We start from the raw sequence: 56,500 nt of genomic DNA, 5'->3' as shown, positions 1-56,500 counted from the left end.
GCGTAGTCGCCCCAGCCGTCGCGGCGGACCCGGGTGTACTGGCCGGTGCGGATCACCACGATGTCGCCCCGGCCCACCGTCGAGCTGGGCCCCTGCAGGTCGATGGTCCGCTGGAGGTGTTCGGGGGTGATGGCGAAACCGTCCGGCAGCTCGCCGTCGTTCCTTCCCAGTTCGGGTCCGAGCGCGCGGCCGACGTCCAGCAGGACGCCGCGGGTGACGATCTTGGCCGCAGCGGTTTCGATGCCGGTCACCAGATCACCTTCAGAGGTGACCACGTCCCCTGCCGCCCGGCCGTTCCAGGCCTTGCCCTGGTCGAAGATGTGGCCGAGGCCGTCCCACTGGGTGGAGCACTGCAGCGGCATGGCAATGACGTCGTCCGCACCGCCGAAGCCGTGCGGGAAGCCCTGGTTGCCCCGTTCTGCGTCCACGCCGGTGTCGGTCATGGTGTGGACAGGGTTGGTGCGGCGCCGCCAGCCCTTCTGCGGTCCGTTGGTATCGAACGGCTGGGACAGCGAGAAGGCCTCGCCCGTCTTCACAAGGGCTGCTGCTTCGATGCGCTTGGCCGCATCGATGAAGTTCAAGGTTCCCAGAACGTCATCGTCACCCCAACGGCCCCAGTTGTTGTGGGCCTCGGCCATAGCGCGGATGCTGCCGAGCGGATCGTCACGCCGGATGACCGGGGAATCGGTGGCTGATTCCCCGGTGCCGGTGGTGATTGGTGCTGTGTCCTGGCTGGTCACTGCTGGCTGCCTTCAGTTACAACTTCGTCCTTGCAGTGGATGAGCTGGGTGCCCAGGCCCGTAATAGTGCCCTCCATGACGTCGCCGTCCTGGAGCAGCCGTCCCCAGTGCTGTCCGTTGCCGGCGGGGCTTCCGGTGAGCACCAGGTCTCCCGGGCGCAGCGGCATGATCTGGGAGGCCTCGCTGATCAGCTTGGCGACACCGAAAATCATGTCCTGCGTGGACTCGTCCTGCATTGCCTTGCCGTTGAGCTTCAGCGTGACCTGGACGTCCTGCGGGTCGCCGAAGAACTTGGCGGGTACTAGCAGCGGTCCGGTGGGCAGGAAGCCGGGGGCGTTCTTGGCGCGGTACCAGTCCGAGCCGATCGCCGGCATGTCCTTGCGGAACACGTACTCACGGGTTGTGATGTCGTTGACCATGGTGTAGCCGAAGACGTAGTCCAGGGCTTCCTCGGGGGTGACCCGGAACGCCGTCCTGCCGATCACAGCCGCCAGTTCCAGCTCCCAATCATGGGACTTGGAGTAGGCAGGCAGGGTGAGGTCGTCCGTTGCTGAGGCGATCGCCGTCGGGAGCCCGATGAAGAAGTACGGCGTGCCCTGGCCTGCGCGCTTGTCCATCATCGCGGCGGTCCGGTCCCGGACTTCGTCCTCGTCCTGGCCGGGTTCGCGGTGGGCTGCAGCGAGGTCGATGACGTGCTTGCGGTAGTTGGCGCCGGTCTGAAGGACCTGGACAGGCTCTACCGGGGCGAGGACCTCGATGTCGGCCATCGCCAGGCCGGTGTCCTCGCCGGCCGATGCGGCGATGGCGTCCAGCTGGCTCTCGGTGGTGTCCCAGTGCTCGATCAGGGCGTTGATCTCCCCATCCAGCGGCAGGACGCGGTCGCCGACCAGCAGGCCCGTGCGGGCCTTGCTGTCACCGATCTCCTGGAACCGGATGAGTGCATATTGTGTTTCGGCCATGGTGTCCTAGCCCCGTCCCTGCTTGGCGTAGGGGTTCAGGAGGGCTTCCTTCATTTCGGGGGAGGCGCCTTCTTCGGTGGCGGTAAAGCCTTCCGCGGGAGGGAAGGATTCGGTCATGGAGTGCGGCATGGCGCCGTTCTTGTAGAAGTTGTTGGAGCCTTCGGAGGGCTTCCAGGTGTTGGCTTCCCAGTCCGGGACATAGTTGCGGTATCCGCCGGAGTTGAGCTCGACGCGCAGGCCTGACGGGTCGCGGAAGTAGAGGAAGTTTTGCTCGCCCACGCCGTGGATGGAGGGGCCGTATTCCATCGGAGTGCCGTTTTCCATCATGACGTCCGCGGTGCGGAGCAGATCCTCGGTGGCGTCCACCCAGAAGGCGATGTGGTTGACGCGTCCCGCGCGGCTGGAGGTGTCCAGGACCACGCCCAGGTCGTGGGACTTTTCGTTGGTGGTCAGCACGGAGAAGACGGTGATAGGGGCTTCGTCCAAGTCCACGAATGCCATGACCCGGAATCCCAACGCTTCGTTGTACCACTTGGCGAAACCTCGGACATCGGAGGAGGCCACGGTGACGTGGTCCAGGAAGCGGGGCGCTGCGGCGTGGCTGCTGCGGCGCTCCGGCCGGTCCGGGTAGGTGGATTCAAAACCGGGCTCAGCCACGAACTTCTCAACGTCGAAGAAGAGGCGCATGGGGTGGCCATAGGGGCCGGTGAATTCGTAGGCCTTGCCGAATCCGTGGCCGCCGGCGGTCCAGCTGCCCTGGACACCGGTTGCTTCGACGCGCTGGGCTGCGGCTTCCAGGGCGGCCTGGGAGTTGGCGCGCCAGGCCATCCGGCCCAGGGAAGCTTCCGGACCTTCGGTGAGGACCAGGCTGTAGCGGTAGTAGTCACCCCAGCAGCGCAGGTAGACGTTGCCGTCCACCCGGTCGATGATGCGCATGCCGAACTTTTCCTCGTAGAACCGTGCCGAGGCTTCGACGTCGGGGGTGGTGATCTCGAGGTGGGCAAGATGGGAGAGGGGAGTTTCCACGTTGAATTCCTTCTAAGTACTGATTGCCTTGAGTGGGGTCGCTGCAGGTCTAGTAACCAGACTGAGGCAAAAGAGGTATTCGGTGAAGAGGCGTTTCCTGATGCCACCTATTTGTATGGCAGATACCTGGCCTGAGTGGTCGATCCGCGCGCAATGCCGTACCCGCTGCTCCGGCTTCTGAACCAGTGTCGGGTTCCTAGCGCGCCGCGGGCACGGTGCGGGTGGTTGTGCCGAGGCCCGCGGGCGCCGGGAGGGTGCCGGCGTTTCTGCAAACTCGTGAGTAGATTCCTCCGGCCACCTGGAAGCTCAAGCCCCCTTGTCGGTTCGATGTTCGGGTAAAGGGTACATTCTGAAGACATGACAGAGATCCGCTGGCTGGAAGCGTTCGTTGCGGTGGCCGAAGAACTGCACTTCGGCCGTGCTGCGCAGCGCCTGCACACTTCACAGTCCCCACTGAGCCAGACGATCCGGAAGCTTGAGGCGGATCTGGGGAAGCGGCTCTTTGAGCGCAACACGCGAAGCGTGGCCCTCACGCCGGCGGGGTATGCCCTCCTGCCGCGCGCGTACCGTGTGCTTCGCGAGATGCGGCTGGCCCGCGAGGCGGCCCAGGCGGAGATTGAGGGCGTCCGGGGCAACATCAGGATCGGATTCTCCGGAGCTGTGAACCACCTGACCCTCCCACCGCTCACGCGCGCTGTGCGCCGGCGTCACCCGGACATCAAAATGGACCTCACCAGCGGTGTGCGCACGGCCGACGGATTGGCCAGCGTCGCGAAGGGCACCCTGGACTTGGCCTTCGTGGGCCGTCCCGAAACCCCGGTCCCCTCGGTGATGACGCGCTTGGTCGCAAGCGAGGAAGTCGGTGCGGTACTGCCGCTAGATCATCCGCTGGCACAGGAAAAATCCATACCGTTGCAGGCTCTGGCGGCTGATGACTTCATCTCGCCGCCACTGGACGGCTCGTCCTCCATGACCGAAGTGATGCTCGCATCCTGCATGGCAGCCGGTTTCCGCCCTCACATTGTCCAGGAGTTATCGGACCCCTACATGGTGCTGACCTTCGTGGCCGCCGGTGTGGGAGTCACCCTCATGAGCAGCGGGATAGCCGGGATCATACCCTCCGGGGCAACGTACGTGGCCCTGGATCACCCGCAGCACTTCATGAATCACGCCATCGCGTGGTCCGAGGAAAATGACTCCGCCGTGCTGACGGCTGTGCTCGCCGTCGTCGAAGAGATCTTTCCCGAGATCCCCAACTGACCCCACCTCATCAAGTCGAATTGCAACATAGTGATAGATCATTTTAGTCGTGGACTAACTAAGTGATCGCAGCCACACTGGATGGAGAAGCCGCATAGCGCGGCACACCGTTTTTGCAGCGGGCCTATACCAAGAGCCCCCGGGACGGTCCCGTTACCTGAAGGGAACACCATGTCAGTGTCGACATTGGCGCCAGCACGCCCCAAGAACAATGCGAAGATCGCAGCGGTTTCGGGATTCGTGGGCAGCGCCCTTGAGTACTACGACTTCTTTATCTTCGGCTCGGCGGCCGCCCTGATTTTCGGCAAACTGTTCTTCGCCCCTGGCCCTTCCGCGATGCTGTTGTCCTTCGCAACCGTTGGCGTTGCTTACGTCGCCCGTCCGCTGGGGGCAGTGATCTGCGGACACCTCGGCGACAAATTCGGCCGCAAGAAGGTCCTGCTGCTCACCCTGCTGCTGATGGGCGCATCAACATTCCTCATCGGCTGCCTGCCCACGTACAACGACATTGGAATGGCAGCGCCGGTCCTCATCGTGGCTCTCCGGCTTCTGCAGGGCCTCTCCGCCGGCGGCGAATCGCCGGGGTCAAGCTCCCTGACGCTCGAGCACGCACCTGACAAGAAGCGAGCCTTCTACACCAGCTGGACGATGAGCGGCATCATGTTCGGCATCGTGCTCTCCACGCTAGTGTTCATTCCCGTGGCATCCATGCCCGAGGAACAGCTGCTTGCCTGGGGCTGGCGCATCCCGTTCCTCGCCAGCGCCGTAGTGACCGTCATCGCCTTTGTGCTTCGGCGCCTCCTGGAAGAGCCCCCGGTATTCGCGGAAGTCAAAGCGCACGACGACGTGGTCAAGGTTCCACTCGTCACCCTGTTCCGGCACCACTGGGCCACCGTTCTCCGTGTCACCGCCATGTCGCTGTTTACCATCATCAACACCATCATCAACGTCTTTGCGTTGTCCTACGCCACGTCCGTCGTCGGCGTTGAAAAGGGCCTGATGCTGACAGTCATCGCAGTCGCCAACCTCGCCGCCGTCGCCATGGGCCCATTGGCCGGCATCCTCTCGGACCGGATCGGCCGCAAACCCGTCTTCGTCACCGGTCTGGTGCTGCAGATGGCGATGATCTTCGTGTTCTTCTCGGCCCTGTCGGCGGCGAATGTTCCGCTGATCTTTGTCACCGGCATCCTCCTGATCGGTTTCGCCTACACCGCCACAAACTCCATCTACCCCGCGTACTTCCCGGAGCAGTTCCCAGTCAAGGTCCGCTACTCCGGTATGGCCATCAGCCTCATGTTCGGACTCCTCCTGGCAGGATTCGCGCCGGTCATTTCCGAGCTGCTGATCGGTGGCAACAAAGCCAACTGGGTTCCTGTCGCAACGTTCGCCGCCGTGGCCTGCGCCATCTCCGCCATCGCAGCGCTGCTGGCACCCGAGACGTTCAAGACTCCGACGGCCCTGCTCGGACTGAAGAAATCCGACCCGAGGCTCTACACAGCGTCCTCCGTCACCCCGGAGCCGGCAGCGCGGCAGTCCCGTGCGGCCGACGAAGCTTCCGGCGCGGTTGCCGATACGGCGCGGGCATGAGCCAGCAGACCCTGGCGGGCACCTGGGCCGGCCGGCCGCGTGAAGCCGATATGTGCCATCGGTTCGTGGTGGGCTTGCTCGGCTCCGGTATCGGCGGATCGCTCACCCCGAGCCTCCACGAGGCCGAAGCCGACAGGCTGGGCCTTGCCTACACCTACCGCGTCATCGATCTGGACTCCATCGGACAACCTGCAGAACGGTCCGCGGCCCTGGTGCGGCATGCAGCTGATCTCGGATTCGACGGACTGAACGTCACCCACCCGAGCAAGCAACTCGTGCAGGACGGCCTGGATGAGCTTTCGCCCGATGCCCGGATCCTGGGTGCCGTCAACACCATCACCTTTCACGACGGCAAGGCCGTGGGCCACAACACGGACCACACCGGATTCATCGGCGGCCTCCGGGCCGGCCTCCCGTCGGCCGTGACCGACTCGGTGGTGCAGCTCGGAGCGGGAGGAGCCGGCGCGGCAGTGGCCTTCGGGCTCCTCAGCGCCGGAACCCGGCGCCTGGTCATCGCCGACATCGAACCTGCCCGGGCCGAGGCCCTCGCCGCCCGGCTTGCCCCGCACTTTCCGAAAAGCCACCTGTCAGTGACCCGGACGGATGCTGTCGCCGGAAGCCTCCGGGAGGCAGATGGGCTTGTGAACTCAACACCCATCGGCATGACGGGCCACCCCGGTGGGCCCGTGGATCCCGACCTGATCCACTCCGGGCTTTGGGTAGCGGACGTGATCTACCGGCCGCTCGAAACCGAACTGATCAAGGCAGCGCGCGGCAAGGGCTGCGCCGTACTCGACGGCGGACGCATGGTCGTGGGTCAGGCCGCCGCCGCCTTCGAGCTCTTCACCGGCATCAGCGCCGACGCCGACAGCATGCTGGCCACGTTTCGACAGGCGGTCAGCTAGCCATGGATCCTCAAACACCCAGCACTATCGCCGAGTCCCGTTGCCTCGTGGTCGGGGCGGCCAGCGGCATCGGGCGGGCGACGGCGGCACGCCTTAGGGCGTCCGGCGCCACGGTGGTCGGAGCGGACCTGCCCTCGGCCGCGTGGCCCGATGAACCAGGCACCTCAGCACTCGCCATGGACGTCACCGACCCGGCATCCGTTGTTGCGGCCGTCTCGGCGGCGGCCTTGGAGATGGGAGGGCTCCACGCGGTCGTGAACTGCGCGGGCATCCTGGGGCCCGTGGCCCCGGCAGCCGCCACATCGGTCGAAGACTTCGAACGCATCATGAAGATCAACCTGACAGGGGCATTCATTCTCTCGCAGGCCGTCCTGCCGCGAATGGCTGAGGCAGGCTATGGGCGGCTGCTCCATATCTCCTCGACGGCGGGCAAGGAAGGCGTGGTCAATATGCCCGCCTATTCTGCCAGCAAGGCCGGGATTCTAGGCCTGGTCAAGTCACTCGCCAAGGAGTTCGCGCTTTCCGGCGTCACCGTCAATGCCCTCGCCCCGGGCAATGTAGTGACCCCGCTTTTCGCGGAAGTGCCGGCGGAACAGCAGGCGGCCCAGGCCGCCAAAATCCCCATGGGCAGGTTCGGGACCCCCGCCGAAGCGGCCTCCCTCATCGAATTCATCGTTTCGCCGGCGGCCTCCTACACCACCGGCTCCGTTTTCGATCTGTCCGGCGGCCGGGCCACGTACTAGCCCGGCCCCAGCCTCCTGCCGGACCGCACCACATTTTCCTACCAGCACCAGAAAGATGGCACCTGTTGATGATCACCCCATCACCTGTCACCGCCCGCCCCCTTCGCATCGGAATTGCAGGGTGCGGGGCGATCTCCCGCAACCATCTGGAGGCGTTCCGTGCCCTTGACGACGTGGCCATCGTGGGTGTCTGCGACATCGACCTCCAGCGCGCCCAAGACACCGCCGAAGCATGGGGGATCCCTGCAGCGGTCAACACAGTCGAGGAACTCTTGGGCCTGGACCTGGACATCGTCTCGGTCTGCACCCCACACCCCACCCACCAGGATGTGGTGCTGCAGGCCGCTGCGGCAGGAGTCCACGTGCTCTGTGAAAAGCCCATCGCCACTGACTTGGCGTCCGCAGAACGCATGGTGAAGGCCTGCGACGATGCCGGTGTGAAGCTGGGTGTGCTCTTCCAGCGCCGGTTCTGGCCGGCAGCCCAGCGCATCCGCGCAGCGATCGACGACGGCACACTCGGCCGGCCCATCATGGGCCAATGCTCGGTGATGCTTCACCGCGATCCGGAGTACTATTCCCGCGACGCTTGGCGCGGGACGTGGGCCAACGACGGCGGCGGGGTGCTGATGACCCAGGCCATCCACTACATCGACCTGCTGCAGTGGTTTATGGGAGACGTGGCCGAGGTCTACGGCAAAATCAACACCTACTTCCACGGCGAACACATCGAAGTGGAAGACTCAGCGACCGCCGTCATCACCTTCACTTCCGGCGCCATGGCCACGCTCGAAGCGTCGACGGCGGTGTCCCCGAGCCTGGGCGTGCAGATCCGGGTCACTGGCGAGACCGGCGCCTCCGCCTCCCTGACCGAATTCCCGGAAGGCAGCGACGGACGCGTGGACCTGTGGGCCGTATCCGGAACGATCAGCACCGATCCTGTTTACCCGAACGGTGTTGACCCGAACGTCAGCCTCACGACGATTAATGGCCAGCTCATCCCGCACCACACCGCGCAGGTCCGCAATTTTGTCCGGAGCCTTCGCGGAGGCGGTGAACCGGCGATCACCGGCCACGACGCGACGAAGGCCTTGCGGATACTGCTGTCAATTTACGAATCGTCCCGGACAGGCAATCCAATCCGCTTCGCCGCGCTGCCTGAAGGAACACGACCCCTCGCACCGATTGCGGGTTAAGGAACAGCAATGGAAAAGAACACGCGCTACGCCGCCCGTCCCCTGACACTGGGCCGCAACGGCCGCACCCCGAAAACCCTTCGCAACCGGCTCGCCTCCGCACCGATGGAGCGCAACTACGGCACCGCGGACGGTTGCATCACGGAGCAGTACATCGACTACCTGGTCACCCGTGCGAAGGCAGGACTGGGCATGGTGACCACCGAGGCCACCTATGTCCGCGCCGACGGCAAGGGCCGCACCCACCAGCTGGGCCTGCACACAGATGAGATGATTCCCGGCCTGCGCAGGCTCACCGACGCCCTGCACGCCGAAGGCGCGCTGGCCGCCGTCGAAATTAACCACGGCGGCCGCACCGCCCAATCCGCCCTCTCCGGGTACAAAAACGTGGCGCCATCGCCGGTGGCGTGCGAGGTGGCAGGCGGCGAAGTTCCCCGTGAACTCACCGTCGAGGAGTGCCACGAGCTGGTGGAAGCCTACGCCCAAGCTGCCCGCCGCGCGGTGAAGGCCGGCTTCGATGTCATCAACATTCACGGCGCCCACGGCTACCTGATCCACCAGTTCATGTCACCGATCTCCAACCACCGCACGGACGAGTTCGCCGCACCCGAACACTTCCTGAACCTGGTCATCGACGCCGTGCGGGCAGCGGTCCCGGACACCCTCGTGGGTATGCGTGTGTCCGTGGTTGAAGGTCCTGCAGACGGCATCTCCGCCGAACAGCAGGTGGCCATCATTGCGAACGCGCACCTGGAGCACCTGGATTTCCTGGACATCTCCGCCGGCAGCTACGAGGCCGGCGAATGGATCGTGCAGTCAGGCGAATGGAAGCCGGGCATCCTCGCCGACTACGCCAAGGCGTACCGGCAGTTCGGCCTGCCGCTTGGCCTGGCCGGCCGGCTGAACTCGCCGGAAATCATCGAGCAGGTCCTCTCCGAGGGGACCTGCGACTTCGTCAGCCTGGCCCGGGCCATCCATGCCGACCCGACGTTTGTGGGCGGCGTCCTGCGTGATGAGCGCTACCGCCCCTGCATCGCCTGCAACGTCTGCATCGACAACCTGGGCCTGGGCCAGGTGACCTGCACAGTCAACCCCGAGGTGGGACGCTCCCGCGTCCCGGTCCCCACACCAGCCGTCCGCGAAGGGTCCCGCGTTGTGGTGGTAGGCGCGGGTCCCGCGGGTCTCACCGCCGCCCGCGAGCTTGCCGAAGCCGGGGCGAAAGTGACCGTACTCGACGATGGCCCCCGCGCCGGCGGCCAGTTCGCCCTCGCGGAACGGATGAAGTCCACCCCGGACTTCCACCGGTTCGCCGAATGGTCTGCCGGGGAGAACGCGCGGCTTGGCATCGAGGTCCGGCTGGGTTCGCGCGTGGACACTGACCACCTCGACGGCCTTGTCCGCGACACCGCGGCAGACGCCATCGTGCTGGCAACCGGCGGGCTCGCGCCCGCCGCCGGGTTCATTGGCGAAGAGAGCGCCAGCGTCCTGGATGTGCGCGAATGGCTCACCGCCCACCCCGAGGTCATCGACCCTGACGCGCCGCATCCCGTCATTCCGGATGCCGTGACGATCTGGGGTGCGGACTCCGTTGCCATGAGCGTGGCGGACACGCTGGCTGGCCGGGGGACTGCCGTGCTGCTCATCGGACCGCAGGCAGCCCTTGCCCCCGAGTCCGGCCGCCGCGCCAAAATCCTGGCCGTGCCCCGGCTCGAAGCCAACCCGCGGGTGCGGATCCGGCTCGGTGCGACCATCGAGGAATACGACGGTGGCCGGGTCCGGATCAGCGGTCCGGGCCTTGCCTCTGGAGGCGAGTGGCTGGAGGCGCCGGGACCGCTCCTGGTTTCGCGCTCCGTGGTTCCCCTGGACGGCTCTGTCCCAGCGGACATTCGCGACGCCGAACTGAGCTGCGAGGCCGGAGTGCCGGTGACACTGGCCGGGACAGTGGTGGACCAGACGCCCGCCATCGCCTCCAACGCAGTGAAGAGCGGCTACGACGCAGCACAGCGGATCGCCTCTCTTCTGAGAGCCGGGGCTGCCGCCAACAATGAACTTAGCCTGAACGGAGCACAGTCATGACCGGAAACGCGCACAGGTCCGTCGGCCTGGCACAGCTTTCGCTGCTGAACACCGCGCCGCCTGAACTGGTGGGGGTCGCTGCCCAGGCAGGTTTTGATTTCATCGGCGTCCGGGTCCGCGCGGTGACGCCGATGGAACGGCCTTACAACCTCCAGCCAGGGTCGCCGATGCTGCACGAAACCCTGTCCAGGATGCAGGACACCGGAGTGACCGTGCGGGACATCGAATTCCTGCTGCTGGATGGCAGCGACCAGCGTGAAGCATGGCTGCGCATGATGGAAGCGGGCCAGGCACTGGGGGCAAGTTCCCTCACAGTCGCAGGAGCCGATCCGGACAGCGCCCGGCTGGTCCACACGTTGGCCAGGATGACCGAGGACGGGCACGGTTTCGGGATCACCCCCACCCTTGAAGCGATTTCCTATCAGACTGTTGCTTCGATGGCCCAGGCTGCGGACATTGCCCGGCAGGCCGGCTGCCGCCTCGTGGTGGACACCCTTCATTTCAACCGCTTCAACGGTGACGGCGCTGCCGGCCAGTGGGCCGCACTGCATGCCAACGCAGATTTGGTGCCGCTGCTCCAGCTGTGCGACGGGCCCGCGGAACGGCCAGCCGGCCGCGAGGCACTCGTGGTCGAATCCCGGTCGGAGCGGGAGGTGCCCGGCGAGGGCGAGTTCAGGCTTGCGGAGGTGGTGGCCGCTTTGCCGGACGGGCTTCCGGTCAGTGCGGAGACGCCGTCGGACCGGCGGGTGGCTGAACTCGGCGAGCTTGGGTGGGCGCGCCTGCTCAAAACAGGGGTGGACGCCGTGTTGGCAACGGCCGGAATTGACCAGACAACAGCAAATCTCCAAGGGACGGGAACCAGATGAGCGGCATGACAAAAGAGATCACGACAGCAGAAGTCACTCCCGGCGTGCACATCCCGCTCATCGGCCTGGGAACCTGGCCCCTGACGGGTGAGGATGCCGCAGCGGCGGTGCACCAGGCCATCAGCAGTGGCTACCGGCACATCGACACGGCCGAGAACTACGCCAACGAGGCCGCCGTGGGGGAGGGGATCCGCCGCAACGGAATTGATCGAGGGGACCTTTTCCTCACTACCAAGTTCAACACCCAGTGGCACAGCCGCAGCGGAGTGCGCGATGCCTTCGGCGAGGCGGTGAAGCGGCTCGGAACCGACTACTTGGACCTGTTCCTGGTTCATTGGCCCAACCCCTCCCAGGGGAGGTTCGTTGAAGCCTGCGAAGGACTGCAGGACCTGGTCAAGGACGGTTCAATCCGGGCCTGGGGCGTGTCAAACTTCAAACCCGCGCACCTACGGCTGGTCCAAGACGCAGGCCTGGCCGTGCCGCTGAACCAGGTCCAGGTTGATCCTGAGCACGGCCAACCAGGGCAGCTTGAGTTTCACCGGGAACATGGGATCCTGACCGCCGCCTACAGCCCTTTGGGCCGTAACGGGAGTTTCCTGGAGCAGGCCGCCGTGCGCGGCCCTGCCACGGAACTCGGCAGGACCCCGGCCCAGATCGTCCTGCGCTGGCATGTGCAGCACGGCCGTGTGGCTGTGCCGAAGTCCGCGGACAATCAACGCCAACGGGAGAACCTGGACGTCTTCAGTTTCGCCCTGACCCAGCAGCAAATGGCCGCGATTGACGCACACGAAACCGGTGCGCCGCCGCGCCTGGACTCCGACACCTACTTCCACTGAGAAAGCACTGAAAATGACGGCACCCGTAATTCCTTCATCTGCCCTCCCGAGCCTGGACTGCGATGTCCTAGTGATTGGCTCCGGCGCCGGCGGCCTCTCCTCGGCAGTTTCCGCCGCCTACCACGGTCTGAAGGTTGTGGTCGTTGAAAAGGCCGACGTCTGTGGCGGTGCCACGTCCTGGTCCGGCGGCTGGGCCTGGACCCCCGGCAACCCGCTGGCCAAAGCCGATGGGGTCAACGAGGACCGCGAACTCTTCCGCACCTACCTGCGCCACCGGCTCGGCAGGAACTACCAGGAAGACAGGGTGGAGGCGTTCCTCGAGGCGGTACCTCACATGGTGGGCTTTTTCCAGGACAAGACCAGCCTGCAGTTTGTGCCGGGAGCCAAGATCAAGGACATCTACGGCAGCACCCCTGGTGCAGGCACCGGGCACCGCTCAGTAGGACCAAAGCCGCTGAACGCCCGCCGGATCAAGCCCGAACTGCGCGCCAAGATGCGCCACCAGCTCTATGAGACCTCGTTTCTGGGCATGGGCATCATGGCAGGTCCGGACTTGACAAAGTTCCTTTCCGCCTCCCAAGGAAACATCCGGGGCATTTTCCACGCAGCCTGGCGGGTGGGCTTGCACCTCCTGGACCTCCTCACGCACCGCCGCAACATGCAGTTGGTCAACGGGACCGCGCTCACCGGCCGGCTGCTGAAGTCCGCCGATGACCTCGGCGTGGAGATCCGCGTCTCCACGCCGGCCAGGTACCTGCTCACCGACGGGTCCGGCAAGGTGACGGGCGCCGTCGTGACTTCCCCGGAAGGCGAACTGCAAATCAACGCCTCCCGCGGCGTCGTGCTGGCTTGCGGCGGGTTCCCCCATGACGTCTCCCGCCGAAAGGAGCTGTTCCCCAAGACGCCCACCGGACGCGAGCACTGGACACTTGCGCCGAAGGAAACCACCGGCGACGGTATCACCATGGCCCAGGCCGTGGGCGCCCGCTTCGAGACCGATGTGGAGTCCCCCGCCGCCTGGTGCCCGGTCTCGCTGGTCCCGTACCGCAACGGACGTACCGGAACGTTCCCCCACATCATGGACCGCGCCAAGCCCGGCAGCATCGGCGTCCGCCGGGACGGCAAGCGGTTTGTCAACGAGGCCAACGGCTATTACGACTACGTCGAAGGCCTGATCAACGCCACACCCGAGGGTGAACCGGTGGAGGCCTGGCAGATCGCAGATGCAGCGTTCGTGCGCAAGTTCCCGTTGGGTATGGCCAAGCCGCTGCCCGTGCCGCTGTTCCCCTATCTGCGATCCGGCTACCTCAAGAAGGGCAACACCCTCGAGGAACTCGCGGCAGCCTGCGGCATCGATCCGCAAGGGCTCGCCGAGACCGTCGCGGAATTCAATGTCAACGCCCGCAAGGGCATTGACCCCGACTTCGACCGCGGCGCCAGTGAATTCAACCGCTATGGCGGGGACCCCAAGAACACCCCCAACCCCTCGCTGCGCCCCCTGGACAAGGGGCCGTTCTACGCCGTCAGGATTGTCCCGGGATCGTTCGGTACCTTCGCCGGACTCGCGGCCGATTCGCGTGCACGGGTTCTGGACAACCATGGCCAACCCATCGGCGGCCTTTACGTCGCGGGCAATGACCAGGCCTCAGTCATGGGCGGGCACTACCCGGCCGGGGGCATCAACCTCGGCCCAGCACTGACCTTCGGCTACATCGCCGGGCGCGACCTCGCCAACGCCACACACTACGAGGACGACGGAGTTGCAGCTCCGGAATCCATGAGCGGGGACGCCGTTACCGCGGATTGACTGGCGCAGCTTGCCGCCTCCGTCACCTTCCTGCCCAGCGACGACGGCACCAACATCAACGGCGCCATCCTCGCGTCCGACGGCGGCTGGTCCGCGCTTTGGGGGAGCGGCACCATAACGCCAGCGGACGACGGCGGGAAGTCCCGCCGTCGTCCGCTTAGGGGCCCGGATACACGCGTCAGGAGGGCAGCGCGGCACCGGATCGAGGCCGCCCTCCGGCCCTACCGGGATGACGCTGGACGGCCTATCGTGGTCCCTGCCACAGCCCGAGGGAAGGAACGACGATGTTCACGCTGCAGATTAGCTATCCGGTCCGGGACTACGAGGCTTTCAAGAAAGTGTTCGACACGGATCCCGCAGGCCGCGCCGCCTCCGGCGCCCGGTCTGTCCGCTTGTTCCGGGATACCGAGGACCAGAACAGCGTGGCCGTGCTCCTTGACTTCGACACCAAGGACGCCGCGACCGGCTTTCTGGAACGGCTGCGCAGCCAGGTATGGGACAAACCCGAGGTGATAGGGCAGCTCATGACGGCAGCGCCGACAGCCAGGATGCTGGAGGAGGTGGCCCGCGAGGGCCAGGGCGCGGGCTGACCGCTGAGAATCCGGTGGTCCTCGTCGGATGAGTCAGCCGCCACCACACAGCCGCCCCGGCCCACCATCACTGACAGGTTAGGCGCCCCGGTGAGGCGGACCGGTGGCCGCGCAGTGCCGATGAAGAGGCGCTTCCTATCGTGCCTGCATCCGTATCTTCGCCATCACGGTGCGGGCTGCTCGGCCGATCCCGAATCCGAGAGCACCTCGGGCGGCGACGTCTGCTCGGTCGCGGGGGCAGGCTCCGGGCTCTGGACGGTTTCGGGGGCGGGGTCCGCCGCGGGGGTGTCGCTTGATGTGTCGGCTGCCGGCTCTCCAGTCCCGGCCGAGCCGCTGTCCGCGCCACTGGGGCTACCGTCCGTCGTCAGGCCCGGTTCGTTGTTAGCGCCTTCCTCGACTTTCCCAGGTACTTCCTCGACTGGCCCAGGCACTTCCGCCACGTCCTTCGTCGAGGCGTCCGTCTCGTCCGGGACCGTCGGGTTGCCGCCCAATGCTGTGCCCAGCGTCGTCGTGGGCCCGGTCGCACCGCCGTCGATGCTCGACGTCGACGAGACAAGGCTGGAGATGGGCTTATTGGTTCCGAATTCGACTGCAGTGACACCGACCATCGCGATCACGAATGCGGCCGCACTGACCGCCCCGAGCTTGATCCAGGTCTTCGGTGTCAACTGCCACCTCGCGCGTTTGGCTCGAGGTCCGTCGCTCTCGGCCGGCGCGCTGGGGGCCAGCGCGTCGCCGTCGTCAGCGGGCAGACCGCCCCTGCGTCGCTGAGGGATTTTCGTCAATGCCACGGCGGCGGCCGAACTGAGTGTTCGGGCATAGAGAGCGGCGCCCACCGTGGCAACGATAGAGCCGAGTGCGGCGCCGATAAGGGTCCCGGCAACGCCTAGAAAGGACCCCACCAAGGCAGAGGTCACCGCTGCCAAAGCCGAGCCAATAGTCTGGGTGCCGCTTAGTCCGAGGAACTGTTTCGGCTTGTCTTCAGTAGTGGAGTCTGCAGGCATATTCAAACACATTTCAGTCAGATTATGTTACGAACAGATAACTTTACCTCACCGCGGCCGGCTCCCGGCTGCGCCCGTATTGGTTTGAGGCGGTTCTCACAGGCCAGAGGACGGCCTTCCTGCTCAGCGACGACGGGACCAACATCAACGGCGCGTCCTTGCCTCCGACGGCGGCTGGTCGGCGCTGTAGGGGAGCGGCAGCAGGTCAATACCGACTTATTCTGACTTGCGCGGCCACGGTCTCGCGCCGGGTGCCGTAACGCGAGGGCTTCGGACCCTTAAGCTGAAGCATGGATTTCACCGACGCACTCTGGATCATGGCCGGGGCAGGCCTGATTCTGCTGATGGTCACGGATGTCTTCCACACACTCCTGTATCCGCGCGGGACAGGCCCGGTCTGCAAGGCGATAATCCGGGGACTCTGGCTGTTAACCAATAAAGTCCGGGGACGGGCATCGACAATCGCAGCCCCTCTCGCCATGGCTGCCGTGATCGGTGCCTGGGCCGCCCTGGCTATTCTGGGCTGGGCTCTGGTGTATTTCCCGTTTCTGCCTGCAGGATTCGTGTACGGAGACGGGGTGGCGCAGCACGGCGATTTCACTGAAGCCCTCTACATCTCGATGGTCGCCCTCTCTACAGTCGGCTACGGTGACATCGTGCCGGCACTGCCTCTGCTTAGGCTGGTCGCGGCCGCCGAGGCCGTGGCCGGTTTTGGGCTTCTAACCGCTACGGTGTCCTGGATACTGCAGACCTACCCTGCCCTTAGCCGTCGCCGGGCTTTGGCCCACCGGCTGAGCCAGTTCAGGGAAGCGGCCGGGGCCGAAGGTCTCTCGTCGCTGACTCCGGCACATGCCGCGGTGTTGCTCGAATCCCTGGCCGGAAACGTGGCATCGGTGAGCATAGACCTGCTGTCCTTCCATGAAACCTACTACTTCCACGAAGCAGAGCGCAGGGGGTCGCTGCCGGCCACCGTGACGTATGCACAGCACCTGGCTACTGAAGCCCGGGACCATGACAACGCAGAACTCCGCTTCGCCGGACGGATGCTATACGCAGCGCTGGAGGATCTCGCCGAGGTTCTCCGCGGGAACTTCGGGCATGAGGGGAGTACCTCTTCTGCCGTGTTCCACAGCTATCAACTGCACCACCGGCACCGTAAGGCCGACCCTGAATAAGTTGGATTCCAAACGGCTCAGCGTGGCCGTTCACTGCTGTTTACCGGCCCTCCACCGCGTGGCCCTTCCCTGTTAGTGCGGATCGGGGAGCCTGTTTGAGGCATCGGCGCGCCTGATCGGTCGAGCTGAACCATGCCCCCTGAACCGCACCAAGGAGAACCCCGTGCTTATCAAAAGTGCTGTCGCCGCGCTCGTGGCCCTCACGTCCCTGACCGGAATCGCCGTCCCCTCGTCTGCCGCAACCTCATCCCGGGATGTTGTGCTGGACCAGCCGCTGCTGGAGGCCCATGCGCACAACGACTACGAGCACGGCCGTCCGCTGTTTGACGCCTTGGAGCATGGGTTCACCAGCGTCGAGGCGGACGTTTGGCTAGTTGACGGAGAACTTCTGGTCGCACACGACCGGGAGAACGCGCAGCCTGGAAAGACCCTGGCGAGCCTGTACCTGGATCCGTTGGACAACCTTGTCCAGCAGGAAGGCCACAGCGTCTATCCTGGCTGGGACGGCAGCCTGCAGCTGCTGATAGACATCAAGAGCGACGGCGAGAGCACCTACGCTGCGATCGAGCAGGAACTGAGCAAGCACCCGGCTCTCATGACCCGTTACAGCAAGGGCAAAGTCAGCACGGGCGCGGTGACCGCCGTGATCAGCGGCAACAGGCCGCTGATGACCATGCAGGCGGAAGACAAACGCTACGGGTTCTTCGACGGACGCTCAGCCGACCTTGCTTCCGGGATGCCGTCAACGCTCATGCCGCTGGTCAGTGACAACTGGACAAAGCTGTTCACGTGGCAGGGTGTTGGCCCGATGCCCGAGGCGGAACGCGCCAAACTCCACGCCTATGTCGCGGACGCACACGCCAAGGGACACCGGGTCCGCTTCTGGGCGACTCCGGACCAGCCGGGCGAGGCACGTGAAGCTCTTTGGACCGAGCTTCACCGGGCGGGTGTTGACCACGTCAACACTGACGACCTCGCAGCACTCGAAAGGTTCCTCAAAGCCCAGCAGCCGTAGGACCAAGGTCCACTAGGTCCAGCAGAGTTTCGGAATGTAGCAGCGGCTGCACCCGATTTCGCAAGTGTGTACGCCGCTGCCCCCGGCAGCCGAGAGCGGCCGACGGCGGGAGGTCCCGCCGTCGTCCGCTCACTGGGGCCGGAAACTGTTGGAGGCGGTTGGCCAGGGGCAGGGCGACGTAGACGCCGACGTGGATGCTTGTAAATCATCATTGTGGCGGCTGCCCAACCGCGCCACCATGTTCGTATGAACGCTGAAACGCCGAAGGTGGCGGAGCTGAACCTTCCCCAGGCCTTCCTCCTTCTCGCAACGAACGACCAAGACGGCAAACCTTCGGTGCCGATGTACGCACTCAGGACCACGATGGCAGGGGCGATATTGGCCGAGCTGGACCTGATCGGTGCAATCGGGCTGCAGGGGAAGCACGTCAGGGCTACCGGCACCTCCCCGCAAACGGACCTCCAGCACGAACTGGAACTCATCCGGGGCAAGTCTCGGCCCCACACTCCCAAGCGGTGGGTCTCCATGCTGGAGGGCCGCGCCGAAGTGCAGCGTGTGTACGAAGGGATGGCGGCACTGGGCATCGTGGAACACGTCGGCGAAAAACACCTGGGTCTGTTCCGGACCGTGCGGTACCCGGAGAAGGACCACGCTCCGGAGGCGGCGCTCCTGAAAAAGATCCAGGCCGCACTCGGCGGTGCGCCGGCTGATGCCGAGGCGCCTGATGCCACTGCTGAGGCTGAGGCGCCTGTTATCACGACTGAGGCTGGGGCGTCTGATTCCACCCCGACTGACGCCTCGGCGACCGAGGCCGCGAAGCCAGATGTCAAGGCACCCGATGCCAGGACCACAGCGCTGATCGCCCTGCTTCAGGCTGCCGGGCTGCTCGGCAAGCTCGTACCGGCAGCAGATAAAATCCGGGCAAGTGAGCTGGCGAAGGGCTATTGGCCTTCCCATTCGGTGGAGGACGAACTGCGCATGATCAGACTGGCGGAGGAAGAAGAACCAGGCATATGAGGCTGCCTGAAATCGCTGGGCACGGAGTCGGCGGTCTGCGTGGACTCCAGGAGCCCGCCGCCCGAACCTCACCATCACCAACATCGTGGCCGTGTTTCCGGCGTGTTCAGCCCGTTGCCCGCAACGATAAGCACGCGGACGATGGTTTCATGAGCGCAGATAACTTCGGACCTAGTCTTTTCACTATCGGGGAATGCTAGATGTCCACAGTGAAGTCCGGTGGGCGCAAGCGGGTCTGGGTCATCGCCGCGGCGGCGGTTGCCGTTGTTGTGCTGGCTATCGGACTGGCGGTGTTCAAACCCTGGCTTCTGTTTGTCGACGTCCGGGTGGATGAAGAGATCCCGTTCGTTGCCGCCTCCGCGGAGCAGGCAGAACCATCCGGGTCCAGTACTGCCGAGATGCCCTCCGGCCCGGTCCAGCTCGCTGAAGGTTCGTTCATCAGCCATGAACATACGACGACCGGAGCCGTTCGGATCATTGAACAGCCGGACGGCTCGCGCGTGCTTGCATTGGAGAGTCTGGACACCTCCAACGGGCCGGATGTGCACGTCTGGCTGAGCGCCGCAGACGTGGTGGAGGGACCGGGCGGGTGGTTCACCGCTGGCTCCGCCGACCACGTTGACCTCGGCTTAATCAAGGGAAACCAAGGCAACCAAGTGTACAAAATCTCCGATGACGTTGATCTGTCCAAGTACAAGTCCGTCGATCTATGGTGCGTTCAATTCGCGGTGTCATTCGGAGCGGCTCAACTCACATCCCGAGACAAATGAGGCAACGAATCCGGCCACGCGGACCTTCCCATGAGTCAACGACGGGGCCTTTTTCGATGGCGCCGGCCGCCGTAGGCTATGGGCATTCATCACACCGAGGAGGCACCGATGCGCACGGCAAAACCCACGGCCCAGGCCGATCAGGTCCGCCATCTTTCAGAGAACCTCATTTCTCAGCTCACCAAGGGGAAGGAGTGGGCCACTCCCGAGGTCGAGGCGGCATTGCAAAAAGTGGTCGAGGGGCTTGATGCCGGGATTGAATCCGCGTCCCCGAGGATCCAGGCCGGTCTGCGGCGGCTCGCTGACGAACTCGCCGGCGGAGTGGAAACTCTGGTTCCCCGTGTCCACGAAGGTCTGAAGCGGGTCGCACCTAATGTTGCCCCGGCGCCGGCTAAGTCAAGGCGGACAGCGTCCGGGAAAGCCTGGTTGATCGCCGGGGCGGTGGCCGTCGCGGTGACCGTGGGACTCGCGGCCTGGCACTTTTTTCGGCCGGCCCATGAGGAACCGGTCCCCGCCGTGAATGCGCAGCGTACCAGCGGCGCGAACCCCGAGGCGGACACCACCCCACCACCCGAGGACCGGACCTGAGGCGATCAAGACTCCGGGCCTGTTAGCCCAAGAGCATGAATATCGACCGGGTGTGATCTGTTAAGACGCCACGTACGGCGACGACGTCATCGCTTAGTAGTGATTTCATGTTCTTACTGTGCGTTGCGGAGTTGGCATTTCTAATGCCGCGCCGATAGTTGCGGACCTGGGTTTCCGCCGCCGGTCGGCGCTGTAAAAGTGCGGCACTAAACGCAAGCGGACGACGCCGGCGCGTGCCGCCGTCGTCCGCTCGGTAGGTATCTACTTCTCAAACGCCGGCGTGGCGGGCGAAGGAGATCGGGAGACGCCCGGTGGGGTCGACCAGGCCGAGGACAAGTTCGGCGATGGCCCGGCCGCCCTGCATGCCGGGGCTGAACGCTTCGATGATGGCGGCGGCTGACTGGCCCCGTTCCGCGCCGTAGAAACGCAGACGGACGACGGCGGGACGTCCCGCCGTCGACCGTCTGCAGGACTGGTTGTGTGTGCTGGAGCGCTTAAGCCGTGTGGCCAGCCGCTTAGCGTGAGTTCACCACCGGGACGCCGAGGATGCTGTCCAGCAGCCCGTTGCGGAATTTTCCCTCCGGATCGTGCGCCGATGCCAGCGCGCGGAAGTCCGCAAAGCGGGGGTAGAGGGACTCCCAGTCGTGACCGCCGGGCGTGAAAAGCTTGCCCCAGTGCGGCCTGGCCCCGAACGGCCGAAGCAGGTCCTCGAGCTGCGGCAGAACGGCTTCCACCTGCGGCTGCAGCGGCTTCCAGGTGAAGTGCAGGGCAACGCTCTGCTGCCGGTAGAAGGGGCTGAGCCAGAATTCATCTGCGGCGCCGGTCCGGATTTCCGAGACATAAAGCAGGGGTGCAAGTTTGTCCGCCAGACTCCGCACCACCTGGAGTGCAGCAGGGGCCTGCTCCAGCGGCAGGAGGAATTCGCTCTGCAGTTCCTCACCCTTGCTGGGCGTGAACTCGTGGCGGAAGTGCGGCAGCCGGTCCAGCCATTGCCCGGGCTCATCCATCTGGACTGTGCAGTTCTCGGCCGACATCCCCGGCAAAGGGTGCCGGGGGCAGATGGCGGCCGTGGCGCCGAACAGTTCACCGATGGGAGGCTCCGAGTCCACCGCCTTGAGCCAGACTTGGCTGATGCAATCGCCTGCGTAATCGGTGAATAGACTCACGCTGTAGGCGCTGGACACCAGCTGAGTGAAGTCCGCCAGTGCCCGTTCCCACGGCAGGTTCTCCAAAACACGCTGGCGCATGCTGAAGCTCGGCCGGACGGCAAGCTGGAGGCCGGTGACGATGCCAAGGGCGCCCAGACCCACCACGCTGCCCAAAAACTCCTCTCCGTCCGCGCGGGTCAGCGATACCTGCTCGCCGGAGGGCCGGACCAGCTCAATGCCCTCCACCGCCCCGGCCAAGGCGGGGTTGTTCACACCAGAGCCGTGGGTGCCCGTCTGGACTGCTCCTGCCACGGAAATGTGGGGCAGCGAAGCCAGATTGTGGATGGCGACGCCGGACTGTTGCAACGTGCGGCACAGGGCGCCGTAGCTCACGCCGCCGCTGACGCGGACCGTCTTCCGTTCTGAGTCCAGTTCGATGTGCTGCGGCAGGGCGTCCAGCAGCACGTGCACACCGTCGGTGTCCCCCATGCGGTTGAAGGAGTGCCGCGATCCCAGGGCCTTGACCCGGTCGGCGCGCTCCACCACGCGGGCGAGTTCAGCCACCGACGCCGGGCGCATAACGTCCGCTGATGAGTAGTTGAGGTTGCCTGCCCAGTTCTTCATTCATTCGGCTTTCCGGTGAAGGTACGTTTCGCTCTCACCACTGTGAGCGCTAACAATTTTCCTGTCAAGACGTTACCCGCCGCAGCCCGCCGAGACGGGTAACATCGTCAGCAGGTCATCCGCAGCAGCAGCCATTGGCCGCTTGGCTTTGGCCCAGGATGCTTTGAAAGGGGAGCAGTGCGCGCAACGGTCAAGGACGTCGCGCGTCGTGCCGGCGTCTCACCCAAGACTGTCTCGAACGTGATGAACGGGATTGTTCCGGTCAGCGGAGCCACCAGGGTCAAGGTGGAGCAGGCCATTCTGGAACTCGATTATGTGCCCAACCTTTCCGCCCGCGGACTGCGCAACGGCAGGTCGGGTGTTATCGCCCTGGCCCTACCGGACCTGGCGACCCCTTACTCGGCCGAGATTGCGCACAACGTGGTGGAAGTTGCCCACGAGCAAGGCTGGAGCGTCCAGATCGAGGAAACCGGTTCCGATCCCCGGCGCGAATACGAACTGATGTCCCGCGCGCGGTCCAACCTCATTGATGGCCTGATCCTCAACCCGGTGGTGCTGGATGAGAGTGCCGTCAAGGTGGGAGTCTCACTGCCCCCGGTGGTCCTGCTGGGTGAGGTGTCCCAGAAGCTGGCCGACCGTGTGTGGGTGGACAGCGTTGCTGCCGCCCGTGACATGACCCTGGCGCTTGCCAGGACCGGCCGGCGTCGTATTGCCGTGCTCGGAACTGCGGAAGGCCGAGGCTCCGCCGCGGCAATCCTGCGGACCCGTGGCTACCGTGCCGCGCTCGAAGAGCTCGGCATTGACCGGGACGACTCACTGCTCATCCCGTGCGAAAAATGGACACCACACACGGCTGCCGTCGCGCTCGCCTCCTATCTGGACTCCCACCCGCTCCCCGAGGCGCTGTTCTGCTTCACCGACTCCATGGCCATTGGCGCGATGAGCGTGTTGTGGAAGAGGGGAATCAGCGTTCCGTCCGACGTTGCCGTGGCGGGCTTTGACGATATCGCCGACGGGCAGTATGCCGTGCCATCCCTCACCACCGTTTCCTTCGACAAGCGCCGGGTGGCCAGCGAAGCCCTCCGCCTGCTCACCGAGCGGATGGCTGACCGTGTCGGCGAGCAGAGGGTGGTCACCGTCGACTACAAAATCGTGGAGCGGGACAGCAGCGGCTAAACGCGCTCCCAAATGAGATGGCTGCATCAGATTGTTCACGCTAACAATTTTCTCTTGTGGTCCGTTTTACATCGATGTAATGTGAGTCCCGCGTCACATCGCACCTGCCGCTCCCGGGATTTCAGCGCACCGGAACGGCAGTGTTTTGTGCCATCAGGATTATTTTCAGCGGACCCATCCAAAGGAGTGACGGGTGAAGCAGATTGACTTTTTTGCCGGCAAGCAAGTGACCCGGCGGCAGTTACTGGCAGGTTCGGCGGCTCTCGGCAGCGTGTTCGCGGCGGCCGGTCTCACGGGCTGCGGCGGTACCGCCTCGGCGGCGGCCGTGCGGGACATTGCGTTCTGGCATCTGCTGTCCGGCGGTGACGGCATCAAGATGCAGGCAATGATCAGTAAGGCGAACGCCGGCAACCCCGGTTTCACCGTCCATCCGACCGTCCTGGCGTGGGGTCCGCCGTACTACACCAAGCTGGCGATGGCGTCAGCCGGAGGCCGCCCGCCGGAACTGGCCATCATGCATGCCAGCCGGGTCCCCGGCTACGCCCCAGGGGGACTCATTGACCCGTGGGACATGTCCTTGCTGGCAGAACACGGCGTGACTTCCCAGAGCTTCGCACCGAGGATCTGGGACAAGAGCCAGCAGAACGGCCAGGTTTTTTCCATCGCCCTGGACTCGCACCCGTTCGTCATGTTCTACAACACCGACGTCGCCGGCAAGGCCGGGGTGCTGGCCGCCGACGGGCAACTGCAGGCTGCAAGTTCCCCGCAGGAGTTCCTCTCGATGGCCCGCGAGATGCAGAAGGTGACACAGGCGCACGGCCTGTCCTTCGGCTACCTTGGCAGCGGGTCCCAGATGTGGCGTCTCTTCTACACCCTCTACAAGCAGCACGGTGTGGACATGGAACTCACCCCGGGGCAACCGATGAAGGCTGACAGGGATGCGGCGGTCGAGTCCCTGGAATTCATGGCATCACTGTTCGACGACACCATAGCCGCCAAGAGCGGGGACATCAGTACGGGCATCGCCGAATTTGCCCGTGGCGGTTCTGGCATGCTCTTCAGCGGCGTCTGGGAACTCCCCACCTTCAAGAAGGCCGGTCTGCCGGTCGACGCGGCAACTATCCCCACGCTCTACGGGACGCCGGCTGCCTATGCTGACTCTCATTCCTTTGTCCTGCCGCGGCAACTAAACGCCGACGACGGGAAGCGGCGCGACGTGTACAAGTTCGTGAGCGATGTCCTCAAGGGGTCGCTGTCCTGGGCGGAAGCCGGACACATTCCGGCCTATCAGCCGATTGTGCAGTCACATGCGTACCGGGAACTCACTCCCCAGATTCACTACGCCAACGCGGCGGACATTATCAATTACGATCCGGAATCCTGGTTCAGCGGCTCCGGCTCGGACTGGCAAACCTACTTTGCGGAAAACGTGCAGAACGTACTCCTCGGCCGCGACAAGGCCGCCGACGGTTGGGACGCATTCGTGCGCCGCACCAACACCCTTCTCTCCCGGCCCAACCCGGTCTGAGCCACCCGAGTGACAAAGGAGTCCCTGATGAGTTCCTTAGCAACATCCAGCCGGAGCGCAGAGCGTACGGCATCTTCCAGTCCAACCCGGACCCGTCCACAGCCCGGTCCGGCCCCGTCCCGTCAAGCCAGGGACAACCTGACCGGCTGGGGCTTCGCCGCCCCTTTCCTGGCGTTCTTCCTTGTCTTCCTGGTCTGGCCCATTCTTTACGGCCTTTTCATGAGCCTGACAGGCAAGTCCCTTACTGGCGCCAACGACAACCTGATTGGCCTGGCCAACTACGCCGAGGCCTTGGCCGATGCGGACATGTGGCGTTCCCTGGGCAACACGCTCTACTTCACGGTGATAAGCACGGTTCCCTTGGTGATCGTCGCCTTGATCATGGCCGCCCTGCTTAACGTCGGATTGCCCGCGCAATGGCTGTGGCGGCTCTCCTACTTTGCGCCGTACCTGCTCGCCTCGACCGTGGTCTCACTGTTCTTTACCTGGATGTACAACCCGCAGCTGGGGCTGATCAACGACTCCCTGGCGAAAATCGGGCTTCCGAAGGTGGCCTGGCTGAACGACCCGAACGTGGCGATGTGGGCGATCGTCATCGCCACGCTGTGGTGGACCGTCGGCTTCAACTTTCTCTTGTACCTGGCGGCCATGCAGAACATCCCCCACCAGCACTACGAGGCGGCATCCCTGGACGGGGCCGGAGCCTGGCGGCAGTTCTTCTCCATCACCCTGCCGCAGCTGGCTCCGACCACCGTGATGATCGTCCTCCTCCAGATTCTGGCATCACTGAAAATCTTTGATCAGGTGTACCAGATGACGGCTGGCGGCCCCAGCGGTTCCACCAGGCCAGTGGTGCAGTACATCTTCGAAACCGGGTTTACCGGCTACCGGCTGGGCTACTCCGCAGCCGTCTCCTACATTTTCTTCGGGCTGATCGTGATCGTCTCGGTCATGCAGTTCGTCATCACGCGCCGCAGGAGTGCATAACCATGGCAACCCAGACACTCACCCGCCCCGCCCCGCACACCGCCGGCGCAGCAGCGGCCCGAAAACCCCGCAGGAAGATCACGGCCGGCAAGGCCGCCGTCACCGCGGTCGCGGCGCTCCTGGCAGTCTTGTGGCTCGTTCCCTTCGCCTGGGCCACGGTTACCGCCTTCAAGTCCGAGACCGACGCCGCAGCGCCGAAGGTCAGCTGGATCCCGCCGTCGGGCTTTACCGCGGATGCTTTCGTCAAAGTGTTCCAAGACGGCAATATCCCGCTGTGGACGTGGAATTCCCTCTACACCTCGGCCGCCATCACCGCGATCACGCTGGTCATCTCCGCGCTGGTCGCCTACGCCTTGTCCCGCATCGATTTCCGGGGCAAAAAAGTCCTGATGACGGTGATCATCGCCTCGATCATCATCCCGCCGCCAGTGCTGATGATTCCGCTGTTCTATCAGATGGTGGCGCTCCACATGATCGACACGGCCTGGGCCGTCATCCTGCCGCAGGTCATCCACCCCGCCATGGTGTTCGTGCTCAAAAAGTTCTTTGATCAGATCCCGCGTGAACTCGAGGAAGCTGCGGTGATGGATGGTGCCAGCCGGATGCGGATCTTCATTCAGGTCATCCTGCCGCTCTCACGCCCCATTCTCGCCGCCGTCGCGATCTTCGTTTTCATCAGCGCGTGGAACAACTTCCTCTGGCCCTTCATCTCCACGAACGATGGGTCCATCCTGACCCTTCCGGTTGGACTGCAGACCATTAAGAGTGCCTATGGCATCCAGTACGCGCAAAACATGGCATCCGCACTGCTCGCGGCCTTGCCGCTCATCCTGGTCTTCCTGTTCTTCCAGCGCCAGATCATCAAGGGCGTTGCGACCACCGGGCTCGCCGGCACCTGAACCTGACCTCCGATTACTTCCAACGAACCTGTTCAACCAAAAGGAGATACGCCACATGTCCCGCGCACGAATCACCCTGGACCGAGACTTCACCATCGGGGAAGTGCCCCGCCGCCTTTTTGGCTCCTTCGTTGAGCACATGGGCCGCTGCGTTTACACCGGAATCTACGAACCGGGCCACCCGGAGGCCGACGAAAACGGTTTCCGCCAGGACGTGCTCAAGCTCGTCAAGGAACTCGGGGCCACTGTCATCCGCTACCCCGGCGGCAACTTCGTGTCCGGATATAACTGGGAAGACGGGGTAGGTCCCCGGGAAGGCCGCCCACGACGGCTCGACGGCGCCTGGCACACCCTGGAGACGAACGCCTTCGGACTGCACGAGTTCGTGGACTGGTCACGCCAGGCAGGGACCGAAATCATGGAAGCCATCAACCTGGGCACCCGGGGTGTGGATGCGGCGCGCGAGATCGTGGAGTACGCGAACCATCCCGGAGGGACCTATCTGTCGGACCTGCGCGCCAAGAACGGGCATAAGGACCCGTTCAACATCAAGCTGTGGTGCCTCGGCAATGAAATGGACGGGCCCTGGCAGATCGGCCACAAGACCGCGGACGAGTACGGCCGGCTGGCCCAGGAGGCGGCCAAAGCGATGCGGTTCGTGGACCCGGACATCGAACTGGTGGCCTGCGGAAGCTCCAGCTCCGGCATGCCCACGTTCGGAGCCTGGGAACAGACAGTGCTGACCCACGCCTACGAGGAAGTGGATTACGTCTCGCTGCATGCCTACTACCAGGAGCATGAGGGCGACGTTGGCAGCTTCCTCGCCAGCGCAGTGGACACTGACTATTTCATCGAATCAGTCATCGCAACTGCCGATGCCGTCCGCGCGAAGGGAAAGCACAAGAAGACCATCAACCTGTCCTTCGACGAGTGGAACGTCTGGTACCAGCGCGGCCTCGACACCGAGGACCAGCCGCATCAGGTGGCCAAGGCCGGCTGGCGTGAGCACCCCAGGGTCATTGAGGACAAGTACAACGTGACGGATGCCGTGGTCGTCGGAACCCTGCTCAACTCGCTGCTCCGCCACGGCGACCGGGTCAAGATCGCCAACCAGGCACAGCTGGTCAACGTCATCGCCCCGATCCTCAGCGAGGAAAACGGCCCGGCCTGGCGGCAGACCATCTTCCACCCCTTCGCGCGCATGGCCGAACTGGCCAAGGGCCAGATCCTGCGCCTGTCCGTTGACTCGGACAAGTACGAAAATGCGCGGTTCGGCGGCACCGACCTCGTGGATGTCAGTGCGACGTGGAACGAGGAAACGGGCCGGGTGGCGCTGTTCTTCGCCAACCGCGGACTGGAGGAAGCGGCAGATATTGAAGTCGCCCTGCGCGGCTTTGACGCCCGCCAAGTTCTCCGCGCGGAGGTCCTGGAAATACCCGAAGGCGGGGACCGTTTCACGGTCAATACTCAGGGCAGCCCGGACCAGGTGGGGCTCCGGCCGCTGGCAGGGGCGAAGGCGAGCGGCTCCGAACTTCGGGCAACGCTGCCGGCGCTGTCCTGGGCTGTGATTGAGCTGGAGGTCATCAAGAACTGAGCACATGCCCGCAGCAGCTTTAGGCCAGCTTTACGAGGACGTCGGCGGGAGCCCAAGAAGCTCCCGCCGACGTTGACTTTGCGCGAAGCAGGGACGAATCATTATCCCAAGTCGGTCACACCGGCGCGGATCTGCGAGAACTTGGACGTATTCGGCTTCGACCTTTCCGCGGACGAGCTGGCAGTCGTAGACGGCCTTGGGCGGGACGGCCGCACCGGCCCCCACCCGGCCGAATTCAACGGCCAGGCCGCTCAGGGAAGCGCGTACACGCGGCGGGCGTTGTCGCGTGCGACGAGTTGCACGATCTTGCGGGCATCCGCCTCTGAACAGTCGTCGTCGTCGATCCATCCGCCGACTACCTTGGTGATTGCGTTGCGCCACAGTCTCGCTCCGAGGTAGTGAAGTTCCGCTGGGCCGAAGGCGTCGGAGGAGTAAAGGACTTTTGTGAAGGGGGCCAGCTCGAACGAGCGGGCCACCAGGTCAGGGCTCCGTGCCCCGGTGAAGTTCACGGCAAGGCCCACATCGAGGTAGACGTTTTCAAAGGCGTGGGCCAAATAGCCGGCTTCGCGCTCGAATGGATAGCAGTGGAGCAGCATGATGGGTGTGTCCCGGACGTCGGGGGACCGGAGAAAGTCCAAGAGGTACAGGGGATTGGTTTTGTGGAGGTCCAGGTCGCGGTCCCCGAATCCGACATGGAATTGCAGAGGAAGCTTCATCGACACCGCCGTATGAATCCCGTGGGCAATGAGTGTCACGTCGGTGAGCTTCGCATTGGTGCCGGTGCGGAGGTTCTCTTGCCAACGGCGGGCCGCTTCAGTGACCGCAGCCGGTGTTGGCCGGCTGAGATTCTGGTCGAATCCTGCGCGGTAGGCGAGAACCGTCTTGACGCCCACGGCGCTGCGGGTGAGCTCGTGAAGCCGGTGACCGAACTCTTCAACGTAATCTGCCGGGTTGGCAATCTCCTGGATCAGCGCCTCGGCGACCAGTTCCAGCCGAACGATCTCGTGGGTTCGCCCGCCGGAGACGTCGGCCATGCCGGCCGTGCCGAGGTAGTCAGCGGCATCCAATCCTGTATCGATCAGCCAGTCACTCACCCCGGCAGCGCGGGTCATGCGCCGGCTGACCTCGAGTTCCCCAAGCGCGGAGCGCCGGCTCCAGTAGTCCGCTGGGGAAGCGTGGCGTGGCAAATCAAGAATGCCGCTGCACCAGCGACGGAAGGCGAGCCCGATTTGTGTGTTGTAGGCGTCCTCCGGGTTGGCCAGCGGTTCGGTGTTCCCTTCATTGAGCGAGTTCTGAAAGCGTGCCTCATCGCCGGCGGCGTGAAACGCGCCATGCACGTGGTGATCAATAAGGCTGACTTGTTCGACAAAGTCCGCAAAAAAGCCGCCTGCCATTAGATCGACCAGGCAAGTCGAAAGCGTTCGGCAAGCTCGTCCGGCGAGAGTTCCGCGGAGATTCGCTGTTCGTAGCGCCGGACGGCCACCGTGGCATCGACGATGGCGTCTCCCAGAAGCCCGCGTGCAAGGCGCGACGTGTCCAGCGTGTCGATGATGGCGGCGGGGGAGTCTGCGAGCAGCCGGATATTGGCCCGGTGCCGCTCGTCTTCCGATAGCCGTCCGGGGTCACCCGTGATCTCTGCCGGAAGCCTGCGCCCGCCGCGGATGCCGTCAAGGGAGAGTGCCAGGATGGACGCGGAGGCCAGATACACGTTTGCCGACGGGTCGACGATTTTCACTTCGACGTTGGCTCCGTGCGGATTACTGTTTCCCTCGTTCAGAAAGCGCACCGAGGCTTCCCGGTTTTCCAGGCCCCAGCATAAGTAGGCGCCCGACCACGTGCCAGGTGCCAAGCGGCTTCCGGACAAGACTGATCCCGTGAGAAAACCCTGGACGTCGGGGAGTCCCGCAATGATGCCCCCAATGGCAGCGCCTCCCTCAGCGCAGATGCCGTGCGGTCCGCTGCCGCCGGAGAACAGCGGCATGCCGTCCTTGTGGAGCGAAAAGTGCTGGTGGGCACCGTTTCCGACGGTGCCGGAAAAGGGCAACGGGGAGAACGAGGCCTGCATGCTGTGGGCCCGGGCGACGATGCCAACGATGATCTTGGAAAGGACCACGGTGTCCGCGGCCTGAACCGGCGAAGCAGGGGGAAGGGAAAACTCGAACTGGTTTCTGCCGTACTCGGCGTGGATCTGCTCCATGGGAATGCCGGCATGGTTCAGAACTGACAGCAGATCATCGAGGAATTCCGATTGGTCCAGGAGCCCGGTTGCCCCGTACGGAACCCAGGGCGCGGTTTCCAGCGCTGAACCGTCCAGGGCGACGAGGAAGAATTCAAGTTCGTGGCCCACAAGTGCCTTGTATCCGGCCTCATCGAGGCTGCCGTCGACATCGGCCAGAAGGCCGCGGGCGCAGGCCGGAGACGCGGCTCCGTCCTGTTCGAAAAGGCTGCCTGGTGCCCATGCCCGGCCACCCCGCAGGACACGGAGTCCCGTGATATCGATCTTGAGGCGCATATCGCCAACGGTGGTGATGCTGTCCGTGAACGCTATCCCGCCGTCGATGGTGAAGACATGCCAGACGGGGGCAGCGCCCATCCCGGATTGGTGGAAGGCTTTGAGCCGGGCTAACGGAACGCTCTTGGCCAGCGTGATGCCCGCAGCATTCACCACCGTGCCGATCACGGTGCGGACGCCGGCCGCTTCGAGCTCGCGCTGAGCTTTCGCAACGGCGGATTCGTCGGCTGATGCGTTTAGGGTCATGCGCCTATCATGCGGCGACTCCCCGTCCAATGAAAGGTTCGAAAGATGTGCCGACTTTTGGCTTGCGCCGCTGCCTTCGACGGCGGCTGGCCGGCGCTGTAGGGGAGCGGCACCCCACGCCAGCGGACGACGTCGGGAAGTCCCGCCGTCGTCCGCGACGTCTCCCCTTACTCGGTGTCCGTGGCGGCCCTTTCTAAATGAGCACGCGTCGGGTTTACTGGGGCGCAAGGCTGACACGCAAGACATGGAGGGGGAACCATGAAGCCCAAGGGGACATGGCAAATTGCAGTGGGCTCAATAGCCCTGGCGGCCACGGTGTTCGTCCTGCCGATGCCGTTGTTTGACGTGTTCTCGGGCATCGCAGGACAGGGTGCGGTGGCGCTGTTCGTCCTCGGACTGGGTCTTCTGGTCGGTGGGCTCGGTTTTGTCGCGGTGGGTCTGCACAAACGACCCCGGAACCTGCGAACGGCGCGCAGCTACGACACCAGGGAGCCCTCCTCAGCCGACGAGGACCGGCCGGTCAATCCCCATGCGGTGCCAAATACCTATGGTGCCCTCCCTCCGCCGGGCTAGAAGCGACCCGTTGGATCAGGATCACGACAGGTGAGGATCCCGTGCCAGAGAGCCTGAGCTGTGTATGGCGCGGGATCCTCCCTGTGTAGGCGGTGAAGCCTAGCGGCTGCTCACCTGACCGAACAGCTTCGCGATTGGTGCGAGCACGAGCGGGCGGGCGGCGTACCACCCGGCCGCCGTGACGGCGATTGCGGCCGCGAAGAGCCAGAAGCCGACCCAGTTCACCACGTCGGTGCCGCCGAACATGTGGTTCAGGTTGCGCAGCGCACCGGTCGCGAACACCAGGAACACGTGGATGAGAATGAACAGCACGAAAAACAGCATCGTCGGGAAGTGAATCGCGCGCGCAACCTCCACCGGGTAGATCTTGTTCAGCGCCTTCGCGTCCTTCGGCCAGAACTCGCTCATGCGCACACCAGTGATCGCCGCGAGCGGGGCCGCGATGAACACCACGAGGAAGTACATGAGCTGCTGCAGGCTGTTGTAGTTCACCCAGCCGGTCTCAACGGGCCAGTCGAGTGTCATGTACTGCAGGAGCGCGGAGAGTGTGTTCGGGAACGCCTCCCAGCTGGTCGGTACGATTCGCATCCAGCGGCCCGAGGCAAACAGCAGCACCACAAAGATGAGTCCGTTGGCCAGCCACAGAATATCCAGCGACTGGTGCAGCCAAAGGTTGATGCTGATCTTCTTGCCACCGCGCTTCGGCGTCCAGAACGCGGGTGGCTTCTGCTCAGTGCGCACCTGGTAGCCGGAGCGAATGATGAGCACCATCAGGAAGATGTTGAAGAAGTGCGCCCACTGCGCCCACCACGGGAACCCGGGCTCGGCCGTATCGGGCAGGTCGTACGCGCCGGGGTACTTTTCGAGGAACTCCGACACGCCCGGCAGCGTCGTCACACCGCGCGCGGCGAGCACAAGAATTGCTGCGGCGGCCACGGCGCCGACGGCGAGGAGCACGACGAGCTTGATCCACTGACCCAGGGTGCGCGACCCGTAAAGCCTCGGCTCGGCTTTTGGCCTCACGGGCTTTTCAGTAACGGCAGCCGGTGCCGGTGCCGGCGCGGCGGGAGGGGCGGCGGGGACCGCGGGTGCACTCGCGACCGCCGGCGGCTCCGCCTCGGCAACGGTCTCCACCACACTGGCAGCCGGGGCCGAGGGATGGGCCGGAGCGATGAGTTCGGGCTCCGCCTGCACCGCAGGGGCGGCAGCGGGCGACGGCGCAAGTCCAGCCGGCGGCCACGGCTCGCCGCCCGGCACGCGGGGAAGCCCGCGGCGAAGCGACGTGGTTCCCATTGCCAGTGGGACGGGTGCGGTGGCCGGGGCAACTGCAGTCGACGCTGCTGCCGGCACTGCTTTCTCAGCAGCACCTGCGGCAGCAGCCGTAACAGCAGCTGCGGCCGGCGCGCCTGCGGCGGGAGCCCCGGACAGAGCCGCCACTGATACCGGAACCTCGCCTGCTGGCGGCCAAGGTTCGCCGCCCGGCAGGCGGGGCAGGCCGCGGCGAAGCTGCCGCGGCACCGCGGCGCCGGAGCTCACGGCCGGGACCGGAGCGGACACCGCCGTCGCACCCGGTGCCGTTTCCAAGGCAGCGGCGGCAGCCGCGGGCGCGGGGGGCGCGGCGGCCGCTGGCCCGGCGGTGACCGGTCCCGCCCCTGAATCAGACGCCGGCGCGGCGGCCGTTCCTGCCGTGACAATGCGGGCGGGCGCCTCGCCTGCTGGAGGCCAGGGGTCACCGCCTTCGACGCGCGGCAGGCCACGCCGGATGGACCGAGACTGAGTTGCCATCTTTACTTCTTCCGAGCCTCAAGGGCGCTAATCAGCTGGGGCACAACCTTGAAGAGGTCGCCGACCACACCATAGTCGGCGATCTCGAAGATCGGCGCGTCTGAATCCTTGTTGATGGCGACGATCGTCTTCGCGGTCTGCATGCCGGCCCGGTGCTGAATCGCGCCGGAAATGCCCAGCGCGATATACAGCTGTGACGACACGGAAACCCCGGTCTGGCCGACCTGATGCGACTGCGGGATGTAGCCCGCATCCACCGCGGCGCGCGAGGCACCAACGGCTGCACCGAGGGTATCGGCGAGCTGTCCGACGAGGGCGAACTGTTCCTCCGACCCGAGGCCGCGGCCACCCGCGACAACCTTGGCGGCACCACGCAGCTCCGGCCGCGAGGTGGCGGCAACTGCCTCCTCGAACGAGTCGATCCGGGCGGCCGGCTTCCCGGAGGGCGTCACGGCCAAGGTCTCCGACGCCTGCGGCTGAGCCGTGGCACGTGCATCGACGGAGCCTTGGCGGACCGTAATGACGGGCGCCCCGAACGTGGACGTTGACGTCACGTTGTAGGCACCGCCGTAGACGGAGTGGTGTGCCACGACGCCCTCGTCATCACGTGATACGCCGATCGCATCGGCAGAGATCGCCGCACGCGAACGTGCAGCGTAACGGCCGGCAAGGTCGCGCCCATTCAGGGAATGCGAAATCAGGATCGCGTCCGGCTGCACCTGCTCCACGGCGGCGGCAAGCGCGTCAACGCTCGGCACTCCGAGCGCTGACGGATCCGGCGTCTCGGCGATCAGTACGTGCGCGGCACCGAGGACCGCGGCCTCGGCGGCGCTCCCGGCACCGGGTGCGGCAAGTACCAAGGCAACTGGCGTGCCAACGGCAGCGGCAGCGCCGAAGAGTCCGGGGGCTGCCTTCTCGAGTTCACCCGAAGCCTGGGCTTCTACGACGACGAGGATTGCGTCACGAGGAAAATCAGTCATGTCGTTAGTCCTTAGGCCAGTCGGTTTTCGATGAGGAAGTCGGCGAGCTTCTCGCCGGCATCACCCTCGTCAATGATCTTGACGCCCGCCGCGTGCGGGGGCTTTTCTGCAACGGTCAGCATGATCGAACGCGCCGCGTCCGGGTTGTCGGCCGTGACCCCGAGGTCTGCGAGGGTCAGCACCTCAACGGGCTTCTTCTTCGCGGCCATAATTCCTTTGAAGTTCGGGAAGCGCGGCCCGGGAAGCGCCTCGGTAATGGAAATCACCGCCGGCAGGGTCGCCGATACCTGCTGCACGCCGGATTCAACGGGCCTGGAGCCGGACACCGCGCCGTCGCTGATCTGTACGGAGCTGAGGCCGGTAGCAAGCGGCACGTCAAGCAATTCTGCGAGCATCGCGGGAATCATGCCGCCGGATCCATCGGTGGAGACGTTGCCGGTGATCACAAGGTCAAACTCAACGCGACGGATCGCTGCCGCGAGGGTTTCGGCGGTAAGTCCAAGATCCGCACCCCGGAGCGCCTCGTCGGAGATGTGGGTGGCGCTGCCCGCTCCCATCGCCAGCCCCTTGCGTATCGTTGCCGTCGCACCCTCGGGGGCGAGGGAGAGGACTGCGACCTCAGTGCCCTCGTTCGCGTCGGCGTACGTCAATGCCAGCTCCAAGGCCCGCTCACCGATCTCATCAATGACTGTCTCGCTGGCTTCTCGATCGGCGAGGCCTGTTTCAAGGTTCAGTTTTCGGTCCCCGTACGTGTCGGGGACCTCCTTTACTAGGACGATAATCTTCATCGATGGTTCTTCCTGTGGCGGGCTTGTCTCTACAGAGGAGACGTGTCGGATCTCCATTGAGTCTACGAAAGTGGCGCCCTTCCTGTCGGACAGAGCCCGTGTCGCGAGTTGCGGTGTCTGCTCTTCGTCCTAGGCGGTGCTCATGCCGGAGGTGATCAGAGCCATGACGTTCGAGTCGGCGACGGCCATGGCATCAGGGACTTCGCGGTTCTCCGCCGCCGACGACATCCTCGCGTTTTTCCCGCACACGCAGGGAGAGGCGCCGAAGGAAGAAAAAAGAAACTCCGATTGGTGCGTAACCTTTCGGGGTTCCCCAGCGATTACGGCTTTGTAAGCGCCGCCGGAGCTTGGACCCCCACCAGGCATCCGGCCGGCCTTCCGCTGTAAGTGCTGGTCGGCGCCTGCCCCCAAGATGCGCCGGCCAGCCTTTACGCAACCAAAGGATGGAGGTTTCTTGTGAAGAGTGTTAGCAAGACCGCCGCGTGCTGACCATGCAGGGAAACCAGCTCCGTGCCACGCTCCGCATGGACGCCCCGTTCGGCACCGACCCGCTGGCCTACGCCCGGACGCCGGTCGGCTACGCCGACGAAAACAGCTCAAATATCCCGCGCTCCTACTCCGATCACGTCGCCGCACTGCGCACCGAACGGGCCACCGCAGGGATTCCGTTGCGGGACGCGTGGATGGTGACCGCCGAAGTCTGGATGAACTACCTCTGCACCAACCCGCTGTGCTGTTCTGAGCAGCCCCTGGACGCGATCACCGCCAGCACCGGAAACGCCGCCGTGATCTACGCCGGAAGCAACGTCAGCGGATTCACGGAACCGGCACCGTTCACCGGGGACGCGGGAACCCGCGAAGCCATCGCGGCCTACCGCCCCGATGGATGGCCTGAAGGGCTGGAGAACAGTCGCGACGCGTGGGCCCAGGTGCTGGGGAACCCCGCCACCCTGACCGCCCGGATCGCGCAGGAACTGGCAGGAGCATTCCAGCACCCCACCGCTCGAGACTGCCTGATGACTGACGTCATCACCAGTGCACCGGATCAGTTCACGGCCGTCATGCTTGGAGTGTTCCCTGCCCGCCCGGACTGGGCACGCGTGGATACCGCCCAGGAAGTCGCGTTCGAACTGATGAAGGCAACCCCCGAAGGACAGCGTGCCCCGATGCTGTGCCTGATCGGCTGGCTGGAATGGCTCAAAGGCAAGTCCAGCTTCGCCGCCCGGTACTTCAAGCTGGCACTGGACGACGCCACCGACTACCGCCTCGCCTTGCTGCTGGCCGAACTCGTGAACCGCGGACTCGTCGCTGACTGCGCGCGGAACCCGGAAAAGTCCTACGCCCGCCCAAGAACCGCTAACCGGAGGAACTGAGGCCGGGCCCACACATCAGGGTCCGGCCTTACTCGTCGGAATCCTCCCCAGGTGCGCGCCGGCCTCCGCCACGCCGCCACGCCGCTGCGCCGGCCGCCGGTAACGCTGGCGCAGCCCCAACACCGGCGAATGCGCAGGAACTCCCGCTAGGGTTAAGGACCCCGCCGTCCGACACCCCAGGCAAGGAATCCCAGCTGTGGCCGATGAGATCCGCATGACCGAGGAAGACACCGTCGCCCCTGGCGCCAGCCAGCTCGAGGACGTGCTGGAGCTGAGCCTGCTGACAGCAGGCCCGTCCGCCGGCCCGGCGGACTTTCGCGTAGAAGACCACCGGCTCGAGGAGCCGTAACCCCTGCAGCATCGACGCGGCACCCCAGATTTCCTTTTCCCAGGGTGAAGCGTGGCCGGCGTCCCCGCCCTGCTACCCGTCGCGCACGCCGGGTCAGTCGGCCGGGGCGCCGGACTTCGCAGGAACCAGGTTGATGGGGAGCATGAACGCTGCCACGAGCCCAACGAGTCCCAACACGGCGAGGGTGATCATCGCGAGACCGTACGACCACGTGATGAGGATCGTCCCCGCCACGGCAGTGCCGAGCGATGAGCCCAGGTTCGACACGCTGCGCGACAGGCCGGAGATCTCGCCCTGCAGCTCATCGGGGAAGCTCGACTGGACCAGGTTGACGGACGGGGTTAGCATCGCGCCCACTCCCAGCCCGATCAGCAGAAGCCCGGGGGCGAAGGCCCACGCGGTCGGATTCCCGTTCACCATGGCGACGAGCAAGGCGATCCCGCACAGCGTGACGATGAAGCCGACGATGACCAGGGTGCGTTGCTTGTGCCTCCTCGCGAGCCGCTCGGCAGCGATTGACGAGACCAGGATGCCGGCGGTGGCCGCCGTGAAGATCACCCCGGTCTCGATCGCGTTGTACCCTCGCACGACTTGGAGGTACGCCGACACGACGAATGAGGTCCCCAGCAGGAGGAGCCATTGCACGTTCTGCGTGATGAGACCGAGATTCGATGTTCGATTCCGGAAGAGCCCGGTGGACAGCAGCGGCTCCTCACCCTTGCGCTCCTTGGCGCGCACGTGGATGAAGAACCAGAGCAGCAGCAGCGCGCCGGCAGCCATGAAGACCGCCATCAGCAGCAGGTCGTTGTCCGCCAGCATGATGCCGGTGACGAGGACCACCAGCCCCGCGGCGGAGAGCACAGCCCCCATGGAGTCGAACGGCTTGCTCGGATCCGCGGGCACCGGGTCCTGAACCGCGCGGCGGCTGAGCAAGATGATGATCACGATGATCAGCGCCTGGAAGATGAAAGCCGCCCGCCAGCTGATCGCGGTGCTGATGAGCCCGCCGATCAGCGGCCCCGCGGCCGCCCCGATTCCGCCCATGCCGCTGATCACTCCGAATGCCTTAGCCCGGGAGGTCACGTCCGTGAACAGCATGGTCGTCAGAATGTAGACGGGTGGGATCAGCAGTGCCGTCCCGACACCTTCCAGGATCGAGTTGCCGATGATCAGCACGAACAAGTTCGGCGCCACCGCACTTGTCACCGCCCCGACCCCGTACAGCGAGAGTCCGATGATAAATAGTCTCTTGCGACCCCAGAGATCGGTCAGCTTGCCGCCCGGAATCATCAGCGCGGCCATGACCAGCAAGAAGATCGTGATGGCCGTCTGGATTCCCTCGACGGTTGTGTTCAGATCCTCGCTCATGTCATTGATCATCACGTTCATGTTCGAGCCCGCGAAGCTGCAGATGAACTGCGCCAGGGCGAGCGGCACCAGCACCCTGCCCAGCTCCTGTTTCGTCCGGCCTATGACGACGTTTCCGGCCATTTCGAGCTCCTTTCGAGGTGGCGCGATGCCCTCCGACGGCGGATCGCTGGAGTGCGGGGGTGACCGTCGTTCGTCTCGCCGGGACGGCACACGGCGGTCGCCCGGGGCCCCGTCAGTCGTGGTCAGCGTGTTCTGGCGATGGGTCGAGGCGGAGCAAATGCCATTGCCATGCGTCAAGTCCGACGAACAGCCCGTCGACGAGATCGTCGCCGGCGCGGTCGAAACTCATGTCTTGGGTCGGGTCGGTGAGCTGCCACCGGTTACCACGCAGGTCCGGCCACGGTACTCTCACGTGACCTGTTGCTGGCGCATCGCTCAGATTCACGACGATCAGCCACCGGGTGGCACCGTCCCAGCTCCAGGCGACCAGGTGTTCGAAGCTGTTCTCGCCTGGCCACCCCGACCGTTCACACGGTTGCCAGTGCCCGTGCCGAAAGGTCGGGTCGGCGGCAGCCGCTAAGAGCCGGCGGTAGAAGGCTGCGAGCTGGTCATCGGCCGGTTCGGTGGGGAAACGGCCGAGGAACACCGGAAGGCGTACCCTCCACCCCGACAGCTGGCCGTGGTGGATGAGCCGGGCCCCAGTCTGGGTCAGTGCCGTCACCGCCGCCGCCCGTGCGCGGCCGGCCCCGAACGCCGTCGCGGCCCGTGGCTCGTCGTGATTCTCCACGAACCGGACAAGGGCGTCCTGATACGTGCGCTCGGCCTGCAGGTGGAGCCGCACCTCGTCGGGATTATCGCCGAGAAGGCGGTCATACAAACGCTTGTCGTAGCAGTAATCGAAGCCCTGCTGCATCAGGGACCACTCAAGATTCCAATAGGCCTCGGCGAGGAACACGAAACCGGGATTGGTTTCACGGACGGCGGCGATCAGCGTTGGCCAGTACTCTGTGCTCGGCGCAGGACCGACCCGGGCACCCCAGGTGCGGGCGAAAACGTCGTTCATGACCAGCATTGCCATGTCGCACCGCACCCCGTCGCACTGATCGGCGATCGATTTCACCGTCTCCACCGCCGCCGACCGCAGGGCCGGGTCGAAGGCGTTGAGCTGAACGACATCCGGCCACGCCGGGAAGTAGGGGTCCCGCCCGTTGGCGAGCACCCGGCCGCCGACCTCGACGAAGGATGACGGATCCAGGTCCCGGTCCGCGGCAGTTCCCGGTACGAAGAGCTCGGGCGCCCCCGTGGTCCACGGATGATCCGGTGCGACATGGTTGGGCACGAAGTCCAGGATCAGCCGGAGGCCCCGCGCCGCCAGCGCCTCCCGGGCGGTGGAAAGCCCGGCAGGGCCACCCAGGCGGTCATCGACCACATAGTCCCTGACGCAGTACGGCGACCCGACGACGTCCTCGGCACGCCAATCGGGCAGAGCGGCCTGGAAATCGGACCGCAGGGCTGGATTTGCCAGTGCGATCCCGATGCCGGCGGGGCTGCGACGCCAGACCCCCATCAACCAGACCGCATCGAAGCCCAGTCCGGCAATCGCGTCCCAGTGCAGGTTCGGGACGGAGCCCAGATCGATTGGTTTGTCTTCTTCCACGCTGATGGATTCGAGCCATGCCCATGTGTTGATCTCGTAGATAAAGGGGTGGGCTACCGGTGGCGAGAGCCCCGGTGGTCGGGCCGCCGCCGTCTCGTCCATTACAGCGCCCTCGCCAAACATGGCTCTCCGGACACGGGCCGGGTCCTTAGTCTCGCTGGACATGGGTTCCCGGTTCCGTTTCCGGCGGTCCTGCCGCGGTGGTTGGGTCCGCGTTGTCCTGGAACACCATCCGGTCGCTATGGCGGGGTGGGTCGAGAAGAAGATCCGCGACCAGAGCCGTCCACCCGGTCTGGTGCATGGCGCCGAGTCCGGCCCCGTTGTCGCCGTGGAAGTACTCGTAGAACAGCAGGTTGTCCTTCCACGCGGGATCGCTCTGCAACAGATCGACGCCACCATAGACCGGCCTGCGTCCGTCCGGCCCGGGGAGCCAGATGCCCACCAGCCGATCGGCGAGGTCACCGGCAATCTCTCGTAGGGTCAGGTGGTGACCGGAGCGGGTGGGATATTCGACGGTGAAGTCGGGACCGAAGAACTGGTCGTACTGCAGCAAGGCACGGATGATGAGGTAGTTGACCGGCAACCACACCGGTCCTCGCCAGTTGGAATTGCCGCCGTACATCGCGGTCCGCGATTCGGCCGGTTCGTACTGGATTGCAGCGGTGGGCAGCCCTGGAACCGTGTATGGAGTGTTGTGCCGCTTGGAGATCGATCGCAGGCCGTGGGGAGAGAGGAAGGCCTCCTCGTCGAACAAGGTGCCGAACAGCCGGGCGAGTTTGTCCCTCGGGACGACCGACAGCAGCGTTCGCCGGGAGTTTCCGGTGCCACGGACCTGCCAGTCGAGGATCTCGTGCCGATCGGTCTGTTCCAACCGGAGGGCGAACCGCTTCCGGAGCCGGCGGTTCCGGTCCGTGTCCTGGGTGGGGAGCGCGACCGCGGGCAGCGCCGGGATCAACCCGACGAGGGTCTGTACCTTGATCGGGATGCTGACCCCGGAGGGGTCGGTGAGCCGGTCGTAGAAGAAACCGTCCTCGGTGTCATAGCAGCCTGAATCCTCCAGTGCGTCCATGATCAGCACGGTCTGTTCAAGGAATTTCACGACCATGTCCTCATAGGCGGCGTCGTGTTCGGCGAGTTTGGTGGCAAGGGTGAGCATAGCCACGGAGTAGTACGCCATCCACGCGGTGCCGTCGGCCTGGTCCAGCTTGAAGCCGGGCGGGAGGTGCGAGCGGTCGATCGGGCTGATGTTGTCCAAACCCAAAAAGCCGCCACCAAACAGGTTGTTTCCGTCCGGGTCCTGCCGGTTGAGCCACCAAGTGAAATTCAGCAGCAGCTTGTGGAACACCCGTTTCAGGAAGTCCAAGTCAGTGCCGCCGTCGATGACGAACACCCGGAGGGCGGCCAGCGCATGGACGGGTGGATTGACGTCGTCGAAGCTCCACTCATATGCCGGGAGCGCCCCGTTCGGATGCTGGAACCACTCCCGAAGGAGCACCAGCAGCTGGTATTTGGCGAACGCGGGATCCAGGTGGGCCCAGGTGACGGCGTGAAACGCCAGGTCCCAGGCCGCGAACCACGGGTACTCCCATGGGTCGGGCATGGCAAGCACGTCGAACGAGTCCAGGTGCCGCCACCCCGTGTTCCGGCCGTTACGATGCCCGGCCGGCGGGACCGGTTGGGCGGCGTCGCCGTCCAACCACCGGTTGACCCGATACGGGTACATTTGCTTGCTCCAGACGAGCCCCGCGCAGGACTGGCGCATCACCCGCATCGGCTCGGCGCCGATCTCAGCGGGGGCGATCGCCGCATAGAACTCGTCCGCTTCCCGCTCCCGGTCTGTCATGACGTCATCGAAGTAAGAGTCGAACCACCGGGTAGGGGGCGCGGTTTGGTCCGGGACCGGCCGGTGCAGCCGCAGTCGCAGCTCGACCCGCCCCCCGCCCGGCACAGTCACCTGATACCACCAGGCTGCCTTCGTACCCTGATGGTGCGGATTCACGGTGTCCGAGCCGGAGACCACGTGGTCGTTGATGCCGTCCTTCGGATAGGCGGTGACCGGAGGCGCCCCGAACAGTCGGGCCGTATTCGTCTCGTTGTCGCAGAACAACGCCGTCGGCCGCACTCCCTCCTTGGTGGGAGCGGCATCGAGCCGGTAGCCGGACAGCCGTGGGTGCTCGACCGCGACCCCGTCCCCGTCCAGGAACAACGACGGCGCCTCACCGCCCGAGACCCGCCACGTGTTGCGGAACCACATGGTAGGCAACACCGAAAGCGCTGCTTCCTCGGGAGAGTGGTTCTCGATGGTGATCCGGGCAAGTACCTCGGTCGGTGAGGCCTTCGCATACGCGACATCCACGGACCAGTACCGGCCGCCTTCGAAGACACCGGTATCCAGCAACTCGAACTCGGGTTCGTCCCGGGAACGACGGGCGTTCTCCTCGATAAGCTGCTGATAGGGAAACGCTGCCTGCGGGTAGTGATACCGCCACCGCAGCCATGCATGGCTGGGCAAAGCATCCGGGTACCACCAGTATTCCTTGACGTCCTCCCCGTGGTTGCCCTGCGGACCAGTCAGCCCGAACATCCGCTCCTTCAGGATCGGATCCGCCCCGTTCCACAGCGCCAACCCCAAGCACAGGTCATGGTGAACATCGGACAGCCCTGCCATGCCGTCCTCGTTCCAACGGAACGCACGGGACCGGGCATGATCATGCGGAAAATACTCCCACGCGTCACCACTGTCGCTGTAGTCCTCCCGAACCGTGCCCCAGGCCCGCTCCGACAGGTACGGCCCCCACTCGTACCAGGGATTTGCCGTGATCAGGTCATCCTCCGCCGCACCCGTGGCCTCGGCCAGCCGGGCATGTTCCGCGGTCACACCCCGAGGTTCCGCGGTCGGCGTCGTCGTGTCGTCGGTCATGGGGTCCTCCCAAGGAAGCGGTGCCGGCCGAACCTCTCAAGACATGCCCGGATGGCGGCCCACGACGTGGTCCACCGACCCTCTGCGACGTCATGCGCCGCGCCGGGTGTGCCCTCTGGCATGACGATAGCAGGCGGCGCACCGCCCTCGTTGCCCCGGAGCAACAATTCACCTGCCGTTCACGTCGTCCCGTCTGGTCCGCCGGGAGGGGACTGTTTCGATGGCGCCGGCCGCCGTAGGCTATGGGCATCCATCACACCGAGGAGGCACTCATGCGCACGGCACATCCCACAGTGCAGGCCGATCAGGTACGGCATCTTTCAGAGAACCTCATTTCTCAGCTCACGAAGGGGAGAGAATGGGCCACTCCCGGGGTCGAGGCGGCATTGCAAAAGGCGATCGCGGGGCTCGATACCGGGATTGAATCCGCGTCCCCGAGGATCCAGGCCGGTCTGCGGCGGCTCGCTGACGAGCTCGCCGGCGGAGTGGAAACTCTGGCTCCCCGTGTCCACGAGGGTCTGAAGCGGGTCGCACCTAATGTTGCCCCGGCACCCGCCCAGGCTAAATCGCGGCGGACAGCGTCCGGGAAAGCCTGGTTGATCGCCGGGGCGGTGGCTGTCGCGGTGACCGCGGGACTCGCGGCCTGGCACTTTTTTGGGCCGGCCGATGAGGAGCCGGTGCCATCCGTGAATGCGCAGCGTACCAGCGGCGCGAACCCCGACGCGGATGCCGGTCCCGCAGAGACCCGGACCTGAAGCAATCAGGACTCCGGTCGGGCCACGGCTGGCAAGGGGGCCGACGCTCAGTCCAGGGGCAGCGTTATCGTCACACAGGTTCCTGCGGCGGCGGATGAATCGATGATCACCTCTCCGCCAGCAAGGCCCACGGCCACGCGCATGAGGCGCAGTCCCATGCCCGTGTGCCGGCCAATCATGGCTGCCGGCACGTCGAAACCACCGCCGTCGTCGGTCACTTTCAGCTGAACGCCGTGGCTCATGCCGTGGGTGACGCAACCGAGCCGGACCGTCACCGTTGATGCTTGCGCGAATTTATAGACATTGCTGAGGAGCTCCTGCGCCGCCCGGTACAGAAGAGTTGCGGACTGTCGGTCTACTTCCATCCGGTGGCGCGGAGTCTCCAGATGCACCACGATGCCGCGTTTGCGGAGGGGAAGGGTCAGGCGGTCAATTGCGCCGGTTAGCCCAAGAGCATGGAAATCGACCGGGTGTGTATCAGTAAGGACGCCACGTACAGCGACGACGTCATCGCTTAGTAGTGATTTCATGTTCTTACTGTGCGCCCGCGTCGTTGGCATTTTCCGGAGCCGCGCCGAGGGCAGCGTGAGGTCCCGCAGTCGTCAGCTTTGTGTGCGGTGATTCATCCGGGTGACTGACGATTTGATGGAAGCTGAAATCCGATCCTCCATTGCGCGAACGCCGCCTACCGCCGCCGGACCCATCTGTTGCCTGGCCCGGTTCACCGCGTCGCGGACTTCGCGACGCACTACCCGTTCATTCTGGCTCGACGACTTTTCTCTCGTTTCCCTTGCTAGATCGAGCAGAGCGTGCGGAGCGTAGTGATTGACGCTCATGTCCGTGAGGAGGGGTAACTGCACTCGCAGATCCTGCTCGATGGCAGTGCGAAGGGGACCCAGTCGAAGCAATTGAGTGAGGAAATCCGGACTCAATACCGGCGACGGCGGCGCCTGGGGGCCAAGGCGTTCCCGTAGGTGGTCCTTCATTTTCATTGCTGTTCCATCGAACGTCAGCCACCATGCAAGGTAGCCCATGGGTGATGGTCCAATCGTCCGTCGATACTCGATGACGCCGACTGAGTTTTCAACGTCGTGGGCAACCAGGCGGGACCGCGTCCCTCGGTCGGCTCCGTAGTCACCTCGTTGACGCCTTCTCTCGTGAGTCTCATTCCATAGTTCCTGGACTACGCCCCTAAGTTCCATCGATGCGGCATCAGAGTACTCCAGGAGATTTTTGGTCTCGATAGAGAATTCGTCGGCAAGGTAGTCGCTGACGTCCTGCAACGGCTGTTCGCGTCCACAGATGTCCCTTTGCCAGTCCAAGAATTCATTCTCTGGCCGGCCCGAGAGCACGAAGGCCGAGTAGAGGAAGGGGACTCTTCCGGTCCAAGTCGTCGTTCTGTTGTGGCCATACGCAACGGCCAGGTTGAGGTGTCTTTCAACTTCTTCCACGACTCCTTCCGTTACGAATAGGAGCAACCCGGCGTCTACCGCTGCTCGCATCAGAACCGTAAAGTGGCGCTCCTCCGGATCGTCTACCAGGCTCTCTCCGATAAGCGGCAGGATCGCGGTGGTGTCCATCCATATGTCGCCTTCACTGAAGACGTTAAGCATGACTTTCTGGACGTCCGGGGTCTGTTTCAGGAACGCGAAAAGAGTGTATGCATCAGCCAGCCGCCGAAGATGGGACTGCGTTTGAGGCGAAGGTTGCTCCAATACATGCATAATGGCCGCGGCCGCGGCATCAGAACTGAGCCCGCTGATGCCGCCATTTGCTGTAATTCTGTCTGCTATGGCGACAGGGCTGAGTTGGAACGGTTCTCCTGTTTCCACGGCTTCGGCAAAAGACTCACCTCGTTCCAAAAGTGTTTCTTCCAACACCGTTCGTAGTTGCCGGGAAATCTCCGTCAACTGTGTTTCGTTCAGTGCCTTCGGTGCTTCGAGGGCTCGAACCGCCACAGTGAGTTTCGCATCCAGAACAGCTTCATCAAGAAGGAACGTGGCTGTCTGATCATTTATCCTCTTGGCCTCCTCAAAACTGAGATGGTAAGTGTCCTCAGATCCGGAAGCTGATTTGTGCTGTTTGACGGGCCCCTTCCGGGACAGGCGGTTCAATGCGCTCAGGGTCAGGGCATCGACCTGCCCTCGCTTCCCCACGGGCATGCGCAGGGCGACGCCGTCCTGGATTTCGCTCAGGCTGAGCCTGCTATCTGTGCTCGAATCGTGAAGCGCCGCCAAGACCAATGAATCGAAGCAGCTCTTGGTAAGACTCTGATCGGTTGCCTGATCCACGCCGTCGAGTGCCAAGTGCAGCACCGCGACCTTGCTCTCATCCGCGGTCAAGGTCGATATTCTGTCGATGACCCCTCGTTTGGACAGAAGCGGATCGACAAATCTCTTGGCCAGCTCTTCACTTGCCACTCGTCGTTGAGGATAGGACTCCTCACGCTCCACAAACCACGACCGGTCCCGGATATCTACGGTTATGTTCCGGTCACGGCGAGACTCTTCCCTGAGTTCATCAGCAGCCGGACCAATCACCTGGTTGGTCACGTAGATCATGGTACTGACCGAAGGGAGATTCCTCTTGAGCGTGTCCAACGTGCTCGCAATTTTCGTCTTCCAACTCGCAGTGACAGAGTACTGAAATGCGACTTTTGGCACACCGTCAACCGTGAATATTTCGGCGTCTCTGCCCTTGTCTCCGTTCGGTGCTGCCATCGTCCGCAGGGCGGGATATTCGACGGCTAAGAACTCCGACGCGAACTGTTCAAATACCTCCCAATCTCCAGGGCCAATACGTTCCAGGGCGAGGGACAATCGCGGGTTCGGCATGATCGAATCATAACCACCACAATCATTCCTTGAGCAGAGCGGCTGGGTTCGAAGACGACAACTCTTCCGCTCCGCGCTCCGCAATGAGCCGAGTCAGAATCCCCGTGGCGGTTTTGCGCTGCTTCCGCGGCGCCGTCGTGTCCTCGATGACTATTGCCTCTAACGCCGCCAGGCGCGTGGTGCTACCCGCTGGTTCGGCTACAGGAAGCCGCCGAAATAGATAATCCCTGCTTACGTAAACGCGCACCCCCGGTTGGCTGTTTTGGTCAAAACTTCCCCTCGGAATCACCTGTCACAGGCGTCGTTGACTTTCATGTCTCCTGCGAGGACGATGTCGAGTGTAAGTCGATGATGGGGGGAATAACTCCGAGTCTGACCTGCCGAGAATACGCATGTTTGTCGATTATTCCCGCGCTAGATTTTGACTCTGCAGTGGAATATCGCTATTCGCGAAGCTCATGCTTCTGCATCTGTTTAATCAACTCCGAATCTGGGGATCAACGGAGAGAAAAATGTCTAAAATTACTTTTAAGCCGGTTGCAGACGCACCCGGGGTTTTTATATCTGAACCTACAGAATCCTGCCAGGGATATCGATTTCGTGCAATGGTGCACGGTCAAACAGCACTATTAACAGCAGACGGAAAGACGCCGGATCTCGTGGTCTCAAGGACGAAGAACCCTGGGTTTGACGTACTTGCGTTCAGTCTGTCAGGCATATGGGACGCGGCCGAGGACCTGGCCAGCCGCGCTTGGGACAAAATTAGCGATGTTCTGACTGATGACGGCGGCGGCGGTGCTCGCATACCAGTGAGCTCGGACGAAGCCGAAATCGTCACGACGACCCGGGCACCGGCACCGTTTAGTCCGCAAATCTAGACGCTCCGATTCAGTCACGTTTGGACCTGAGAAAAAGGACCGGGTGCAGGCCGCTAGCCGTGGCCTGCACTTGGCCAAACTGGGACCTGGAAAATCACCCAGGCGCGGGCATCGCTGGCAAAGTACACGCAGAACCGCACGGTCCATCGCTTCGAAACCCAGCCGCCTCACCGAACCAATGACACCACGATGCCTTGACGTGACACCACTATGGTGTCACTATGGTGGCATGGAACTTGGACAGTACGTCAGCGACCTGCAGCGCCAGCTAGTGGATACCGCGGAGAACGGCACGGAGGACACTCGCGCCGTCGCGGAGCGGCTCGCCGCCGGACTGGATGCCGCGGTGCGGCTCGTGCTACTCGACGTCCTGTCGGCCGCGGCCGGCGAGATCACCCGCGACCTCGCACCCGGATCGGTTGACATGCGGCTGCGCGGACGCGACATCGAGTTCGTAGTTACCCCGCCGAACGCCGAGCCCGACAGTGACGAGCGGCCCGCCGCAACCGTCGACCTCGAGGACGCGAGCACCTCGCGCACCACGCTCCGCCTGCCGGATGCCCTCAAGGCGCGGGTGGACGAGGCGGCGGCGGCTGACGGCATGTCCGTCAACACCTGGCTGGTCCGTGCGATTGCGGCCGCTATCCAACCGAAGCAACGACGATCCACGCAGCGCACGCTGCGCACCGGCGACAACTTTGCGGGCTGGGCGCGCTAACCCGCTCAACCACCCACCTTCACCATTTCCCGGCCACGCGGACCCGCGGGGCCATATCAACACGCGTAGAGAAAGGGAGGCGTCAGTATGCCCACCTACAACACCCCCGGCCCAATCGACCTCGCCATCAACCTGCAGGTCGGCGCAATCGATGTCTTCGCCAGCGACCGCGCCGACACGGTGGTGACCGTGTTGCCGACGAACCCCGAGAAGGCGGTCGACCGCCGAGGCGCGGAGGAGACCAGGGTCGACGTCGATGGCCAGCGGCTCACCATCACGGGCCCGCGGCCCCGCCTCAGCTGGATCGGCCCATCCGAGTCGGTCGATGTGAAAGTCGAGCTGCCGACGGGGTCGCGGCTCGCCGCCGAGATCGCGGTCGGCGGCCTGCGTACCGTCGGCCGCCTCGGCGCCACCCGGATCAAGAGCTCGCTTGGCCCCGTGGATGTCGACACCACCGGCGACCTGTGGCTGCGCGCCTCGCACGGCAACGCGACCGTGGGCACCGCAGAAGGCGGGGTCGAGATCACGGCCGACCACGGTCAGATCCGGATCGGCACGGTCACCGGCGACGCGATCCTCAAGGCCTCGCATGGCACCATCCAGGTCGGGGATTCCGGCGGCGACCTCGACGCGAAGCTCTCCTACGGCGACCTCGAGATCCCAAGGGCACGCGGCTCCGTTACGGCGAAGACCGCTTACGGCAGCATCCAGCTGGGAGAGGTCTCAAGCGGTTCCATCCAAGTCGAAAGCGGCTTCGGCCAGGTCACCATCGGCGTGCGGCCCGGCGTTCCCGCCTGGCTCGACCTGTCCTCGAAGGCAGGGCACGTGCGCAACGAGCTCGACGGCGACGGCGCCCCCGACGCGTCGGAACAGACGGTCGAAATACGTGCACGCACGCAGCACGGCAACATCAGCATCCATCGCGCGCGGTGAATCCGGGCACCCAACAGAAGGGAACGACACTCATGAACACGCCAGCGATCGCAGTCCACGGGCTGCGGAAGTCCTACGGCGGAAAGGTGGTGCTCGACAACGTCGACCTCACCGTCAACGCCGGCACCGTCACCGCGCTGCTCGGCCCGAACGGCGCCGGGAAGACGACCACTGTGCACATCCTGTCCACGCTCGTGCGGCCCGACGGCGGCACAGCGTTCGTCAACGGATGCGACGTCGTGCGCGACCACGACGGCGTGCGCGCCGCGATCGGCCTCACCGGCCAGTTCTCCGCGGTGGACAAACTGCTCACCGGCGAGGAGAACCTCCTGCTGATGGCGCGGCTGCGCCACCTTGGGGCGAAGCGCTCGAAGACCCGGGTGGTCGAGCTGCTCGAGCAGTTCGACCTCGTCGACGCCGCCCGCAAGCCGCTCGCCACCTACTCCGGCGGGATGCAGCGCCGCCTCGACCTCGCGATGACCCTCGTCGCGACACCGAGCGTGATCTTCCTCGACGAGCCCACCACCGGCCTGGACCCGCGCAGCCGCCACACCATGTGGGACATCGTGCGCAGCCTCGTCGCGGACGGCACCACCGTCCTACTCACCACCCAGTACCTCGACGAAGCGGACGAACTCGCGGACCGCATTGCGGTGCTCGACGGCGGCCGCATCGTCGCCGAGGGGACGCCGGACGAGCTCAAGCGCCTGGTGCCCGGCGGGCACATCCGGCTCCGGTTCGCGGATGCCGCGGCGCTCGACACCGCCTCCCGCCTGCTTGACGAGTCCGATCGCGACGACGCCGGGCTCGCGCTCACCGTGCCGAGCGACGGCGGGGTCGGCGCGCTGCGCACCGTGCTGGACCGCCTCGATGCGGCCGACGTCGAGGTCGACGACCTCAGCATCCACACCCCGGACCTCGATGACGTGTTCTTCGCGCTCACCGGCCGGGCCGACCTGAAGGGAACAGCATCATGACCACCATCACCGCCCAGCGCAAGACGGCCCCGGGCACCAGCCGACAATCGCACGTCGTCGCCGACTCGATCACGATGCTGCACCGCAACCTGCTGCACATGGTGCGCTACCCGGGCCTGTCGGTGTTCACCATCGTGGGGCCGGTCGTGATCCTGCTGTTCTTCGTGTTCGTGTTCGGCGGCACACTCGGTGCCGGCCTGCCCGGGGCGGATCCGGCCGGCGGGCGGGAAGCGTACGTCGCGTACATCATGCCGGGCATCCTGCTGCTGACCATCGCGGGCAGCGCCGGCGGCACCGCGACGACGGTCGCGATGGACATGACCGAGGGCATCACGGCGCGGTTCCGCACGATGGCGATCTCGCGGGCTGCGGTGCTCGCCGGGCACGTGCTCGGCAACACCATCCAGGCGATCATCGCCGTCGCGCTCGTGCTCGGCGTCGGACTGCTGATCGGCTTCCGCCCGACGGCCGGAGCGGTCGAGTGGTTCGCCGCCGCCGGTCTGCTGGTGCTGATCGCGTACGCGATCAGCTGGCTCGGCGTCGCCATGGGCATGCAGGCGAAGTCGGTCGAGACAGCCAGCAATTGGCCCCTCGTGCTGACCTTCCTGCCGTTCCTCAGCAGCGGTTTCGTGCCGACCGAGTCGATGCCGGAGTGGCTGCAGTGGTTCGCGCAGTACCAGCCGTTCACGCCGTTCATCGAGGCCATCCGCGGGCTGCTGCTCGGCACCCCGCTCGGTTGGAGCCCGGCGCTCGCGGTCGGATGGTGCGTGGTGATCGTGGTCGCCGGGTACGCCTGGTCGATGGCGATCTACGAGCGGAAGTCGGTGCGCTGAGCCCAGGTCCCACCGGATTACAGCCGGCGGCCGCGAGTCCATCGCGGCCGCCGGTTCTGTTCACACGTGGAGGCCGGCAGCTTGTTGCGGCGTCAAGGGAGCTGATGGAAGCTATGCCTTTGTGGTCTGATGCTTTGCCCGTTCGTCGAGAACGGCAGTGGCCATGACTAGGCGCCCGGGTAGCGGAACCAATGCCTCACGGAGCCAGAGCGCGTCCATGTAGGCATGGAACCGGTCTGGATTGACATGTAGTTCCTCGGCTACGGCCAACACCTGATTGTGAGCCGTAAGGTAACGTGCCGACGACATGCGGTTCCGTCGCCGGTGCAGCTCCAAGCGCACGTCCATATTGGCCAGATCGAGGGCCGCCTCGGCTTGGGCTCCTTTGTCAAGATCCAGCAATCCGAGCGGGGACCGGCCGTCGACTGCGATGATCTGCTTGCCGTGCAGGTCTCCATGGGACCACACCAGCGGATCCGGGGCCGACCGAAGCAAATTCGTCGTCACATCCTCTGCCGCGGCCCGCAGGGCACTTCCTTGAGGCGACATTTCCGGCACGCTTTCGAAGTGGCGCAGCCAGCGGTTCACGGATCGCCACAGATCCGCTGCTTTCACCTCTGCTGAGCGGAGCGGCAGGCTGTTCAGAACGCTGCGTGCGGCGCTGCCGTGCGGGGCGCTCAGCTGAGCGACCCACGAGCGCGACCATTTCTCCCATGCCCACGCGAACGATTCGTCGCTGGCCGTGGAGTCGTTCTCGCCCAGCTCGTTCAGGGTCGGTCCCGGGACGGTGCTGAAAACGATGACATCCTCGGAGCTGCGAAGGATCCTGGGGGTCGTGAAGGTACCGGCGGCGTCCAGGAGAATGTCCACGTGTGCGCAGCGTTCGGCGGATGCGATGGCCTGCCCTGGCCGGAAGATCTTGATGTAACGGCCCTCCGCCCGGACTACCGCCCGTCTGTGGGGCCGATACGCAATGAGTTCGCCTTGCTGCGCTTCTGCCCGCAATGCGGGCAGTTCAGGATCGTCCAGCGGCACGAGTTCAAAGCGCCCGTGGCGCAGATAGGCTCCACGGAGGGCGGGGGTCCGGCCCTGGCTGAGGACCTCCAGCACGTAGTCGCCTGGTCTCTTATCGAACCAGGCCCGGCAGACGCACCAGGTTGTGCCTGTAGCTTCGTCGGCGTATTGCGGGGCGGGCAGGTACCAACTCATGGGATCAGCTCCAGCGGTGGAAGTGCCACTTGAGATTGTCAGCTTGAACTAAGACCATGAAGTCCAGATGAAGGGCGCATTAAGGAACCCTCATGTAGGGCCGCCGTCGGGTCGCCCTGGCCGCGCCGCAGCCCTGCCCGACCTCGCGGCCCTCGCCGCTGCGACGTTTGCGCTGGTCCGGCCTTGTGGAATCTCCTCAGAGTCGATCGCGGACCTCGCTGCGGTGCACCTCAGCAATGTCTTACGTGCGGCCGGCTGATACCGGCGGGTCACTGGGGACGAAGGCGGGAATCGTCAGCCTCCCATTCATCTCGGGTGATCGCGTACTCGACGTAGCCGTGCTCTTCTCCCGGAACGGACCCCGGCCAGTCGCCGACGAAAGCCCGCACGAGGCGCATCCCGGATTTCTCCATCACCCTTCGGGAGGCCGTGTTGGCTGCCATGGCCGAGGCTACAACCCGTTGCACCCTGAACTCGGTGAAGCCTTTAGCGATCAGCGCCCGCGATCCCTCTGTCGCGTGGCCCTTTCCCCAGGCCGCGCGGCGCAGCCGGTAGCCCAGTTCCGGCTGATCTTGTGGATCGTCGGGGCTTGGCCGGAAGTGGAACCAGCCAAGGAATTCCCCGGTCGTCTTCTCGAGCGCGGCCCAGAACCCGTAGCCGGGAAAGCGCCGGTAGTAGTCGAGGAAGGCCGGGAGGAAGTCGCCTTCTATTTCGCCCCGGGAGGTGGGGATACCGCCGGTGATGTACCGCATCACGCCCGGATCGCTGTCCAGTTCCACGAGTAGCTCCGCATCGTCGGCGGTGAACTGCCGGAGCAGAAGGCGTTCAGTCTCCAGGAAGGTGAGCATGCAGACATTCTCGCACCGTGGGGAAGACCCGCCACACCGGTCGGGGCGGTCGGGGCAGTTCTTCTCTGGGACATCACCACCGATACCGGGAACTACACCGTCTGGGATTCCTGGCAGTGCGGTCAAGAGCCTTCTAGCGCCACCGGTAGGATTCCAACGTGCGCAGCAGAGGGGCGCGGCTGTTCTTCAGCAGGTCGACCGGGCGGGAGCCGGCAAGGTCCCGGGACGGAGTGACCATCCAGACCGTGAAGTAGTTGTGCGGGATCTGCAGCTCCAGCGCACGCTGAAAGAGCTCAACGACCGGCGGGCGGAGTTGTCCACCGGGGAGGAACTGGAATCCGGGGCAGAAGGTGCCGTCGTCGATGAAGACCCGGACCAGCTGCTGCATCACCGGCTCCGGGTCTTCCATGAGCTCGGAGAGGCGGCGGCGGACCTGGTCCAGGGCCGGCAGCGTGAATTCTTTTCTGATCCCCTCCCATGTTTGATCGCTGATTCGTTGACAGTTAGTTGGCACTGTTGCCTAGCTGCCGTCACTGACGTGTTCCAGGAACCACCCGGGGGAGGGCTGTTCACGGCGCAGAGTGACGGTCCGCAGCGGGGAGTTGGAGCCGAGGCGGACCTGCACGCGCCAGTATTCGACGCTGACCAGGCCGCCGCTGCCCACGGCGGCAGTGCGCCCGGTGTCCTGCCGGGAGTCGCTTTCGAACCAGTGCTGGGACTCCGTGCCGGGATCGACAACCCAGATCCGTCCGTCGTGCCGGATGGCAAGGGGTTTGCCCGCCGGGTCGGTGCGGACCTGCAGGTCGTGGGTCTGGGTGGGGGCAACGGGCGCGAGGGTCATGGGTGTTCTTTCGTGGTGCGGCGGTGCGGGCGTGTGTTGGGTTTAGGCGGCTTTGACGAGGGGGAGTTCGTCCCAGTGGGTGGTGTAGCGGGGGGAGAGCATGTCCCGCTTCATGGTCCAGTCCGGCCCGCCCCGGATGCCGGCGTGGCCCAGGCCGATGGAGCCGCGCCCATACCGGCGGGTCACATCTTCCATGAGGGCTCCGACGCGGCGTTCCTCGTGCGGGTTTTCGAACAGGGCCAGGGGTGCCTGGTTGCCGGTGGGCCGCAGATCGGTGACCATGATGCCGGCCCTGGCGTACCTGATGCCCTCGTTGATGTGGGGGAGGAGTGCGTGGGCAGCCCCTGTGAGCAGGACCGGGTCCGCGGTGGGCATCGGCAGCGGCACGCAGACCGAGGGGTAGGAGGTGTCTTTCGGGTTGAAGTGTGAGGTGCCGGCGAACGCGGTGAGGACCTTGGCCTGCAGTCCGTGTTTGGCCAGCCGCGCTGAGGCCTGTTGGCCGTAAACGCTCAGGACCTGCCGCATCCCTGCCGCGGTGGTGATGGGGGTGGCGAAGGAGCGGGAGAAGATGAGCTGGTCCCGCCCGATCCGTTCTTCCTCCATTGGGATGCACGGGGTTCCCTGCAGTTCAAGGACGGTGCGCATCATGACCACGGAGAATCGGTCCCGGATCATGACCGGATCGGCCCGGGACAGATCCAGGATGGACTGGATGCCGAGGCCGTTGAGGCGTTTGGTCAGCCGCGTGGCGACACCCCAGATCTCAATCACGGACAGGCGGCGCATCAGTGATTCCCTGTCTGCGGCGGCCACGGAGTCCCAGTGGCAGACGCCGGCGAAGGCCGGGTTGTTCTTGGCCCATTTGTTGGCCAGTTTCGCCAGGGTCTTGGTCCCGGCGATCCCGACGCAGACCGGTACCCCGACGTTGCGGCGCACGGCGGTCTTCATGGTCCGGCCGAGAGCCAGGAGTTCCTCCGGGGTGCCTTTGACGCCGAGGAAGGCCTCGTCGATGCTGTAGACCTCCAGCCAGGCCGAGTAGCGGCCGAGCAGTTCCATCACGCGGGCGCTGATGTCGCCGTAGAGCTCGTAGTTGCTGGAGAGGGCAACGAGTCCCCACTCCTTGGCCCGCGGGGCGAGTTTGAACCATGGCTCGCCCAGGGGGATGCCGAGGGCCTTGGCTTCCGGGGACCGGGTGACGGCGCAGCCGTCGTTGTTGGAGAGGACGACGACGGGCCGGCCCTCCAGGGACGGGTCGAACGCCCGCTCGGCCGACGCATAGAAGCAGTTCACATCCACGTGCGCGATCTGCGGCATCCGCCGCATCGTGGCCGGTTTAGACATGGCTGGCCTCAGACATGGTGCAGGCACCGGGTCGCGACGCCCCAGATGACCAGATCCGAGACCGACGGGACCCGGATATCCGGGTACGCCGGGTTCTCCGCCTGCAGCACGACGCCGGTGGCCGTGATCCGCAGCCGCTTGATGGTCAGCTCCCCGTCCAGGACAGCGATGACCACGGACCCGTCTTTGGGTTCCAGGGCCCGGTTCACGATCAGTTCATCGCCGTCGCTGATGCCGGCGCCCTCCATCGAGTCCCCGGACACCCGCACGACGTACGTGCTGGTGATGTCCTTGATCAGGTGCTCGTTCAGGTCAATCCGGCCATCAAAGTAGTCCTGCGCCGGCGACGGATACCCGGCCGCAACAGGGACCGGAGAGATCAGCACCGACAACAACGACATGCCCGCATCTATCACACGGGGACCGACAACAACGCCCACAACACACCTTTATTCGAATATATGTTCGATACATTCAGTGTAGCCGGACGGGCCGACAAAAGACCGATCGACTGTTCTGGCCGGCTTATTGAGGTGCCGAATCGAAGAGGCATTTCTACTATCGTTGGTCCCAGCACATCTGACCTGGAGGGCGCATGCCGTACATCGCTGACTTCGAGAGCGTTTCTACTGTCGGCTTGGAATGCTCTCCGGTCGCCGAGGCGCTGGCCGGGTTGCGCGCCAACGGGCGCTATCCGCGGCTCCTACTTCGTGATTAAGGGTGAGTACTGACCAGTTGACGTTCCGTGCCGGCGTCGGGCTCAGGCCGGCATCGCCGTGCTTGTCGGCTTGGAGAGGTGGGGATTGTGATCGTTGATGTGATCGTTGCCGGAGGCGGTCCGACTGGGATGATGCTGGCCGGTGAGCTGACGCTGGCGGGGGTGGATGCGGCCATTGTGGAGCGCCGCTCGACGCCGGAGCTGGTGGGCTCGCGTGCGGGCGGGTTCCACTCGCGGACGATCGAAATCCTCGATCAGCGCGGGATTGCCGACCGGTTCCTCGCCGAGGGCAAGCCCGTCCAGGCGGCGTTCTTCGGGAAAACAACCCTGGACGTGAGCGACTTTCCTACACGGCACCCTTACACGCTCGGCCTGTGGCAGAACCATATTGAGCGGATCCTGGCTGGCTGGATCGAGGAGCTGGGTGTGCCGGTCCAACGGGGGCTCGAGGTCGCCGGCTTTACCCAGGACGACAGCGGGGTCGACGTGCATCTCGCCGACGGCGGGCCGATGCGCGCGCTGTACCTGGTGGGTGCCGACGGCGGGCGAAGTGCTGTCCGCAAGGCAGCCGGCATCGAGTTCCCCGGCTGGGATGCGACGAGGAGCAGCCTGATCGCCGAAGTGGAGGTGACAGAGGAGACGCCGGCAGGCATCCGCATCGACGAGGTGGGGATCCACGGGCTGCACCTGATGGAGGACGGACGAACCACGCGGGTGGTGGTGACCGAGAAGCAGCTTGGACCGGCTGCCGAGCCCACCCTGGCTGACCTCCGCAAGGCGCTGACCGAGGTCTATGACACGGATTTCGGGGTGCACACTCCGACGTGGATCTCGCGGTTCACCGACGCCACGCGGCAGGCCGCGGCCTACCGCAGCGGCCGCGTGCTGCTGGCCGGGGATGCCGCGCACATCCATGCTCCTTCGGGCGGGCAGGGGATCGGGCTCGGC

Annotated in this window: 51 protein-coding genes and 4 pseudogenes (1 of these 55 cut by a window edge); 33 read left to right on the top strand and 22 right to left on the bottom strand. The window is 64.8% G+C overall.

Annotation, left to right across the window (positions count from 1 at the left end):
- The 3 genes in view from LQV16_RS00885 to LQV16_RS00875 are tightly spaced (at most 6 nt apart) and all read right to left on the bottom strand, a layout consistent with a single transcriptional unit that may run on beyond the window.
- Window positions 1–740, bottom strand: the 5' portion of a protein-coding gene (locus LQV16_RS00885) for a cyclase family protein (RefSeq protein WP_229992055.1). It extends 304 nt beyond the left edge of the window; the window shows 740 of its 1,044 coding nt (coding positions 1–740); its start codon is at window positions 738–740; its stop codon lies beyond the left edge, outside the window.
- Entirely contained in the window at window positions 737–1,699 is a 963-nt protein-coding gene (locus tag LQV16_RS00880; RefSeq protein ID WP_229992054.1) for a fumarylacetoacetate hydrolase family protein, read from the bottom strand. Before LQV16_RS00880 ends, LQV16_RS00885 begins: the two co-directional genes overlap by 4 nt.
- Window positions 1,700–1,705: 6 nt before the next feature.
- Window positions 1,706–2,725, bottom strand: coding sequence for a VOC family protein (locus LQV16_RS00875; RefSeq protein ID WP_229992053.1), 1,020 nt, complete (start codon window positions 2,723–2,725; stop codon window positions 1,706–1,708).
- 357 nt (window positions 2,726–3,082) lie between these two features.
- Between LQV16_RS00875 and LQV16_RS00870 the strand changes: the two genes are divergently transcribed.
- From LQV16_RS00870 to LQV16_RS00820, 11 genes and pseudogenes are all read left to right on the top strand, one after another.
- The gene (locus LQV16_RS00870; protein ID WP_229992052.1) at window positions 3,083–3,985 is read left to right on the top strand and encodes a LysR substrate-binding domain-containing protein; all 903 of its coding nucleotides are present in this window, start codon (window positions 3,083–3,085) and stop codon (window positions 3,983–3,985) included.
- 171 nt (window positions 3,986–4,156) lie between these two features.
- Window positions 4,157–5,572, top strand: coding sequence for an MFS transporter (locus LQV16_RS00865; RefSeq protein ID WP_229992051.1), 1,416 nt, complete (start codon window positions 4,157–4,159; stop codon window positions 5,570–5,572).
- On the top strand, window positions 5,569–6,477 hold the full coding sequence (locus LQV16_RS00860; protein ID WP_229992050.1) for a shikimate dehydrogenase: 909 nt from the start codon (window positions 5,569–5,571) through the stop codon (window positions 6,475–6,477). Before LQV16_RS00865 ends, LQV16_RS00860 begins: the two co-directional genes overlap by 4 nt.
- A 2-nt stretch (window positions 6,478–6,479) precedes the next feature.
- A complete protein-coding gene (locus LQV16_RS00855) occupies window positions 6,480–7,220 on the top strand; it encodes an SDR family oxidoreductase (RefSeq protein ID WP_229992049.1) in 741 nt (246 codons plus the stop codon).
- A gap of 68 nt (window positions 7,221–7,288) precedes the next feature.
- Entirely contained in the window at window positions 7,289–8,413 is a 1,125-nt protein-coding gene (locus tag LQV16_RS00850; protein WP_229992048.1) for a Gfo/Idh/MocA family oxidoreductase, read from the top strand.
- A gap of 9 nt (window positions 8,414–8,422) precedes the next feature.
- Entirely contained in the window at window positions 8,423–10,489 is a 2,067-nt protein-coding gene (locus LQV16_RS00845) for an FAD-dependent oxidoreductase (RefSeq protein WP_229992047.1), read from the top strand.
- Complete coding sequence (locus LQV16_RS00840; RefSeq protein ID WP_229992046.1) at window positions 10,486–11,355, top strand: TIM barrel protein; 870 nt, start codon at window positions 10,486–10,488, stop codon at window positions 11,353–11,355. The genes LQV16_RS00845 and LQV16_RS00840 overlap by 4 nt, the downstream gene beginning before the upstream one ends.
- Window positions 11,356–11,360: 5 nt before the next feature.
- Entirely contained in the window at window positions 11,361–12,191 is an 831-nt protein-coding gene (locus LQV16_RS00835) for an aldo/keto reductase (protein WP_229992045.1), read from the top strand.
- A gap of 13 nt (window positions 12,192–12,204) precedes the next feature.
- Window positions 12,205–13,998: an FAD-dependent oxidoreductase gene (locus LQV16_RS00830; protein ID WP_229992044.1), complete on the top strand. Its 1,794-nt coding sequence runs from the start codon at window positions 12,205–12,207 to the stop codon at window positions 13,996–13,998.
- Window positions 13,999–14,004: 6 nt separating this feature from the next.
- A pseudogene (locus LQV16_RS00825) lies at window positions 14,005–14,091 on the top strand (short-chain dehydrogenase); the annotation flags it as partial.
- 191 nt (window positions 14,092–14,282) lie between these two features.
- Entirely contained in the window at window positions 14,283–14,588 is a 306-nt protein-coding gene (locus LQV16_RS00820; protein WP_229992043.1) for a hypothetical protein, read from the top strand.
- A 164-nt stretch (window positions 14,589–14,752) separates the two neighbouring features.
- Here the strand turns inward: LQV16_RS00820 and LQV16_RS00815 are convergent, their stop codons facing one another.
- Window positions 14,753–15,592, bottom strand: coding sequence for a hypothetical protein (locus LQV16_RS00815; RefSeq protein WP_229992042.1), 840 nt, complete (start codon window positions 15,590–15,592; stop codon window positions 14,753–14,755).
- A gap of 290 nt (window positions 15,593–15,882) precedes the next feature.
- Here LQV16_RS00815 and LQV16_RS00810 point away from each other — a divergent pair, with 290 nt between their 5' ends.
- The 5 genes from LQV16_RS00810 to LQV16_RS00790 all read left to right on the top strand — a co-directional run bounded on the left by LQV16_RS00810 (window position 15,883) and on the right by LQV16_RS00790 (window position 20,157).
- On the top strand, window positions 15,883–16,767 hold the full coding sequence (locus LQV16_RS00810) for a potassium channel family protein (RefSeq protein WP_229992041.1): 885 nt from the start codon (window positions 15,883–15,885) through the stop codon (window positions 16,765–16,767).
- Between the two features lie 163 nt (window positions 16,768–16,930).
- Entirely contained in the window at window positions 16,931–17,782 is an 852-nt protein-coding gene (locus LQV16_RS00805) for a phosphatidylinositol-specific phospholipase C/glycerophosphodiester phosphodiesterase family protein (protein ID WP_229992040.1), read from the top strand.
- A 246-nt stretch (window positions 17,783–18,028) separates the two neighbouring features.
- Complete coding sequence (locus tag LQV16_RS00800) at window positions 18,029–18,799, top strand: GPP34 family phosphoprotein (RefSeq protein WP_229992039.1); 771 nt, start codon at window positions 18,029–18,031, stop codon at window positions 18,797–18,799.
- Window positions 18,800–18,999: 200 nt separating this feature from the next.
- A complete protein-coding gene (locus LQV16_RS00795) occupies window positions 19,000–19,569 on the top strand; it encodes a DM13 domain-containing protein (protein ID WP_229992038.1) in 570 nt (189 codons plus the stop codon).
- Between the two features lie 108 nt (window positions 19,570–19,677).
- Window positions 19,678–20,157 (top strand): hypothetical protein, encoded by a 480-nt coding sequence (locus tag LQV16_RS00790; RefSeq protein WP_229992037.1) that lies wholly within the window; start codon window positions 19,678–19,680, stop codon window positions 20,155–20,157.
- Window positions 20,158–20,431: 274 nt separating this feature from the next.
- Here LQV16_RS00790 and LQV16_RS00785 read toward each other — a convergent pair.
- Window positions 20,432–20,554, bottom strand: a pseudogene (locus tag LQV16_RS00785) (glycoside hydrolase family 3 C-terminal domain-containing protein); the annotation flags it as partial.
- A 118-nt stretch (window positions 20,555–20,672) separates the two neighbouring features.
- The gene (locus LQV16_RS00780; RefSeq protein ID WP_229992036.1) at window positions 20,673–21,929 is read right to left on the bottom strand and encodes an FAD-binding protein; all 1,257 of its coding nucleotides are present in this window, start codon (window positions 21,927–21,929) and stop codon (window positions 20,673–20,675) included.
- Window positions 21,930–22,106: 177 nt separating this feature from the next.
- Between LQV16_RS00780 and LQV16_RS00775 the strand changes: the two genes are divergently transcribed.
- From LQV16_RS00775 to LQV16_RS00750, 6 genes and pseudogenes are all read left to right on the top strand, one after another.
- Window positions 22,107–23,105 carry a LacI family DNA-binding transcriptional regulator gene (locus tag LQV16_RS00775; protein WP_229992035.1) on the top strand — a complete coding sequence of 333 codons (999 nt, stop codon included), beginning with the start codon at window positions 22,107–22,109 and terminating at the stop codon, window positions 23,103–23,105.
- Window positions 23,106–23,298: 193 nt separating this feature from the next.
- Entirely contained in the window at window positions 23,299–24,633 is a 1,335-nt protein-coding gene (locus LQV16_RS00770) for an extracellular solute-binding protein (RefSeq protein ID WP_229992034.1), read from the top strand.
- 27 nt (window positions 24,634–24,660) lie between these two features.
- On the top strand, window positions 24,661–25,620 hold the full coding sequence (locus LQV16_RS00765; protein ID WP_229992028.1) for a sugar ABC transporter permease: 960 nt from the start codon (window positions 24,661–24,663) through the stop codon (window positions 25,618–25,620).
- Between the two features lie 2 nt (window positions 25,621–25,622).
- Complete coding sequence (locus tag LQV16_RS00760) at window positions 25,623–26,519, top strand: carbohydrate ABC transporter permease (RefSeq protein ID WP_229992027.1); 897 nt, start codon at window positions 25,623–25,625, stop codon at window positions 26,517–26,519.
- Window positions 26,520–26,574: 55 nt separating this feature from the next.
- Window positions 26,575–28,113 (top strand): alpha-N-arabinofuranosidase, encoded by a 1,539-nt coding sequence (locus tag LQV16_RS00755; RefSeq protein WP_229992025.1) that lies wholly within the window; start codon window positions 26,575–26,577, stop codon window positions 28,111–28,113.
- A 105-nt stretch (window positions 28,114–28,218) separates the two neighbouring features.
- A pseudogene (locus tag LQV16_RS00750) lies at window positions 28,219–28,356 on the top strand (aldo/keto reductase); the annotation flags it as partial.
- Window positions 28,357–28,364: 8 nt separating this feature from the next.
- Here LQV16_RS00750 and LQV16_RS00745 read toward each other — a convergent pair.
- Entirely contained in the window at window positions 28,365–29,507 is a 1,143-nt protein-coding gene (locus LQV16_RS00745; protein ID WP_229992023.1) for an amidohydrolase family protein, read from the bottom strand.
- The gene (locus LQV16_RS00740) at window positions 29,507–30,871 is read right to left on the bottom strand and encodes a glutamine synthetase family protein (protein WP_229992022.1); all 1,365 of its coding nucleotides are present in this window, start codon (window positions 30,869–30,871) and stop codon (window positions 29,507–29,509) included. The genes LQV16_RS00745 and LQV16_RS00740 overlap by 1 nt, the downstream gene beginning before the upstream one ends.
- A 258-nt stretch (window positions 30,872–31,129) precedes the next feature.
- Between LQV16_RS00740 and LQV16_RS00735 the strand changes: the two genes are divergently transcribed.
- Window positions 31,130–31,444, top strand: a complete 315-nt coding sequence (locus LQV16_RS00735) for a hypothetical protein (protein WP_229992020.1) — start codon at window positions 31,130–31,132, stop codon at window positions 31,442–31,444.
- A 99-nt stretch (window positions 31,445–31,543) separates the two neighbouring features.
- On the opposite strand, the gene LQV16_RS00730 is transcribed toward LQV16_RS00735, so the two are convergent.
- The 3 genes from LQV16_RS00730 to LQV16_RS00720 all read right to left on the bottom strand — a co-directional run bounded on the left by LQV16_RS00730 (window position 31,544) and on the right by LQV16_RS00720 (window position 34,997).
- Window positions 31,544–32,737, bottom strand: a complete 1,194-nt coding sequence (locus LQV16_RS00730; protein WP_356815639.1) for a cytochrome b/b6 domain-containing protein — start codon at window positions 32,735–32,737, stop codon at window positions 31,544–31,546.
- A gap of 494 nt (window positions 32,738–33,231) precedes the next feature.
- Complete coding sequence (locus tag LQV16_RS00725; protein WP_229992017.1) at window positions 33,232–34,209, bottom strand: electron transfer flavoprotein subunit alpha/FixB family protein; 978 nt, start codon at window positions 34,207–34,209, stop codon at window positions 33,232–33,234.
- A gap of 11 nt (window positions 34,210–34,220) precedes the next feature.
- Window positions 34,221–34,997, bottom strand: coding sequence for an electron transfer flavoprotein subunit beta/FixA family protein (locus LQV16_RS00720; RefSeq protein WP_229992107.1), 777 nt, complete (start codon window positions 34,995–34,997; stop codon window positions 34,221–34,223).
- Between the two features lie 491 nt (window positions 34,998–35,488).
- Between LQV16_RS00720 and LQV16_RS00715 the strand changes: the two genes are divergently transcribed.
- Together LQV16_RS00715 and LQV16_RS00710 are read left to right on the top strand one after the other, a co-directional pair.
- Entirely contained in the window at window positions 35,489–36,370 is an 882-nt protein-coding gene (locus tag LQV16_RS00715; protein WP_229992106.1) for a DUF4192 family protein, read from the top strand.
- 196 nt (window positions 36,371–36,566) lie between these two features.
- Complete coding sequence (locus LQV16_RS00710) at window positions 36,567–36,719, top strand: hypothetical protein (RefSeq protein ID WP_229992015.1); 153 nt, start codon at window positions 36,567–36,569, stop codon at window positions 36,717–36,719.
- 93 nt (window positions 36,720–36,812) lie between these two features.
- Here the strand turns inward: LQV16_RS00710 and LQV16_RS00705 are convergent, their stop codons facing one another.
- From LQV16_RS00705 to LQV16_RS00695, 3 genes are all read right to left on the bottom strand, one after another.
- The gene (locus LQV16_RS00705) at window positions 36,813–38,210 is read right to left on the bottom strand and encodes an MFS transporter (protein WP_229992014.1); all 1,398 of its coding nucleotides are present in this window, start codon (window positions 38,208–38,210) and stop codon (window positions 36,813–36,815) included.
- Between the two features lie 112 nt (window positions 38,211–38,322).
- Window positions 38,323–39,912, bottom strand: a complete 1,590-nt coding sequence (locus LQV16_RS00700; protein WP_229992013.1) for an alpha-amylase family glycosyl hydrolase — start codon at window positions 39,910–39,912, stop codon at window positions 38,323–38,325.
- Complete coding sequence (locus LQV16_RS00695; protein WP_229992012.1) at window positions 39,896–42,667, bottom strand: glucosidase; 2,772 nt, start codon at window positions 42,665–42,667, stop codon at window positions 39,896–39,898. Before LQV16_RS00695 ends, LQV16_RS00700 begins: the two co-directional genes overlap by 17 nt.
- Window positions 42,668–42,939: 272 nt before the next feature.
- Between LQV16_RS00695 and LQV16_RS00690 the strand changes: the two genes are divergently transcribed.
- Entirely contained in the window at window positions 42,940–43,422 is a 483-nt protein-coding gene (locus LQV16_RS00690; protein WP_229992010.1) for a hypothetical protein, read from the top strand.
- Window positions 43,423–43,469: 47 nt separating this feature from the next.
- Here LQV16_RS00690 and LQV16_RS00685 read toward each other — a convergent pair whose 3' ends face one another.
- Both LQV16_RS00685 and LQV16_RS00680 read right to left on the bottom strand, forming a co-directional pair.
- Window positions 43,470–43,952 (bottom strand): ATP-binding protein, encoded by a 483-nt coding sequence (locus LQV16_RS00685; protein WP_229992009.1) that lies wholly within the window; start codon window positions 43,950–43,952, stop codon window positions 43,470–43,472.
- A 72-nt stretch (window positions 43,953–44,024) separates the two neighbouring features.
- Window positions 44,025–46,256 carry a hypothetical protein gene (locus LQV16_RS00680; protein WP_229992008.1) on the bottom strand — a complete coding sequence of 744 codons (2,232 nt, stop codon included), beginning with the start codon at window positions 46,254–46,256 and terminating at the stop codon, window positions 44,025–44,027.
- A gap of 512 nt (window positions 46,257–46,768) precedes the next feature.
- Between LQV16_RS00680 and LQV16_RS00675 the strand changes: the two genes are divergently transcribed.
- The 5 genes from LQV16_RS00675 (at window position 46,769) to LQV16_RS00655 (ending at window position 50,595) form a co-directional block, all read left to right on the top strand.
- Window positions 46,769–47,134 carry a hypothetical protein gene (locus LQV16_RS00675; RefSeq protein WP_229992006.1) on the top strand — a complete coding sequence of 122 codons (366 nt, stop codon included), beginning with the start codon at window positions 46,769–46,771 and terminating at the stop codon, window positions 47,132–47,134.
- A gap of 229 nt (window positions 47,135–47,363) precedes the next feature.
- Window positions 47,364–47,852: a toxin-antitoxin system HicB family antitoxin gene (locus LQV16_RS00670; RefSeq protein WP_229992005.1), complete on the top strand. Its 489-nt coding sequence runs from the start codon at window positions 47,364–47,366 to the stop codon at window positions 47,850–47,852.
- Window positions 47,853–47,939: 87 nt separating this feature from the next.
- Window positions 47,940–48,785: a DUF4097 family beta strand repeat-containing protein gene (locus LQV16_RS00665; protein ID WP_229992003.1), complete on the top strand. Its 846-nt coding sequence runs from the start codon at window positions 47,940–47,942 to the stop codon at window positions 48,783–48,785.
- Window positions 48,786–48,817: 32 nt separating this feature from the next.
- Complete coding sequence (locus LQV16_RS00660) at window positions 48,818–49,762, top strand: ATP-binding cassette domain-containing protein (RefSeq protein ID WP_229992002.1); 945 nt, start codon at window positions 48,818–48,820, stop codon at window positions 49,760–49,762.
- Entirely contained in the window at window positions 49,759–50,595 is an 837-nt protein-coding gene (locus tag LQV16_RS00655; protein WP_229992001.1) for an ABC transporter permease, read from the top strand. The genes LQV16_RS00660 and LQV16_RS00655 overlap by 4 nt, the downstream gene beginning before the upstream one ends.
- 111 nt (window positions 50,596–50,706) lie before the next feature.
- Here the strand turns inward: LQV16_RS00655 and LQV16_RS00650 are convergent, their stop codons facing one another.
- From LQV16_RS00650 to umuD, 6 genes are all read right to left on the bottom strand, one after another.
- Window positions 50,707–51,804 carry a hypothetical protein gene (locus LQV16_RS00650; protein ID WP_229992000.1) on the bottom strand — a complete coding sequence of 366 codons (1,098 nt, stop codon included), beginning with the start codon at window positions 51,802–51,804 and terminating at the stop codon, window positions 50,707–50,709.
- A 269-nt stretch (window positions 51,805–52,073) separates the two neighbouring features.
- The gene (locus LQV16_RS00645; RefSeq protein ID WP_229991999.1) at window positions 52,074–52,652 is read right to left on the bottom strand and encodes a GNAT family N-acetyltransferase; all 579 of its coding nucleotides are present in this window, start codon (window positions 52,650–52,652) and stop codon (window positions 52,074–52,076) included.
- A 133-nt stretch (window positions 52,653–52,785) separates the two neighbouring features.
- On the bottom strand, window positions 52,786–53,166 hold the full coding sequence (locus tag LQV16_RS00640) for a hypothetical protein (protein WP_229991998.1): 381 nt from the start codon (window positions 53,164–53,166) through the stop codon (window positions 52,786–52,788).
- A 6-nt stretch (window positions 53,167–53,172) separates the two neighbouring features.
- On the bottom strand, window positions 53,173–53,493 hold the full coding sequence (locus LQV16_RS00635; protein ID WP_229991997.1) for a hypothetical protein: 321 nt from the start codon (window positions 53,491–53,493) through the stop codon (window positions 53,173–53,175).
- Between the two features lie 42 nt (window positions 53,494–53,535).
- Window positions 53,536–54,834, bottom strand: a complete 1,299-nt coding sequence (locus tag LQV16_RS00630; RefSeq protein WP_229991996.1) for a Y-family DNA polymerase — start codon at window positions 54,832–54,834, stop codon at window positions 53,536–53,538.
- An 8-nt stretch (window positions 54,835–54,842) separates the two neighbouring features.
- Window positions 54,843–55,274 (bottom strand): translesion error-prone DNA polymerase V autoproteolytic subunit, encoded by a 432-nt coding sequence (gene umuD, locus LQV16_RS00625; protein WP_229991995.1) that lies wholly within the window; start codon window positions 55,272–55,274, stop codon window positions 54,843–54,845.
- Window positions 55,275–55,429: 155 nt separating this feature from the next.
- Here umuD and LQV16_RS00620 point away from each other — a divergent pair.
- A pseudogene (locus LQV16_RS00620) lies at window positions 55,430–55,528 on the top strand (phage tail protein); the annotation flags it as partial.
- 111 nt (window positions 55,529–55,639) lie between these two features.
- Window positions 55,640–56,500: FAD-dependent monooxygenase (locus tag LQV16_RS00615; protein WP_229991994.1), on the top strand; the 861-nt coding region annotated here is incomplete at its 3' end.

Source organism: Arthrobacter sp. Bi26 (assembly GCF_918697925.1).
GTDB lineage: Bacteria > Actinomycetota > Actinomycetes > Actinomycetales > Micrococcaceae > Arthrobacter.
This window is presented reverse-complemented; position numbering and strand designations above follow the sequence as displayed.

Bases quoted from the DNA above. Each gene is read 5' to 3' on its own strand.
- LQV16_RS00880 (WP_229992054.1), bottom strand. From the start codon at position 1,699: ATGGCCGAAACACAATATGCACTCATCCGGTTCCAGGAGATCGGTGAC.
- LQV16_RS00870 (WP_229992052.1), top strand. From the start codon at position 3,083: ATGACAGAGATCCGCTGGCTGGAAGCGTTCGTTGCGGTGGCCGAAGAA.
- LQV16_RS00865 (WP_229992051.1), top strand. From the start codon at position 4,157: ATGTCAGTGTCGACATTGGCGCCAGCACGCCCCAAGAACAATGCGAAG.
- LQV16_RS00860 (WP_229992050.1), top strand. From the start codon at position 5,569: ATGAGCCAGCAGACCCTGGCGGGCACCTGGGCCGGCCGGCCGCGTGAA.
- LQV16_RS00855 (WP_229992049.1), top strand. From the start codon at position 6,480: ATGGATCCTCAAACACCCAGCACTATCGCCGAGTCCCGTTGCCTCGTG.
- LQV16_RS00850 (WP_229992048.1), top strand. From the start codon at position 7,289: ATGATCACCCCATCACCTGTCACCGCCCGCCCCCTTCGCATCGGAATT.
- LQV16_RS00845 (WP_229992047.1), top strand. From the start codon at position 8,423: ATGGAAAAGAACACGCGCTACGCCGCCCGTCCCCTGACACTGGGCCGC.
- LQV16_RS00840 (WP_229992046.1), top strand. From the start codon at position 10,486: ATGACCGGAAACGCGCACAGGTCCGTCGGCCTGGCACAGCTTTCGCTG.
- LQV16_RS00835 (WP_229992045.1), top strand. From the start codon at position 11,361: ATGACAAAAGAGATCACGACAGCAGAAGTCACTCCCGGCGTGCACATC.
- LQV16_RS00830 (WP_229992044.1), top strand. From the start codon at position 12,205: ATGACGGCACCCGTAATTCCTTCATCTGCCCTCCCGAGCCTGGACTGC.
- LQV16_RS00820 (WP_229992043.1), top strand. From the start codon at position 14,283: ATGTTCACGCTGCAGATTAGCTATCCGGTCCGGGACTACGAGGCTTTC.
- LQV16_RS00815 (WP_229992042.1), bottom strand. From the start codon at position 15,592: ATGCCTGCAGACTCCACTACTGAAGACAAGCCGAAACAGTTCCTCGGA.
- LQV16_RS00810 (WP_229992041.1), top strand. From the start codon at position 15,883: ATGGATTTCACCGACGCACTCTGGATCATGGCCGGGGCAGGCCTGATT.
- LQV16_RS00800 (WP_229992039.1), top strand. From the start codon at position 18,029: ATGAACGCTGAAACGCCGAAGGTGGCGGAGCTGAACCTTCCCCAGGCC.
- LQV16_RS00795 (WP_229992038.1), top strand. From the start codon at position 19,000: ATGTCCACAGTGAAGTCCGGTGGGCGCAAGCGGGTCTGGGTCATCGCC.
- LQV16_RS00790 (WP_229992037.1), top strand. From the start codon at position 19,678: ATGCGCACGGCAAAACCCACGGCCCAGGCCGATCAGGTCCGCCATCTT.
- LQV16_RS00780 (WP_229992036.1), bottom strand. From the start codon at position 21,929: ATGAAGAACTGGGCAGGCAACCTCAACTACTCATCAGCGGACGTTATG.
- LQV16_RS00765 (WP_229992028.1), top strand. From the start codon at position 24,661: ATGAGTTCCTTAGCAACATCCAGCCGGAGCGCAGAGCGTACGGCATCT.
- LQV16_RS00760 (WP_229992027.1), top strand. From the start codon at position 25,623: ATGGCAACCCAGACACTCACCCGCCCCGCCCCGCACACCGCCGGCGCA.
- LQV16_RS00755 (WP_229992025.1), top strand. From the start codon at position 26,575: ATGTCCCGCGCACGAATCACCCTGGACCGAGACTTCACCATCGGGGAA.
- LQV16_RS00745 (WP_229992023.1), bottom strand. From the start codon at position 29,507: ATGGCAGGCGGCTTTTTTGCGGACTTTGTCGAACAAGTCAGCCTTATT.
- LQV16_RS00740 (WP_229992022.1), bottom strand. From the start codon at position 30,871: ATGACCCTAAACGCATCAGCCGACGAATCCGCCGTTGCGAAAGCTCAG.
- LQV16_RS00735 (WP_229992020.1), top strand. From the start codon at position 31,130: ATGAAGCCCAAGGGGACATGGCAAATTGCAGTGGGCTCAATAGCCCTG.
- LQV16_RS00730 (WP_356815639.1), bottom strand. From the start codon at position 32,737: ATGGGAACCACGTCGCTTCGCCGCGGGCTTCCCCGCGTGCCGGGCGGC.
- LQV16_RS00725 (WP_229992017.1), bottom strand. From the start codon at position 34,209: ATGACTGATTTTCCTCGTGACGCAATCCTCGTCGTCGTAGAAGCCCAG.
- LQV16_RS00720 (WP_229992107.1), bottom strand. From the start codon at position 34,997: ATGAAGATTATCGTCCTAGTAAAGGAGGTCCCCGACACGTACGGGGAC.
- LQV16_RS00715 (WP_229992106.1), top strand. From the start codon at position 35,489: ATGCAGGGAAACCAGCTCCGTGCCACGCTCCGCATGGACGCCCCGTTC.
- LQV16_RS00705 (WP_229992014.1), bottom strand. From the start codon at position 38,210: ATGGCCGGAAACGTCGTCATAGGCCGGACGAAACAGGAGCTGGGCAGG.
- LQV16_RS00700 (WP_229992013.1), bottom strand. From the start codon at position 39,912: ATGTCCAGCGAGACTAAGGACCCGGCCCGTGTCCGGAGAGCCATGTTT.
- LQV16_RS00695 (WP_229992012.1), bottom strand. From the start codon at position 42,667: ATGACCGACGACACGACGACGCCGACCGCGGAACCTCGGGGTGTGACC.
- LQV16_RS00690 (WP_229992010.1), top strand. From the start codon at position 42,940: ATGCGCACGGCACATCCCACAGTGCAGGCCGATCAGGTACGGCATCTT.
- LQV16_RS00685 (WP_229992009.1), bottom strand. From the start codon at position 43,952: ATGAAATCACTACTAAGCGATGACGTCGTCGCTGTACGTGGCGTCCTT.
- LQV16_RS00680 (WP_229992008.1), bottom strand. From the start codon at position 46,256: ATGCCGAACCCGCGATTGTCCCTCGCCCTGGAACGTATTGGCCCTGGA.
- LQV16_RS00675 (WP_229992006.1), top strand. From the start codon at position 46,769: ATGTCTAAAATTACTTTTAAGCCGGTTGCAGACGCACCCGGGGTTTTT.
- LQV16_RS00670 (WP_229992005.1), top strand. From the start codon at position 47,364: ATGGAACTTGGACAGTACGTCAGCGACCTGCAGCGCCAGCTAGTGGAT.
- LQV16_RS00665 (WP_229992003.1), top strand. From the start codon at position 47,940: ATGCCCACCTACAACACCCCCGGCCCAATCGACCTCGCCATCAACCTG.
- LQV16_RS00660 (WP_229992002.1), top strand. From the start codon at position 48,818: ATGAACACGCCAGCGATCGCAGTCCACGGGCTGCGGAAGTCCTACGGC.
- LQV16_RS00655 (WP_229992001.1), top strand. From the start codon at position 49,759: ATGACCACCATCACCGCCCAGCGCAAGACGGCCCCGGGCACCAGCCGA.
- LQV16_RS00650 (WP_229992000.1), bottom strand. From the start codon at position 51,804: ATGAGTTGGTACCTGCCCGCCCCGCAATACGCCGACGAAGCTACAGGC.
- LQV16_RS00645 (WP_229991999.1), bottom strand. From the start codon at position 52,652: ATGCTCACCTTCCTGGAGACTGAACGCCTTCTGCTCCGGCAGTTCACC.
- LQV16_RS00635 (WP_229991997.1), bottom strand. From the start codon at position 53,493: ATGACCCTCGCGCCCGTTGCCCCCACCCAGACCCACGACCTGCAGGTC.
- LQV16_RS00630 (WP_229991996.1), bottom strand. From the start codon at position 54,834: ATGTCTAAACCGGCCACGATGCGGCGGATGCCGCAGATCGCGCACGTG.